Raw genomic sequence first — 57,671 nt, 5'->3', positions numbered from 1 at the left:
TGCCCGGTGGCGATGCCTCAGGTGGGATCAGCGTTTTCCAACTCCTGCCGGATCGACTCCGTCAGCATGTCGATCAGCAAACGAACCCGCTTGGGTACAAAACGCGCAGACGGCGTGACGAGATTGATCGGCTCACCGCTGGTAGCGTAGTCGGGCAACACGCGCACGAGGCGCGGCAGTGGCGCGTTCGCACGAGCAATGCCGCTTGCATACAAGGGCAGCGGACCGATGCCGGTGCCGGAGGCGATGAGCGTTTCCAGGTAGATCAGGCTGTCGGCATTCAGGCGCGCGCGCACGGCCACGGTCTTCAGGCCGTCGGGGCCGACCAGGCGCCATTGCGTCTCGCCACGACCGGTGCCGCGGAAGTCGAGACAGCAGTGGTCGGCCAGTTCCTGCACCGTCTGGGGCACACCACGCCGCTGCAAGTATTCCGGCGAGGCGAACAGCCCGATGCGCAATACACCCAGCGGCCGGGCCACGAGCGAACTGTCGGCCAGCCGGCCAACACGCACAGCAAGATCGAAGCCCTCCTGCACCAGATCGACATTGCGCGGTGAGAGCACGACATCCAGGTCAATGTCCTGGTACTGCTGCATGAAACGCGCGGCCACCGGCGCGACCAGCAGGCGCCCCACGTCTTCGGAAGAGGTGAGTCGCACTTTGCCGCGCGGAGTATCCTGCAGTTCACCCGCGCAGGTTGTCGCGCGCTCAATATCTTCCAGTGCATGTGAAGCCACTTGGTACAAGCTCTGGCCTGCATCCGTCAGATGCAGCGTGCGCGTGGTGCGCTGTAACAGGCGTACGTTCAAATCCTGCTCCAGCGCGGCAATGCCCCGGCTGACGGACGATTTGGGCAAATCCAGGCGCGCGGCAGCCGCGGTAAAGCTGCCCGCCTCGACAACGCGCACGAACAGCGACAATTGGTTCAAATCCACGTGGTTTCCTCCTCTTGTGGTTGTGCTCGCCGGTCTATGGTTGTAATTGTCCCGCCGGGAGCAACATTTTTTCCCACGATAACCGACTAGTGCCGAAGGGGCAACCACACTACATTGTGGGTATGACAAATCCCCAATTTCAGGAGAAGCACATGGAAACCCTCGTGCAACCTCGTGTGCAACACGCTCGCCGCGTGGAACGCATCGTCACCGGCCGGCCCACTTCGGACGGGGCGGGCGTGAAGCTCACGCGCGTGCTGACGAACAACCTGCAACGCCGGCTCGATCCGTTCCTGATGCTCGACGCGTTCCGCAGTGATGATCCGAACGACTATCTGGCGGGCTTTCCCGATCACCCGCACCGCGGCTTTGAAACGGTGACGTACATGATTGCGGGCCGCATGCGCCACCGAGACAGCGCCGGCCACGAAGGCCTGCTGCAACACGGCGGCGTGCAGTGGATGACGGCCGGCAGCGGCGTTGTGCACTCCGAGATGCCAGAACAGGAAGACGGCGTGATGGAAGGCTTCCAGCTCTGGCTGAACCTGCCCGCCAGCGACAAGATGACGACGCCGTGGTATCGCGATATTCCGTCGAACGAGATTCCCGAGTTCACGACGGAAGATGGTGTGGCCGTGCGCGTGATCGCCGGTGAGTCGCAAGGCGTACAAGGCGCGATGACACGCGCGACGACGCAACCGCTGTATCTGGATATCACGCTGCCGGCGGGCTCGTCGTTTGCACAGCCGCTGCCGGAAAAGCACAACGCGTTCGTCTACGTGTTCCGTGGCAGCGCGCTGGTGGGTGATGCCGAGGCTCCGGGCAATGCCGGCCTGCAGCGCGTGGAGGATAAGCAGATGGCCATCCTCGCCAACACGGAAGGCAGCGACGGCGTGGTCATCCGCGCGGGGGATGCAGAGACCCGCGTGCTGCTGATCGCGGGCAAGCCGCTGAACGAGTCGATCGCGCAGTACGGCCCGTTTGTGATGAACACGCAGGAAGAGATCTTCCAGGCCGTGCGTGATTTCCAGGCTGGCAAGTTCGCCTAAGCCTTAACGCAGCATCCAAAGAAAAACCGCCGCTCGGTTTCACCAGAGCGGCGGTTCGTCCAACAGCGCGATCTGCTCGCGCAATTCCAGTACCCGGTCCTGCCAGTAGCGTTGCGTGTTGAACCACGGAAACGCGGCAGGGAACGCCGGATCGTTCCAGCGTCGCGCCAACCATGCGCTGTAGTGCAGCAGGCGCAGCGTGCGCAACGCTTCCACCAGATACAACTCACGCGTATCGAATTCGCAAAAATCTTCGTAGCCGGCCAGCACGCTGGCGAGCTGTGATTGCATCGATGCGCGATCGCCCGAGAGCAGCATCCACAGATCCTGAACGGCGGGGCCGGTCCGGCTGTCGTCAAAGTCGACGAAGTGCGGGCCAGCGCTGCGAAGCGGGTCGCCTTGCTTGGCGTCGGCCTCTTCGATCCAGAGGACGTTGGAGGCGTGGCAATCGCCGTGCAGGCGCAGTAGCGCGACGTCACCTGCGCGGTCGTAGCAGCGGCGTACGCCGTCGAGCGCAGCGTCGGCCACGCTGCGCCAGGCGGGCAGCAAGTCGGGCGGGATGAAATCGTGTTCGAGCAGCCAGTCGCGCGATTGCACACCGAAGGTGTCGATGTCGAGCGCGGGCCGCGCCATGAATGGGCGTTGCGCGCCCACGGCGTGGATGCGGCCGAGGAACCGGCCCATCCATTCGAGCGTGTCATCACGATCAATCGCGGGCACGCGACCGGCACAACGTGGGAAGACCGCAAAGTGCCAGCGCTCGAACGCATGCAGCGTGCGGCCGTCGATTTCCAGCGGCGCGATCACCGGAATTTCCGCAGCGGCGAGTTCTGCCGTGAAGGCATGTTCTTCGACGATCTGCGCGTCGTTCCAGCGGCCGGGGCGGTAGAACTTGACCACCACCGGCGCGCTGTCTTCCACACCGGCCTGGTAGACGCGGTTCTCGTAGCTGTTGAGCGCGAACATGCGGCCGTCCGGCATCAGCCCGACCTGCGCCAGCGCATCGAGGATGCTGTCGGGCGTCAGGCCATCGTATGGGGCGTCGGCGGATGCGGGCTGGCCGCTGTCGTCGCTAACGTGCATGAACGTCAGCCTTTGCGGCCGCCCAGCAATGCAGCAGCCTTGGCGAACAGGCCGTTGAACGGCTGCTTGGCAGGCTGCGCAGCCTTCTGAGCCGGTTGTGCGTTTTGCGTGCTCGAGGCACGACGCTGACCGCCCTGCCCGTTGCCTTGCGCTTGACCCTGGCGCTGACCACGTCCCTGCGATTGACCGTTGCCCGCGCCATTGCGATGGCCGCCCTGCGGCTTCGGTACAGCCTGGCCGTCACGCTGGCCTTGGGCTTGTCGTTGGCGGCCGCCGCCGTTGCGACCCTGACCTTGGCTTTGGCCCTGACCTTGGCCCTGACCATTGCCGCTCGATTCACGACGCGGTTCGCGGGGCTCACGCGGGGCACGTGGCTCGCGCGGTGCAGCGTTGCCACCGGCGGCAGCTTGGCGCGGTTGCTGGCTGCGACCACCGCCCGGACGACCACCACGCGCATTGCCGCCACGGCCCGCCGAGTTGCGCCCATTCGGAATCGGCTCCGGCGCGATGCTCGGGTCCGGCTCGAAACCTTCCAGCACGGTGCGCGGCAGTTCGCGCTTGATCAGGCGTTCGATGTCGCGCAGCAGGCCGTGCTCATCCACGCAAACCAGCGAAATCGCCTCGCCCTGCGCACCCGCGCGGCCCGTACGGCCGATACGGTGCACATAGTCTTCCGGCACGTTCGGCAGGTCGAAGTTGACCACGTGCGGCAGTTGGTCGATGTCGATGCCGCGTGCGGCGATGTCGGTGGCGACCAGCACGCGCAGCGTGTTGGCTTTGAACTCCGAAAGCGCGCGCGTGCGGGCGGATTGGCTCTTGTTGCCGTGAATCGCCAGCGACGAGATGCCGTCGCGCGTGAGCTGCTCGGCCAGGCGGTTGGCACCGTGCTTGGTGCGCGTGAAGACCAGCACCTGGTGCCAGTCGTTGTCGCGCACAAGCTTGGCGAGCAGTTCGCGCTTGCGCTCGCGGTCCACCGGATAGATGCGTTGCTCGACCGTCTCAGCCGTGGTGTTGCGGCGTGCGACTTCGATCAGCGCCGGCTTGTCGAGCAGACGGTCAGCCAGCTCGCGGATGTCGTCCGAGAACGTTGCGGAGAACAACAAGTTCTGGCGCTTCGGCGGCAGGATGTTGAGGATCTTGCGGATGTCGTGGATGAAGCCCATGTCGAGCATGCGATCGGCTTCGTCCAGCACCAGCAGTTCGATGTGCGACAGATCGATGGTGCGCTGGCCCACGTGGTCCAGCAGGCGGCCCGGCGTGGCCACGACGATATCGACACCGCGCTTGAGCGCGTCGATCTGCGGGTTGATGCCAACGCCGCCGAACATCACCATCGACTTCAGCGGCAGGTATTTGCCGTAGGCGCGCACACTCTCTTCCACCTGCGCGGCGAGTTCACGCGTGGGGGTCAGCACCAGCGCGCGCACGGGGAAGCGCATGCCGTTGGGCGTCTGCACCTTGTTCGGCTGCGTGGCAGAGAGGCGATGCAGCAGCGGCAGCGTGAAACCGGCGGTCTTGCCGGTGCCGGTCTGTGCACCGGCGAGCAGGTCACCACCCTTGAGAACAGCGGGGATGGCCTGGCGTTGAATCGGGGTAGGTTCGGTGTAGCCGAGTTCGGCCACGGCGCGTACCAGCTTGTCTGACAAGCCGAGTTCGGAAAACGACATGGAAACGGTGAGACTTGAACCGGCGTGTCCCGCGCATTCGTTCGTGCGCCAATCGTGGACAGAGCCTGGGTAGATGACGGGGCGACTGGACCCCGGGGACTGCATGAACTGCAAGAAGGGCCGTAGTTTAACAGGATGTGATGCGGAACTTGGGTTTACCCGCTACCCTGCCGGCGCCCGCAACGCCGCCAACGGCGCATTCACCACATCCCCCAGCCGCTCGGCCAGCGAATACCGCGCCATATACCGCCTGAAATGTGCCAAGAACGCCTCTTCGGCGGGTGCCAGGCGCCGCTCCTTGTGCCACATCAGGTACAGATCAATATCGGCGACGCCCTCCTCCGGCGGCAAACGCCACAGCCGCTGCTGCGCCAGGTCATCCGCCACGATGTGCTCCGGCAGACACCCCACGCCATATCCCGCAAACACCAAGCGCTTGATCTCATCCAGGCTCGGCGACGTAGCGACGATGCGCCCGGTGAATCCCTGCTGATCCCGAAACACCGCCAGCGGCGACAGCGCATCGCCCAACTGGTCGCTCATGAACGAGACAAAGTTCTCGCCGAGCAGATCGTTGATCGACAAGCCCGTGCGCCCAAACAACCGATGGTGCCGTCCGCAAAACACCGCGTAGCGCTGGCGCAAAAACAACTGCCGCTCCAGCTTGTCGATCGGCGTGCGACACAGGCTCAAGCCAATGCCCGCGCGCTTCTGCGCCAGCGCATCGAGAATGTCCGCGCTACGCATCACCTCCACCTGCAGATCCACCCGCGGGTGATGCCGATGAAACGCCGCCAGGCATTCGTCATACACACCCGACTGGATGCGGCTGACCGTCAGCAAGTGCAGCACGCCGCTCACGTCGTCCTGCGGTTCGCCCAGTTCTGAGCCGAGCCGCGCGACGTTGCCGTAGACATCGGTGGCGATCCGCAGCACGTCCTCTCCCACGCGCGTGAGGCGAAAGTGCGAGCCGCGCCGCTCGATGAGCGTGTGGCCGAGCTGATCTTCCAGCCGCCGCAGCGCCAGGCTCACCGCCGGCTGCGTGATGTGCAGCCGCACCGCCGCGCGGCTGATGCTGCGCTCGTGGACGATGGTGAGGAAGGTGCGCAGCAGGTTCCAGTCGAGCCGGTCGCTGACCAAGGCGGGATCGAGAGCAGACGGGTCCATGGCGTCGAATATGAGTTCAATTTATACAAACAATAAGTATTCAGAATTTGACTAATACCCGTCAACCGGCAATAAACACGCATCGTCGCCTTGATGCGGCGGGCTAAAAAAATCTTGTGAGGAGCTACACCCATGCAACCGTCTCATTCGGGCGGGCGTCAGCCTGTGCGCGCGGCCACCGCCGCCTTTGTCGGCACCATGATCGAGTGGTACGACTTCTACATCTACGCTACCGCCGCCGCGCTCGTCTTCGGGCCGTTGTTCTTTCCGGGCGGTGACCCCTTCCTCAGCACACTCGCATCGTTCGGTACGTTTGCCGTGGGCTTCTTTGCGCGGCCGCTGGGTGGCATCGTGTTCGGCCACTGGGGTGATCGCATCGGCCGCAAGAAGGCGCTGATGATCACGCTCACGATGATGGGCCTGGCGACCATCGGCATCGGCCTGCTGCCGACGTACGCCACCGCCGGTGCGCTCGCGCCCGTGCTGCTGGTGCTGCTGCGCGTGGTGCAGGGCATCGCGGTCGGCGGCGAATGGGGCGGCGCGGTGCTGATGGCGGGTGAACATGCCCCCAAGGGCCGCCGCACGTTCTTCGCATCGTTTGCGCAGCTCGGTAGCCCGGCGGGGTTGATCCTCTCGCTGCTGGCCTTCCGCCTGGTCACGTCGATGGAGAAAGACGTGTTCATGGACTGGGGCTGGCGTCTGCCCTTCCTCGCCAGCGCGGTGTTGCTGGTCGTAGGCGCGGCGATTCGCTCGGGCGTCAATGAATCGCCGGAGTTTGCGCAGGTGCAGGCCCAGCGCAGGACGGCCAAGCTGCCGATCGCCGAGGTCTGGCGCACGGCGCGCGTACCGGTACTGCTATGCATCGGCGCCAATACGATTGGCATTGCGGGCGTGTACTTCACCAACACGTTCATGATCGCGTACACGACGCAGTACCTGTCGCTGTCGAAGACGTTGATTCTCGATTGCCTGTTTGCGGTGGCGTTCATCCAGTTTCTTGCGCAGCCACTGGCGGCATGGCTGGCGGAAAAGCTTGGCGGCGCGCGCTTCCTCAAACTGATGGCGCTGCTGGCGATGGCCTCGCCGTATCCGATGTTCCTGCTGGTGCAGACGCGCCAGGCACCGCTGATGATTCTCGGGATCGCCATCGCCGTGGTGTGCATGGCGAGCTTCTACTCGGTTATCGCAGGCTTCGTGTCGGGCGTGTTCGAGACGCGCGTGCGGTATTCGGCGATCTCGCTGTCGTACCAGGTGTGCGGTGCTGTGGCGGGCGGGCTCACACCGCTGGTCGGCACCATCCTCGCGCAGCGCTTCCATGGCGAATGGTGGCCGCTGGCGGTGTTCTACACGCTGCTCGCCGGTGTCTCGCTGCTGTGCATCGCCGCCATTGATGCGCGCCAGCGCGGCCGCGCGCCCGCCGGCGATGCCGTGAACGCATAACGATCTCCCCCCAACCCGCTTCACCATGCTGACGTTCTTCCATCCCGAACAGCTGCTGCACCATCCGCAGAGCTACTACTCGCGCGGCAAGATGCGCACGCCGCAAGAGGTGCCCGAGCGCGCGCGCAACCTGTTGCAGGCCGCGCGCGATCTGGGCTTCACCATCGCGCAGCCCGAAGACCATGGTCTGACCCCGCTCACTGCTGTGCACGGCGAACCCTATCTGCGCTTCCTGCAAGACGCGCACACCGACTGGCGCCGACTGCCCGAAGACTGGGGCGACGAGGTCATGTCCAATATCTTCGTGCGCGAGCCCAATGCGCTGCGCGGCGTGCTGGCCCAGGCCGCGCGCTACCTGGCCGATGGCAGTTGCCCCGTCGGCGCAAACACATGGCGATCGGCGTACTGGTCGGCTCAGAGCGCTGCGGCCGGCGCGCAAGCCATCCTCAACGGCGAGCGCCTGGCCTACGCGCTGTGCCGCCCGCCCGGCCATCACGCGCGCCGAGAGGCGGCCGGCGGTTTCTGCTACCTCAACAACGCTGCCGTGGCCGCACAGGCACTGCGCGCAAACTACAAGCGCGTTGCCATCCTCGACACCGACATGCACCACGGCCAGGGCATTCAGGAGATCTTCTACGACCGCGCCGACGTGCTGTACGTCTCCATCCACGGGGACCCGACCAACTTCTACCCGGTCGTCGCCGGCTTTGACGACGAGCGCGGCACAGGCGACGGCGTGGGCCTGAACGTGAACCTGCCGATGCCGCATCGCTCGCCGGAATCGGTGTTCTTCGACAAGCTGGGCGAAGCGCTTGCGGCGCTCGAACGCTTCCAGCCCGATGCGCTGGTGCTGTCACTCGGCTTCGACATCTATCGCGAAGATCCGCAATCGCAGGTGGATGTGTCGACGGAAGGCTTTGGCCGCCTCGGCACGGCTGTCGGTGCGCTCGGCTTACCGACGCTGGTCGTCCAGGAGGGCGGCTACCACCTCGCCACCCTTGCACAAAACGCTGCCGCATTCTTCGGCGGCCTTCATCCCGCCAGCTGACCCCCTCCCCCGGGCGCAGACATCCCTTTAGCAATTTGGATGTTTGCGCCTACTCACTTTTTAGCCCAAGCGTTTCATACGTTCTCTGGGTCTCCCCTCCTCGTCTAGAGTGCCCGCTCGAATTGGGAACTTGGCGTTTTCAAACGTCTGTTCCTAACATGCCCGGGCAACCCCATACACATGTTTGAATCGTGCGTTAGATCGCTGCAGTGCAGCAATCGGGCCGATATCAGACCTAAAAAAACGAGGTAGGAGACATGGGACGTCCTGGAGCAGGAGACACCAAGGGCCGCATTCTGGAAGCCACCGAACTGCTGTTCATCGAGTTCGGCTACGAGGCGATGTCGTTGCGGCAGATCACGGCACGCGCCAAGGTCAACCTGGCTGCGGTCAACTATCACTTCGGCAGCAAGGAAGCGCTGATGCAGTCAGTGCTTGGCCGCCGGCTCGATCCACTCAACACACGTCGTCTGGCGCTGCTCACAGCCTGCGAAGAACGCTGGACCAAGGAGCAGCTCACGTGCGACCACGTGCTCGGCGCGCTGTTCGTACCGGCGCTGCAGATGGCGCGCAACCCCGACACCGGCGGTCCCGCCTTCCTGCGTCTGATGGGCCGCGTGTATTCCGACACGTCGCCGTTCGTGCAGAACTATCTGCTCGGGCATTACGCGCCGGTGTTCGGTCGCTTCTTCGAAGCGTTCTCGTGCGCACTGCCGCATGTGCCGCGCGCTGAACTCGGCTGGCGCCTGCACTTCTCGCTCAAGGCACTCGCCGGCGTGCTGGCCGGCGATGACCTCAACAACCTGCTGCCGATGTTCACGCAGGGCAAGCCGATGAACGATGCCTCGCTGCTGGCGCGCCTGACTGCGCTGGTGGTGGCCACGCTCAACGCTCCGCTGCCCGGCGAGGCCGGCGCACTCGACCAGGTGGTCGAACTGGCCGAAGCCCAGGTCCCCACACCCGTGGTTCAGGCCGACGACGCACCCAACGGCAGCGACAGCGGCAATGGTCATGGCGGCTCAAGCCGCCATGGCAACGGGAGCGGCAACAGCAATGGCCGCGCCCCCGAACGCACCACGACACCTGCCACCGCATCGCCCTTTGCCGGTGACCTGTTCGGCCGCACACCCGGCGCACGCGCCAGTGCTGCCGACGAACACGAGGACGAGCACGACAGCGCCCTCGACGACGGTGACGAGCACGAGGACGGTGGTTCCCCGCCCACGGCGCGCACCCGTGCGCTGGCCATCCGCCGCAGCAACGCCGCGCGCGCGATCTTCCCGGCCAACCCGATGCGCCCCTGGCGCAGCCCCGGCGCCTGACGGAAAAGCCAAGCGCGGCGCGGCTTCAGCCCCCGTAGGCACGGGAGTCGCTGGGCATTCGGCAACCACCGAATGCCCAGCGCATGAACGCATCGAATGGAGACCCTCATGACGACGATCTGGATCGTCCTGCTTTGCATTGGCGCGCTCGGGCTCGCCACCATGGAAGCGTCGGCGCTGACGTGGTTGGCCGGCACCGGCGTGTGGCTTGCGGCAGGTGCATGGCTCGGTCTCATCGGCCCGGTGATGACCACCATGCTCGCCATCGTCTTCGTGCTGCCTGCGCTGGTGCTCACGCTCAAGCCGCTGCGCCGTGCGCTGATCACACGCCGCGTACTGTCGATGTTCCGCAAGATCATGCCGGAGATGTCGCCAACGGAGCGCGACGCCATCGAAGCCGGCACCGTCTGGTGGGATGCCGAACTCTTCTCCGGCCGCCCCGACTGGAAGCGCCTGCTCTCTTCACCACAGCCGCGTCTGTCGCCGGAAGAACAAGCCTTCCTCGACGTGGAAACCGAGAAGCTCTGCGACCTCGCCAACGACTGGGAGACCACGCAGATCTGGCAGGACATGTCGCCCGAGGCGTGGGCCTATGCCAAGCGGGCGGGCTTCCTGGGCATGATCATCCCGAAGGAATACGGCGGCAAAGGTTTCTCGGCCTATGCGCACTCGCAGGTCATCATGAAGCTGTCGACGCGTTGCTCCGCGGCGGCCGTGTCGGTCATGGTGCCCAACTCGCTGGGCCCGGCAGAGCTGCTGCTGCACTACGGCACCGAAGCGCAGAAGAACCACTACCTGCCGCGCCTCGCCCGTGGCGAAGAAATCCCCTGCTTTGCGCTGACCAACGCGTATGCGGGCTCCGACGCCGCTGCCATTCCCGATGTGGGGGTGGTCTGCCGTGGCATGCACGAGGGCCGCGAAACGCTGGGCTTCCGTGTGACCTGGAGCAAGCGCTACATCACGCTCGGGCCGATTGCGACGGTGCTGGGCTTGGCCTTCCGCGCGGTCGATCCGGATGGCCTGCTCGGTAGCGATAAAGAACCCGGTATCACCTGCGCACTCATCCCGACCAAGCATCCGGGCGTGAACATCGGGCGCCGTCACTGGCCGCTGAACGCGGTGTTCCAGAACGGCCCGAACTCCGGCAAAGATGTGTTCATCCCGATCGACTGGGTGATCGGCGGGCAGGCGCAGGTCGGCCGTGGCTGGCGCATGCTGATGGAGTGCCTGGCGGCAGGCCGTGCGATTTCGCTGCCGTCGTCCAACGTGGGGCTGGCCAAGATCGCCGTGCGCAGTACCGGCGCCTATGCCGCCGTGCGCCGCCAGTTCCGCACGCCCATCGGCAAGTTCGAGGGCATTCAGGAAGCGCTCGGCCGCATGGGCGGCAACCTGTACATGATGGATGCGGCGCGGCGTTTGTCCGCGCTGGCCGTGGACCTGGGCGAGAAGCCCTCGGTCATCTCCGCAATTGCCAAGTACCACGTCACCGAACGTGCGCGCGATGTGGTCAACGATGCGATGGATATCGTGGGCGGCAAGGGCATCTGCATGGGGCCGAACAATTTCCTGGCGCGTGCGTATCAGCAGGTGCCGATCGCCATCACAGTGGAAGGCGCGAACATCATGACGCGCTGCCTGATCATCTTCGGGCAGGGCGTGATCCGGTGCCATCCGTATGTGCTGCGCGAGATGACGGCAGCGCAGGGAGCAGATTCACCCGAAACGCTGCGCGCATTCGATGCGGCGCTGTTCGGCCACGGTGCGTTCATTGCAGGCAACTTCGTGCGTGCGTTCCTGCATGCGCTCTCGGGCGGCCGCGTGGCACCGGCACCGAGCCATGCCGCGCCCGAGATGCAGCGTTACTACCAGGCCGTCAACCGCTTCTCGACTGCGCTGGCGCTGCTGGCTGATGTGTCAATGTTCACGCTGGGCGGCACCCTCAAGCGCCGCGAGAGCATCACCGGCCGGCTGGGCGACATCCTTTCGCAGATGTACCTAATCTCGTCTGCGCTCAAGCGCTTTGAGGACGAAGGCCGCCCCGCGGAAGACGCGCCGCTGGTGCACTGGTCCGTGCAGGACGCGTTGGTGCGTGCGCAAGACGCGCTCGACGGCGTGCTGGCGAACTTCCCGAACCGGGGCATCGCTGGGTTGCTGCGCGCGCTGATCTTCCCGTTCGGCTCGCCTTATCGAAAACCGTCTGACGCACTGGCCGCACAGGTGGCCGAACTGATGCAGACGCCCGGCACCGCGCGTGACCGCTTGCTGGCCGATTCGTACTGCCCCACGCCCGACATCGACCCGATCGCCTACGGTGAATGGGCCTTCCGCCTGCAACCGGCGGTGGACGCCATCGAGCAGCGCTTGAAACCCGTCATCCGGGAAGGCAAGCTGCCGCCCGTGCCGCAAAGCCTGCCGGATTTCGAAACATGGACCGCGCAGGCGGTGGCACAGGGCCTCATCGACGAGGCCGAACGCAAGCAACTGTGCGACTACGCGCGCTACGGCGAACACGCCGTCGCCGTGGACGACTTCGCGCCCGATTTCAACCTGTTGGCCGATCTACAGCGCCGCAAGGATGCGCTCGACGCCTTGCAAACTGCCGAACGCCGCGCAGCCTGACGGCGTGACATAGAACTAGACAACAACAACGATGCAAGACAAGTACCTCGATTTCGTCGGTTCCGGATTCGGCAAATGGCTGTCGGCCAACCTTGGCCTGCCGCAGCCAGTACCGCTGCGCCGGTATCAGGAAGGGAAGCCGGAGTTCATCGGTCCTTTCCTCGTAGGTGCGGCACCGGGCGGCGCGATGCGCGAAACACTGGCCGCACTGTTTGCTGAAATCGGCGTGCCCACGCGCTTTCATGAAAGCGACCCCGAATGGCTCGGCGCAGCCAACCGGCACGGGCAGATCACCGGGCGCTTTGTTGCACCCACCGGCAAGGAAGGCGATGCGTTTGACCGCGTCGGCGGCATCGTCTTCGATGCGACCGGCATCCAAACAACCGAAGACCTCGACGCGCTGTACCACGTGTTCCACGACGGTGTGCGTGCTGTTGGCCGCTGCGGGCGCGTGGTGGTCACTGGCCGCCCGCCTGAAGATTGCAAGACACCGCAGGCTGCTATCGCCCAGCGCGCGCTGGAGGGGATGACGCGCTCGCTTGGCAAGGAGATCCGGCGTGGTTGCACGGCACAGCTTGTCTACGTGGCCGAGGGCGCCGAGAACGTAGCGGCGTCTACGCTGCGGTTCTTGCTGTCGGCGCGCTCGGCATATGTATCGGGGCAGGTGGTGCGCGTGCGAGCCGCAAAGCCGGTCTCCGTGGATTGGCAGAAGCCGCTGGCCGGGCGTACCGCACTGGTGACGGGGGCCTCGCGTGGCATCGGCGCGGCGATTGCGCATGTGCTGGCGCGAGACGGCGCGCGCGTGCTGTGCCTCGACGTGCCCGCCGCACAGGAAGGGTTGAACGCCGTCGCACAAGACATTGGCGGGGAAGCGCTGGCCTACGACATCGCCGCGCCGGAAACACCCGCCGTGCTCGCACAGCAGTTGGCGGCGCTGGGCGGCATCGACATCCTCGTGCACAACGCCGGCATCACGCGCGACAAGACCATCGCCCGCATGACTGAACCGGCGTGGCGCAGCGTGCTCGACATCAACCTCACCGCGCAGTTGCGCATCAACGATGCGCTGCTTGCTGCCAACGCGCTGCATGCGGGCGGGGCCATCGTCTGCGTGTCGTCCATCAGCGGCATTGCGGGCAACCTGGGGCAGACCAACTATGCGACGTCCAAAGCGGGCGTGATCGGCCTCGTGCGGGCCAGCGCGCCGTTGCTGGCCGAACGCGGCATCACCATCAACGCCGTCGCACCGGGCTTTATCGAAACACAAATGACGGCGGCCGTGCCATTCGCCATTCGCGAGGCGGGCCGCCGCATGAATGCGATGAGCCAGGGCGGCCAACCCGTCGACGTGGCCGAGGCGATCGCGTGGTTTGCCTGCCCGGCATCCAACGGTGTGACGGGCAACGTCGTGCGCGTGTGCGGCCAGAGCCTGCTCGGAGCGTAGAACGATCATGCCGCCCACCGTTGCCGCACGCGCACGCGCGACCGTCACGCCATTCGCTGCCACGCAGACGCTGGTGACCACACCGCCATCGGCCAGGGCGCTGGCGTGGCGGGCGCTGCTGTCGCAACGCAAGGGCAAGCGCGGCGGGCCGCTGCCGCGCCACACACTGGTGCGGCAGGAGGTGCCGCTGGATGCGGAGCACATCGCGCACTACGCAGCAGTCTGTGGCTTCTCGCCCGCACACGGCGTGCCGATAACGTACCCGCACCTGCTGGGCTTTCCGCTGCAACTCATGCTGATGACGGAATCGACGTTCCCGTATCCGGTGATCGGGCTGGTGCATCTGTGCAACACGATCCGTCAGCATCAACCACTCACCGCCGGTGAACGCGTGCGTGTGGAAGTCCGCCCGCGCCGACTGTTCCAGCATGCGCGCGGACAGGCGTTTGCCATCGAGACAGCCATCATTCGGGCCGGTGCAGTGGTGTGGGAATCGCTCTCGACCTACCTGCGCGTGGGCGTGCCGTCTCCGCAGGGCGCACCGCTGATCGCCTTGCCGGCTACGCAGGACCTGTCGCCTGATGGCCACTGGGATGCGCCCGCCGACACCGGTCTCTGCTACGCCCGTGTCTCAGGCGACTGGAATCCGATCCACGTATCGAACCTTGGCGCGAAATTGTTTGGCTTCGCCCACCCCATCGCCCATGGCATGTGGACCAAGGCACGCGCACTGGCTGCGTTGCTGCCGGCTACGCCGCTTGCCCAGGGGGAGGTGGTGGCCGAGTTCAAAACGCCGTTGTCGCTGCCGGGTGCAGCCACGCTCTGGCAAGCCGAGGATGCCGCGCCGGGCTGCCCGTTCGAGGTGCGCAACACCGCCGGCGACAAACCCTATCTGCGCGGCGTGCTGACGCTGCCGCAAGCACAACAAGACAACCCCGGAGATTGAGTCCATGCTAGTCAACGCGCAGGTACGCCGCGTCGCCATCCTCGGGGGCAACCGCATTCCGTTTGCCCGCTCGAACACCGCCTACGCCACCGCATCGAACCAGCAGATGCTGACCGCCGCGCTGCAGGGCCTGGTCGACCGTTTCAACCTGCACGGCCAGCGCCTGGACGAAGTGGTGGCCGGCGCCGTCATCAAGCTATCGCGGGATTTCAACCTGACGCGCGAATCGGTGCTCTCCACCACGCTCGCCAAGCAAACGCCCGCGTACGACGTGCAGCAGGCATGCGGCACGGGGCTGGAAGCCGCCATCCTGGTCGCCAACAAGATCGCGCTGGGGCAGATCGACGTGGGCATCGCGGGCGGCACGGATACCACGTCCGACGCGCCCGTTGGCCTGAACGAGAAGATGCGCAAGATCCTGCTGGAGGCCAACCGCGCCAAGTCCACCGGCGCGCGCCTCAAGGCACTGGCCGGCCTGCGGCCGTCAATGTTCGTGCGCCCACTCCTGCCGCGCAACAGTGAGCCGCGTACCGGCCTGTCGATGGGCGAACACTGCGAACTGATGGCCAAGCGCTGGGGCATCCGCCGCGAAGACCAGGATGCGCTGGCCCTGCGCAGCCACCACAACCTGACCGCCGCCTACGAGCGCGGCTTCTTCACCGACCTGATGACCGCCCACCTCGGGCTGGACCGCGACAACAACCTGCGCAGCAACCTCACTGCAGAACAGCTCGCCAAGCTGCAGCCGGTATTCGATCGCAGCGCCAGCGGCACCATGACCGCCGGCAACTCCACGCCGCTCACCGATGGCGCCTCGTGCGTGCTGCTCGCCAGCGAGGACTGGGCGCGCGCGCACAACCTGCCCGTGCTCGCCTACATGACGTGCGCGGACACCGCTGCCGTCGATTTCTTCAGTGGTACGCCCGCGCAGAACGAAGGGCTGCTGATGGCGCCGGCCTATGCCGTCTCACGCATGCTGCAGCGCGCAGGCCTCACGCTGCAGGACTTTGACTACTACGAGATCCACGAAGCTTTTGCCGCCCAGGTGCTCTGCACGCTGGCCGCATGGGAGTCGCCCGAGTACTGCCGCGAAAAGCTCGGCCGCAGCGCGCCACTCGGCAGCATCGACCGCAGCAAGCTCAACGTGAACGGCAGCTCGCTGGGCACGGGCCACCCGTTTGCCGCCACCGGCGGGCGCATTGTCGCCACGCTCGCCAAGATGCTGGCGCAGCGCGGCAGCGGGCGCGGGCTGGTGTCGATCTGCGCGGCGGGTGGACAAGGCGTAGTCGCCATTCTGGAGCGCCCCGAAAACATGTCGCATTGAACCGACGGGCCAACGGGAATGGCCCGCCTGCAAACCCGCGCGGCACACAATAAAACCACGCCGCGTTTTTCATGGACGGAGACACCATGAACACCGTTGCCGACCGCAGCAATCTGACCGACCGCATCTGGCTGAAGTCGTATCCCGAAGGCGTGCCCGCCGAGATCGACCCCGACCGCTATCACTCGCTGGCCGAGGTGTTTCGCGAATCGGTGGAGAAGTACCGCACGCGTGTCGCTTACGTGAGCGTCGGCACGGAGATGACGTACGACGAATGCGAGCACCAGGCCCAGCACTTTGCGGCATGGCTGCAATCGCGTGGCGTGAAGAAGGGCGACCGTGTGGCGATCATGCTGCCCAACAGCCTGCAGTATCCGGTGTGCCTGTTCGGCACGCTGCTGGCCGGTGCCATCGTCGTCAACGTGAATCCGCTGTACACGGTGCCGGAGCTGGCCCACCAGCTGCGCGATTCCGGCGCGCAGACCATCGTCGTGCTGGAGAACTTCGCGCGCACGCTGGAACAGGCGCTGCCCGGCACCCAGGTGCGAAACATCGTCCTCACCGGCATTGGGGACCTGATGGGCGGCGCGCTCAACCTCAAAGGCCGGGCGTTGAACTTCGTGATGCGGCATGTGCAGAAGCAAGTGCCGCAGTACAAGCTGCCTTCGCCCATCTGGCTGCGCGATGCGCTGGCCGCGGGGCGCTCGCGTGCGCTGCAGCCGGTGCAACTGGCATCGGAAGACATTGCCTTCCTGCAATACACCGGCGGCACCACCGGCGTGGCCAAAGGCGCGATGCTCACCCACCGCAACATCATCGCCAACCTGCTGCAGGCCGAGGAGTGGTCCAAGAGCATGCTCACCGGCGGCGCGGAGACCAACGTCACGCTGCTGCCGCTGTATCACATCTTCTCGCTCACGGTGAACCTGCTGATGTTCATGACCATGGGCGGGCGCAACATCCTCATCGCCAATCCGCGCGATACCAAACGGGTGCTCTTCATTTTGCGCAAAGAGCGCTTCTCGGGCATTGCGGGTGTCAACACGCTGTTCAACCTGCTGCTGGAAGACCCCGAGTTTGCCAAGCGCGATTTCTCTGCGATGAAGATCACCATCGGCGGCGGCATGGCAGTACAGCGCGCCATCGCGCAGCGCTGGAAGCAGGTGACAGGCCACACCATCGTTGAGGGCTACGGGCTGACGGAGTGCTCGCCCGTGGTGTCGATGAACCCGCCGCAGGTGACCGAGTTCAGCGGCACCATCGGCCTGCCGGCGCCGTCCACCGAGGTGCGCTTCAAGGCCGACGACGGCAGCATCGTGCCGCTGGGCGAACCCGGCGAGCTGCAGGTGCGCGGCCCGCAGGTGATGCGCGGCTACTGGCAACGCCCCGATGAAACCGCCAAAGCCATCGACGCCGACGGCTGGTTCTCCACCGGCGACATCGGCGTGATGGACGCCAACGGCTACATCCGCCTGATCGACCGCAAGAAGGACATGATCCTGGTCTCGGGCTTCAACGTGTACCCGAACGAGATCGAAGACGCCGTCGCGCTGCACCCAGAGGTACTGGAGGTCGCAGCTATCGGCGTGCCCGACCCGGTGGCGGGCGAGCGCGTGAAGGTCATCGTGGTGCGGCGCACCGGCGCGCTGACGGAGCCTGCGCTGCTCGAACACTGCCGCGCCCACCTGACCGGCTACAAGATGCCGCGCATTGTCGAGTTCCGCGATGAAGAGCTGCCCAAGTCGACCGTGGGCAAGATCCTGCGCCGCGAACTGCGCGATGCCGACCCCGACATCAAGCGCGCCCGCGCCGAGGCTCAGCAATGACCGCCATGACGATCGCAACGATGCAGAAGACCCGCATGCAACTGCGCACGCTTGCGCTGGCGACGGCACTGGCCTGCACGAGCGCCGCGTGGGCGCAGACGCCTGAGGCTTCCGCGCCCGCCGCACCTGCCGCCACGGCAGCAGCGGCATCCCAATCTGCCGCCGTCAGCAGCTTTGGCGCAATGGACGTCGCTCGGCAGACGACCTGGCTTGGCGGCCAGGTCCAGACCAACGCCTTTGCCGACTGGTCCGACGACGACATTCTCGCCATGGCACAGGCGATGAAGCCCGAGACGCTGGTGCGCTGGCTGCGTGGCGAGGTCGCCAAGCTGCCCGAGTACGAATACCGCATGCGCCGGCAGGAGCGCGTGAAAGACCAGTGGCAAAGCCAGCCGTCCCTCATGCTGATCCGCTACCGCCATGCGCCGCGCCAGGTGTACGCCCGCTGGCTCAAGGGCGGCTCGCACGCCGGCCAGGAAATCATCTACGACGAGACCGTGCGCCGCGACGAGATGTACGGCCACCTGGGCGGCCTCTTCGGCTTTGCCTCCATCTGGAGCGCGCTGGACGGGGCGCTGGCCAAATCGCAGTCGAACCACACCGCGCGTGAACTGGGGCTGCAGTTCATCGTCGACACAGTGGAACGCGATGGGCGCGCCCACGTGGCTGCCGGCGGCACCGGCAAGTTCAACGAGGCCAAGATGGTGACCGAAAGCGGCGAGCGCATGCTGCGCCTGACCTGGGATGCCCCTAGTGGCCCACCCACGTTCTACGCCAAGCGCGTACGACTGTTTTTCGACCTCAAGAACCCCTGGGTTCGCGTCGAAGAATCCTGGGATGAGTCCGGCAACGAGCTCGAAAAGATCGTCATCGAGAACGTGACGCGCAAGACCTGGAACGACCAGACCTTCAACCCCAAGAACCCGGAGTACAAGTTTTGAAACCCCACCAGCAGACCGTTGTGCACCAAGGCTCCGCCGCTTGGGCGATCGGTATCAAACACGCCTAGGGGAAACCCCTGTGGCGTGCGTACCAGCTAGAGGAAAGCTTCAACGAACGCAGAGAAATCGCTGCGTTATGCTGCGGAAACACAAATCGCCACACTTAGGCGAAATAACAATCCCATCCAGAGAGACAACCACATGAACCGCACCGCCCGCCGCTTTGCCGCAGCCCTTGCCTGCGCTGCCGTCAGCACCCTCGCAGCCTCCGCTGCGCACGCGCAATCCACCGCAGAAGCCAACGTCGCTGCAAGTGCCAGCACCGGCTCGGGCAGCTCCAGTGGCGGCGGATTCGGACAATTCATGGACGACTACGTCTGGGGCCGCAACGTCATGGCGCTGGGCTGGTTCTATATCCGCCCGATGGATTCGGCCACGCCGCTGACCACCACCACCAGCGCGCTAGGGCTGGGCACGTACCAGTCGCCCGGAACTGACGTGCGAGTCAGTAACGCCAACACGCTGTCGCTCACGTTCACGCACTTCTTTAATGACAACATCGCCGGTACGTTCGTGGGCGGCGTGCCACCCAAGTTCGACCTGTACGGCAGTGGCAACGTGATCGCACCGGTGCCGGTCATCGGGCCGCTGACGCTCATCAACCTGGGGCTGCCGCAGAACAACCCGGTCGCCACCGTGCGCGAGTGGAGCCCGGCCATCGTCGCCCAGTACTACTTCGGTACGAAGGAAAGCAAGTTCCGTCCGTTCGTCGGCGGCGGCGTCAGCTACAACTTCTTCACCAACCTGAAGCTGAACCCGAACTTCGTGAACGCGCTGCAAAACCTCGGCCAGGTGCTGCAGCTGGGCATGGGCCAGGTGCCGAGCGGCACGGCCAAGGTGACGGCAGAAACGTCGAGCTCTTGGACGCCGGTGGCCAACGTGGGTGTGTCGTATGAGTTCGCCAAGAACTGGACCGCCATCGGCACGGTGTCGTACCTACCGCTGAAGACCACATCCACCATCACAATCCGCAGCGCGCAGGGCCAGGTGCTGGCGGTCAACAAGACCGACATCAAGGTCGACCCGCTCGTGTTTGGGCTGGCGATTGGCTACAAGTTCTAAGCTGCCGAGTTGCTCCAATCGGTTGAGCTGCGGCAAACGCCACCTTCGGGTGGCGTTTTTCATTGCCGTTTTTCACAACGACATGACCCGATATGATGGCGGGGTTTCAAAACCGATCTCCTGTTCCACCCAGCCCGCCACGCCATCCATGACCCAGCCTTCCATCGCCATCGTCGGAGCCGGCATTGCCGGTGTTGCCTGTGCCAACGCGCTTGCCGCAGAAGGCATTGCCGCCACCGTCTATGAGCGCGCGGGCGGCGTGGGCGGCCGGCTGGCCACCACAGTGCTGCCCGAGGGCGCCCCAGCCTACGCCTTTGACCACGGTGCGCAGTCATTCAATGTGCGCAGCGAAGCCTTCCGCCGTGCGGTGGACGCTGCCCGCCGGCAGGGCTCGGTGATGCCGTGGCCGGCGCGCTGGGGTCACCGCACGGCAGACGCCCTGCAGGCAGATTCACGCGACGAGGCCCGCTACGTCGGCCTGCCCGGCATGGGCGCGCTGGTGCGCAGTCTGGCGACGCCACTGGATGTGCGCTTCGGCCACGCCGTCACACGCGTGGCGCACGAGGGACGCCGCTGGACCATTGAGCGCGACGGCGCCGACACTACCCACGCCGACATCATCGCCCTGGCCCTGCCAGCGCCCGAGCTGCCGGCGCTGTTCGGCAACGCGGCACCCGCCTCGCTACAGGAATCCATTGCGCCGGTACGCTACGCACCCTGCTGGGCGTTGATGATGGGCTTTACGCAATCGCTGGACCTGCCATATGACGGCATCCGCATTGACGACGACATGCTCGCCTGGGCCGCACGCGACAACACCAAGCCGGGCCGGGTGATGGTCGACGAATCCTGGGTGGTGCATGCGTCGCCGGGCTGGTCGGCCGCACACGCCACAGACACCCCCGAGCAGGCGCTGCACGCCCTGCATGCCCGCTTTGCCGAAGCCTTTCCCGGCACGCCCGAGCCCGACGTCATGGCGGCCCATCTGTGGCCGCATGCGCTGGTCGAACAGTCGGCGGAAATGCCCTGCCATTGGGACGCCGCCACCCGCCTGGGCGCCTGCGGCGACTGGTGCGAGGGCCCGCGTGTGGAAGCCGCGTTCCTGAGCGGTGTTGCACTGGCCGCAAAGATTGCCGAAGCGCTATAGGAACCCACCCGCCAGCGTTACAATGTCGGGTTGTCTCGTGTTTCGTGTGCCGGGTCGCTCACCCGGCGGTGGCTTTCCCCTGACGACGCCATGCGCACCCGACGCCAAGTCCTCGCCCTAGCCTTTGCCGCAGTTGCAGCATCAGCGCCGCTGCTGTCCGCCCATGCGCAAGTCCTGCGCAACATTCCGGCGGTGGCTCCGGCTGCCCAATTGACCGTCAATTCGGTCAATACCGGCACGCTGACCACTGGCAGCACGGGCTTGGTGAACATCCTGCTGCTCGGTTTCGGCACCACCAAGGCCGATATCCGCTTCGCCCCGGGCGTGCGGATCCTGTCGCTGGATGGGCGCCTGCTGCCAACCGCCTCGGTGGTCGGCCAGACGTTCAAGGTGCGCTATCAGCTCGACCTGTATCAGCAGTTGCTGACAGCCTGGGTTGTCAGCGATGACGACTACAAGGCCGCGGTCGCCGCCCAGGCGCAGGCGCAGGCGCAATCGCAGTCTCAGTAGCGCCGGACGTCAGAACGCCCCACGAAGCACGTGCCCCCAGGTCAACCACTGTGAACGGCACATGAAAAAAGTCTTCATCAAAACCTACGGCTGCCAGATGAACGAGTACGACTCGGACAAGATGTCCGACGTGCTCAATGCGGCTGAAGGTCTCGTCCCCACCGACACGCCCGAAGATGCGGACGTGATCCTCTTCAACACATGCTCCGTGCGCGAGAAGGCGCAGGAGAAGGTGTTCTCCGAGCTCGGCCGCGTGAAGGCGCTCAAGGCCCTCAAGCCGGACCTCGTCGTTGGCGTGGGCGGTTGCGTGGCCAGCCAGGAGGGCGCTTCCATCGTGGCCCGCGCGCCTTACGTGGATGTCGTCTTCGGCCCGCAGACGCTGCACCGCCTGCCGGAGCTGATCGCTGCGCGCCGCCGCACGGGCCGCTCGCAGGTCGACGTGTCCTTCCCCGAGATCGAGAAGTTCGACCACCTGCCGCCCGCGCGCGTGGAAGGCTCGACCGCCTTCGTGTCGATCATGGAAGGCTGCTCGAAGTACTGCAGCTACTGCGTGGTGCCGTACACGCGCGGTGAAGAAGTCTCGCGCCCGTTCGACGACGTGCTGGCCGAAGTGGCCGGCTTGGCTGAGCAGGGCGTGCGCGAAGTTACGCTGCTGGGCCAGAACGTCAACGCCTATATCGGCAAGATGGGCGACACCGCTGAGCGTGCGGACTTCGCCCTGCTGCTCGAATACGTGGCCGAAATTCCGGGCATCGAGCGCATCCGCTACACGACCAGCCACCCGAAGGAATTCTCCTCGCGCCTAATCGAGGCCTACGCCACCAACCCGAAGCTGGTCGACCACCTGCACCTGCCGGTGCAGCACGGCTCCGACCGCATCCTGATGGCGATGAAGCGCGGCTACACGGTGCTCGAATACAAGAGCAGCATCCGCAAGCTGCGCGCGATCCGGCCGAACATCTCCATCGCCACCGACTTCATCGTCGGCTTCCCGGGCGAGACCGATGCGGACTTCGCCAAGACGATGGACCTGATTCACGAGATCGGCTACGACACCTCGTTCAGCTTCATCTACAGCCCGCGCCCCGGCACGCCGGCGGCCAACCTGCCCGACGATACGCCGCAGGCCGTCAAGCTCGAACGCCTGAAACATTTGCAGGCGACCATCGAAGAGAACGTCGCGCGCATCAGCCAAAGCATGGTCGGCAGCACGCAGCGCATCCTGGTGGAAGGCCCGTCGCGCAAGGACCCGACCGAACTGCACGGCCGCACCGAGAACAACCGCGTGGTCAACTTCGCCCTGCCCGATCTGCCGCAGGCGCGCCGCGACCAGCTGATCGGCCAGATGCTCGACGTGCGCATCGTGCACGCCTTCCCGCACTCGCTGCGCGGTGAGGTTGTCGCCGATGACGACCGCGTGACCCACTGATCATCAACACAGACGGATTGGATGAAACCGACCACCGCTGAATTCACAGCGCCCAAGAACGACAACGCCCGCCTGCAGAACCTGTGCGGTCCGCTGGATGAAAACCTGCGCCAGATCGAACAGGCACTGGACGTGACCATCAGCCGGCGCGGCGCCAAGTTCACCGTGCGCGGTGCCAACGCACAAGGCGCGGCCAATGCGCTGGAGACGTTCTACAACGCCGCACGCGATCCGCTGTCGGTGGACGACATCCAGCTCGGCCTTGTCGAGACCCGCCAGGTGGCCGCGCATGGCGCCTACGTGCCGGAATCGAGCACCGATGTGCCCGATGGCAAAGACCTGTCGCCGGTGCTCCACACGCGCCGTACCGATCTGCACGGCCGCACGCCGATGCAGCGCGAGTACCTGCGCAGCATCCTCTCGCATGACCTGTCGTTCGGCATCGGGCCGGCGGGTACGGGCAAGACGTATCTGGCGGTCGCCTGCGCGGTGGATGCGCTCGAGCGCGACGCCGTCAAGCGCATCGTGCTCACACGCCCTGCGGTGGAAGCTGGCGAACGCCTGGGCTTCCTGCCCGGCGACCTCGCGCAGAAGGTGGACCCGTACCTGCGCCCGCTATACGACGCGCTGTACGATCTGCTCGGCTTCGACAAGACGCAGAAGATGTTCGAGCGCCAGATGATCGAGATTGCGCCGCTCGCGTACATGCGCGGGCGCACGCTCAACCACGCCTTCATCATCCTGGACGAAGCCCAGAACACCACACCGGAACAGATGAAGATGTTCCTCACGCGGATCGGTTTCGGCTCCAAGGCCGTGATTACCGGCGACACAACGCAGATCGACCTGCCGCGCGGCCAGAAGAGCGGCCTGATCGAAGCGCAGCACGTGCTGCGCGACGTGCGCGGTGTGTCGATGACGCGCTTTTCCAGCGTCGACGTGGTGCGGCACCCACTGGTGGCCCGCATCGTCGAGGCTTATGACGAATTCCATGCCCAGCATAAGGACGCCTGAACGTGGCTAAAGCAAAGACCGATACCAAGACCAAAACCAAGAAGACCCAACCCGCGGCCGCCGAGTCGTTCGGCCCGCGCGTCGATGTATTCGACGCCAAGGGCAAGCCGAAGACGGTGGACGCCAGCGCCCTGCGCATCGCCTTTGCGGATGGCCGCAGCCTGATCATCAGCGTGCCCGATACGGCCGATGGCGCCATCACCCTGGTCGCCGAGCATTCGGACACCAACACGAACGCCATGCTGTCGCTGCGCCCCGAGCACCACGACAGCGTTACGCTGCGCATCGAGGCCGAGCCGGTACAAACCGAGCGCACTGAAGACCTCGACGACACGTTCTGGAACCACGGCGGCGAAGCCTTCGACGACGCAGAAATGCTCACGCTCGACCTCACCGTACAGCACGGCGATGAGCTGAAGGCCGCAGCCCGCAAGGCGCTGCCGAAAGAGAAGGACATCGAAGCGTGGATCGCCCCGGCACTGTTTGCCGATGCGCAGCTCAACGTGCGCTTTGTCGGCGAAGAAGAAGGCCGCACGCTCAACCGCACGTACCGCGACAAGGACTACGCCACCAACGTGCTGACGTTCTCGTACGCAGAAAGCGACGAAGACCCCGTTGCCGCCGACATCGTGCTGTGCTGCCCGGTGGTCGAGAAGGAAGCCAAGGAACAAGGCAAGCCGCTGGTCGCGCACTACGCGCACCTGATCGTGCACGGCGCGCTGCATGCGCAGGGCTACGACCACGAAGACCCGGCCGACGCCGAAGAGATGGAAGGCATCGAAACCGAGATCCTCGGCGATCTGGGTTTTGCAGATCCGTACGCAAGCCGCTGACGCGCATCCTCCATCGCCCTCAGACGCCGGCCACGTGCCGGCGTTTTTGTTTCCTGCTACAGAAACGCAACATCGCGTTTCAAAGCTGAATCAAGTCCATTTTCCGCAGATCCAGTCCTGACAAGGATTTGCGGCATCGCCTCCGCCATTCGATGCAGGCGCGCGCCCGTCGAATCGCTGATACGCCCCCCATCGACCTTCGTCCATCCGGTACCGGCGCTGCTCTCCGTACGGTGCATGGGCTTTGCCATGGCAATCCCTATCCTCGACACATAAGCCGCCACCCGAGCGCGCTCGATACACGGCGCCACGCAAGGCGTCATAGGCCAACCCGCGCACAGACGGGCTCGGCTCCGCGGGGAGGTCATCATGCGTCAACGTTTCATGGACAGCATTCCATGGGCCACGTTGCTGGTCAGCGTGGGTGTCGGTACTGCGCTCGCGGTCACACCGCGCATCGCACACGCAGACCACAAGCAATCCTGCTACGCAGGCATCGTCATCGTGTTCGACGGTGCATGGCATCCGGGTGCGCAGATTGGTTGCCGCACCGTCAATGTCTCGGGCAGCAACAACGTCGTCGGCGCGGAAGTGAACTTCATGATCGCGCAGGGCACCATCCGGCCGCGTGTGCAGGCGGTGGTCGGCAGCACCAGCGTGCAGGCGCTCATCGGCGGCGGCTACGACTTTGCGAGCAGCAAGGCCCTGGTGGGCGTTGGCGCAACCGGCGACCACTGGCTGGCCGGCGCCGATATGGAAATCGCCGGACGCTGGACGGCCTACGCCGGTGCCACCACGCTCGGCCGGTATCACGGCAACTCGCCGGACCCTGTCACGACACCCGCCCCCGCGCCAGTGTCCAGCAACGTGACAGCGCCCCCGTCCACGAACAACAACGCGCCAGCCCCGGCTCCGGCACCAGGCAAGTCGCCTAGCCCTAGCCCTAGCCCTAGCCCGAGCCCGAGCCCGAGCCCGAGCCCGAGCCCGAGTCCGACGCCGACGCCGACACCGACTCCGACACCGACACCGACTCCGACACCGACTCCGACTCCGACTCCGACACCGACACCGACTCCGACACCGACACCGACTCCGACACCGACACCGACACCGACACCGACTCCGACTCCGACTCCGACTCCGACACCGACACCGACACCGACTCCGACGCCGACTCCGACCCCAAGCCCCGCCCCGGTCCCATCCCCCTGCGGAAGCTGCCATGGCGGTGACCATGGTGGGCATCATCACGACCACGATCATGATCACGGCCATGACGGCCACCACGGTGGCAACCATGGCGGCGATCACGACCGCGGCGGCGATGGCGACCACGACCATGGCGGAGGCGATGACCATGGCAATCACCACGGCCCGCACGGCGGCGACCATGACCACGGTGGCGATGGTCACCACGGCGACGACCACGGCGATCACGACCACGATGGCAACCACGGGCACCATGGCGACGACCATGGCCACCATGATCGCGGCGGCGACGGCCACCATGACAACGACCATGGCCATCACGACCAGGGCGGCAACACCGACCACGACAAAGACCACGGCCACGGCGACCGGGGCGGCGGCGATGACCCCGGCGCTCATCACCATGGTGGCAATGATGGCAACGACCACCACGGTGACGAGGGCGGCGCAAACCCCGGCAGCGATGGTCACCATCACCCAGGCGGCAGAGACGGTAGCGACTGACCGTTGCCCCCTTCGGCAGCGCGCCCCAGCCACGCCGGCAGAGCCGGCCACCTGAAGTGCAGCGTCATCCACTTAAGGTGGCCCGTGGCTCGCCTGGCGTCATCTGGACCGCCAATCTTTTGGTGTATGCTGGCCCGATGTTTAACGACGCGCGACCGCGCCATGAATGATCCGTATCCCAGTCCGAAGCCAGCCGACAAACCCCGATCGCTGCTGGAACGCCTGACCGACCTCATCTCGCCCGAGCCCGAATCGCGGGCCGAGCTTCTAGAAATCCTCCAAGACGCGCATGCGCGCAACCTGATCGACGCCGACTCTCTGTCGATGATCGAAGGCGTCTTCCAGGTCTCAGACCTGTGTGCGCGCGACATCATGATCCCGCGCGCGCAGATGGATGCGCTGAACATCGCCGACGCGCCGTCCGAATTCATCCCCTTCGTGCAGGAAGCGGCGCATTCGCGCTTCCCCGTCTACGAAGGCAGCCGTGACAACATCATCGGCATCCTGCTGGCCAAGGATTTGCTGCGCTTCTATACCGATGAAGACTTCGACGTGCGCGACATGCTGCGCCCGGCCGTGTTCATCCCAGAATCGAAGCGCCTGAACGTGCTGTTGCGCGACTTCCGCGTCAACCGCAACCACATCGCCATCGTCGTCGACGAGTACGGCGGCGTGGCCGGCCTCATCACCATTGAAGATGTGCTGGAGCAGATCGTCGGCGACATCGAAGACGAATACGACATCGAAGAGGAAGAGGACAATATCCTCGCCACCGCCGATGGCCACATGCGCGTGCGCGGCCTGACCGAAATCGAGCAGTTCAACGAAGCCTTCGGCACGCACTTCTCGGATGAGGACGTCGACACCATCGGCGGGCTGCTGTCCAACCACCTCGGCCGCGTGCCGCACCGGGGCGAGAAGATCGTCCTGGGCACGCTGCAGTTCGACGTACTGCGCGCCGATGCGCGACAGGTGCAAGTGCTGCTGGTACGCCGTCTCACCACCCCGACCGGCGGCGATGCCTCGGTCAACGCAACTGGTTCCAACCCCGTCTGACCCCCGTGCCCGCTCAGTTCTCCTCCCCTGCCGGGGCGTCCCCCCGTCGGCAGGACGCCCCGCTTGTGCCACCTGCCGGGCCGCTCGCGCGGCTGCCGATCTCACAACGTAAGGCGGCCATGCCGCTGGCGGTGCTGCTGGGCGTCATGCATACGCTGTCGTTCGCGCCCAATCACTGGTGGTGGCTGCAGATCCTGTCGCTGACGGGGCTTGCGGCCCTGGTGCAACGCGCACCGCGCTTGGCGTGCGTCGCCTGGGTCGGCTATGCCTTCGGGCTTGGCTGGTTCCTCTCTGGCGTCTGGTGGCTCTACATCAGCATGCATGTGTACGGCGACATGCCTGCGTGGATGGCCGGGCTCGCGGTGCTGCTGTTCGCCGGCTACCTGGCGCTGCATCCGGCGCTGGCGGTATGGGGGTGGCAGTGGTTCACGCGACGCGGGCGCTGGTCAGGCACGGCATCGGCGCTGGTGTTCGGCGCGGCGTGGGCTGTCGTGGAATGGCTGCGCGGCACGGTGTGGACGGGCTTCCCCTGGATCAACGGCGGCTATGCGCACACCGATGGCCCGCTGGCCGGCTACGCGCCGCTGGTGGGGGTGTACGGCATCGTGCTGATCGCTGCCGTGCTGGCCGGCCTGCTGTGCGTGGCGGCGGAGCGTCGCCTGCATTGGCTGGCGGGCATCGTCGGCGCGATCGTCTTGGTGGCTGGCTGGCCGCTGCACGGCATTGCGTGGACGCAGCCGGTAGGCAAGCCGATCTCCGTGCGCCTGCTGCAGGGGAATGTGCCGCAAGACGTGAAGTTCCAGCAGACCGGCATTGAGCGCTCGCTGGAGCTGTACACCAAGATGGTCACCGAGCAGCCCGCGCAACTGGTGATCACGCCTGAAACGGCCTTCCCGATCATGATCCAGGACATGCCGCAGGAAATCGCGCTGGCCATCCGCACGTACGTGGATACCACCGGCTCGAGCGTGCTGTTTGGCGCGGCCAGCCAGGATTCGGCGGTGGATTACACCAACAGCGTGTTCGGCGTGGGCCCGCAATTCCAGGGCGTGTACCGTTACAACAAGCACCACCTCGTGCCTTTCGGCGAGTTCATCCCCTTCGGCTTCCACTGGTTCGTCAACATGATGAACATGCCGCTGGGCGATTTCCGGCGCGGCCAGCTCGTGCAGCCGCCCATGACGGTGGCCGACCAGCGCGTTGCGCCCAACATCTGCTACGAAGATTTGTTTGGCGAGGAGATCGCCGCCTCGCTACGCCATGCCGATCAGCCGGCCACGATGCTGGCCAATACGACGAACCTGGCATGGTTTGGCGACACGATCGCGCTGGACCAGCACCTGCAGATCTCACGCATGCGCGCACTGGAGACGGGCCGCCCGATGCTACGCGCCACCAATACCGGCGCCACCGCCGTGGTGCGTCCGGACGGCAGCGTACAGGCGCGCCTGCCCGTTTTCACGCTCGGCACGTTGCAAGCCGAGGTGCAGGGCACACAAGGCCTGACACCGTTTGTGCGGGCCGGCAACGCACCTGCGCTGGGCGTGGGCGTACTGGTGCTGCTGGTCGCATTCGTGCGTCGCCGCAGGGCAATGGCGGGTTGATCGTTCGCTGCCCGGAGGGCTTTCGGGCCACTTTCCGGGGCGGCTGACAAAAAACGCTAAAATTCAACATTTTACGGCGGGCACGGGGCGATGCGCTTCTCGTGCCCGCCGCTGCATTCCACCGTCGCGCTGCACCCTGAACGTTCCGGGCCGCAGCAGACCACCAGGTACCACCATGCTTACCTTCCAGCAACTCATCCTGAAGCTGCAGTCGTACTGGGACGCCCAGGGCTGCGCCCTGCTGCAACCGATCGACCTCGAAGTCGGCGCCGGCACCTCGCACGTACACACCTTCCTGCGCGCGATCGGCCCCGAGCCGTGGCGGGCAGCCTATGTGCAGCCGTCGCGCCGCCCCAAGGATGGCCGCTACGGCGAGAACCCGAACCGCCTGCAGCACTACTACCAGTATCAAGTGGTGCTCAAGCCGGCGCCGGAGAACATCCTCGACCTGTACCTCGGTTCGCTGGAAGCGCTGGGCCTGGACCTGAAGCAGAACGACGTCCGCTTCGTCGAAGATGACTGGGAAAACCCCACGCTCGGCGCCTGGGGCCTCGGCTGGGAGGTGTGGCTGAACGGCATGGAGGTCACGCAATTCACGTACTTCCAGCAGGTCGGCGGCCTGGACTGCAAGCCGGTGACCGGTGAGATCACCTACGGTATCGAACGCCTGGCGATGTACATCCAGAAGGTCGAGAACATCTACGACCTGGTCTGGACCGAATGGGAAGAACCGGGCCCGAACGGCCCTGTCAAGCGCCGCCTGACCTACGGCGACGTCTACCACCAGAACGAAGTCGAGCAATCGACCTACAACTTCGAGCAGGCCGACACCACCGTGCTGTTCCGCCGCTTTGCCGAGCACGAAGCCGAGGCCAAGCGCCTGATGGGCGTGCCCGCAGACGGTAAGGATGGCGCAGCAGACGATGGCGCCCCGGTCGTGCAGCTCGCCCTGCCCGCTTACGAGCAAGTGCTCAAGGCCGGCCACACCTTCAACCTGCTCGATGCACGCGGCGCCATTTCGGTGACGGAGCGTGCAGCCTACATCGGCCGCATCCGCAACCTGTCGCGCCTGGTCGCGCAGGCCTACTACGACTCGCGCGAGCGCCTGGGCTTCCCGATGTGCGGCACCGCTGCTGCGGCCACGGAGGCTGCATGACGGCCACGCGGGTCCAAACCGCGCGACGTGGGCTGGCCTTGCTGACGGCGGCGTCGATTGCCGCGCTGGCGCTGCCGGCAAGCGTTGCGCAAGCGGCGCGGCATCGCACGTCCAAGCCGGCATCGACGGAAAAGACCTTCGTCGTGCCGAGCAACCTGACGCAACTCTGCGTGGCCGATTCCAAGCCGCTGCAACAAGCGCTGGGCGCCGCGTGGACGCCCGCTCCGCCCGCGCTCGACCAATGGACGAGCCTGGTACGCACGATGGCCTGTGACCTGTCCGGCGCGCGTGACCTCGGCTGGCACCGCGTGCCGCTGCGCACGTACGCCACCGCCCTGCGCTTTCCGCTCACCTGGGTCGAGTGGCAAGGCTCCGGCACCAAAGCGCAGCGCCGTGCGCGCGTGTTCCGCTCGTCGGCGCAACTGCCGAGCCGACTGGAATTCAACGTATCCGGCACGCTGCAAGAGGTGCGCTATGACGAGCGCCGCGGCACGCTGTCCGCACGCTTCCTGCGCCGCGATGCAGCCGCGCCCGGCACCAACCCCGCGCCGATCGCACCGCCGCCGCCTCCGGGCCAATGCGCTGGCACGCAACTGCAGTTCCAGCAGCAGAACGGCGTGTGGCTACTCTCGGGTGTGGAGCCCGTGCCCGGCTCGCCTTGCTAACACCGAACACATTGCCGTGCTGAACGCGCGGCGCCAGAACAACGACGTTACCGATTCAACGCTATGTCCACCCTCCTGATCGAACTGCTGACCGAAGAACTGCCACCCAAGGCGCTGGCCCGCCTGGGCGAGGCGTTTGCGCGCGGCCTGTTTGACGGTCTGTCGGCGCAAGGCCTGCTCGAAGAAGGCGCTACCGTGGAAGGCTTTGCCACGCCGCGCCGCCTGGCTGCATCGATCACCGGCGTGCGCCGTGCCGCGCCCGATCGTGAGCTGCGCGAGAAGGTGCTGCCCGTGACCATCGCCTTTGACGCTGAAGGCAAACCGGCCGCACCTCTGGTCAAGAAGCTGGCTGCACTGGCCAAGACGGTGGGCGTGGAAGCCATCGCGCCCGAATCGCTGGAGCGCGCACCGGACGGCAAGGCCGAGTCGCTCTTCTATCGCTACACCGCGCGCGGCGCCGTACTGGCCGACGGGCTGCAAACGGCACTCACGCAAACCATCGGCAACCTGCCGATCCCGAAGGTGATGACGTACCAGCGCCCGAACGGTGACAACGTGCAGTTCGTGCGCCCTGCGCACAAGCTGATCGCGCTGCTCGGCAACGAGGTGATCCCCGTCAGCGCGCTGGGCCTGCAATCGGGCAACGTGACGCTGGGCCACCGCTTCCTGTCGGCGGGCGAAATCGTCATCACCGATGCCACGTCGTACGCCAGCACGCTGGAAGCCCAAGGCAAGGTCATCGCCAACTACGGCAAGCGCAAGGAAGCCATCCGCGCTGAACTGCTCAAGACCGCCGGCGCCGATACCGTGGTGATGCCCGAAGCGCTGCTGGACGAAGTCAACGCGCTGGTCGAATGGCCCGTGGTCTACCCCTGCCACTTCGAGGAAGCGTTCCTCGCCGTGCCGCAGGAGTGCCTGATCCTGACCATGCAGACGAACCAGAAGTACTTTGCGCTGACGGATGCCCAAGGCCATCTGCGTAACCGCTTTCTGATCGTCTCGAACATCGCCACTGGCACGCCGGTGGCCATCGTCCAGGGCAACGAGCGCGTGGTGCGCCCGCGCCTGGCCGATGCCCGCTTCTTCTTCGAACAAGACAAGAAGAAGCCGCTGGCCGACCGCGTGCCGCTGCTCTCGCGTGTGGTCTATCACAACAAGATCGGCACGCAGCTTGAGCGCGTGTCGCGCCTGCAAGCCATCGCTGGCCAACTGGCGGAAAAGCTCGGCGCGGATGTCGCACACGCTTCGCGCGGTGCGCTGCTCGCCAAGGCCGATTTGCTGACCGACATGGTGGGCGAGTTCCCCGAGCTGCAAGGCACGATGGGCACGTACTACGCCCGCCACGATGGTGAACCCGACGATGTGGCGCTGGCCTGCTCCGAGCACTACCAGCCGCGCTTTGCAGGCGATGCTCTGCCCTCGACTGCTACCGGCACCGTGGTGGCACTGGCGGACAAGCTGGAAACGCTGGTCGGCATCTGGGGCATTGGCCTGCAACCCACGGGCGAGAAAGACCCGTTCGCGCTGCGCCGCCACGCGCTGGGCATCCTGCGCATGCTGATCGAGAAGCCGCTCACGCTCACCATCGACGACGCGCTGCAGATTGCCGCCGCCAGCTTCGACGGCATCGCCGCGGTCAAACCGGACCTGGCCGCCATCACCGACTTCCTGTACGACCGCCTGCGCGGCTACCTGAAGGACAAGGGCTACAGCACCAACGAGGTGGAAGCCGTGGTCAGCCAGCGCCCGCAGCGTCTGGACGACATCGTCGCGCGCCTCGAAGCCGTGCGTGCGTTTGCCGCCCTGCCGCAAGCAGAAGCCCTGGCCGCCGCCAACAAGCGCATCACCAACATCCTGAAGAAGACGGATGTGGCCATTGGCGCGGTACAGACGCAACTGCTCAAGGAAGACGCCGAGCGCGCGCTGCATCAGGCCGTCGCTTCGTCCGAACCGCACGTGCACGATGCGTTTGCGCGCGGCGATTTCACCACGGCACTGAAGACGCTGGCCGGCCTGCGCGAAGCGGTCGACACGTTCTTCGATGGCGTGATGGTGATGGCCGACGACACTGCACTGCGCGACAACCGCTTGGCGCTCTTGGGCGAGCTGCATGGCCTGATGAACCGCGTGGCGGACATCTCCAAGCTGGCCGCTTGAGCATTGTTCGGAGCCTGACATGCCCCACGTCCCCAAGCTGGTCATCCTCGACCGCGATGGCGTCATCAACCTCGACAGCGACCAGTTCATCAAATCGCCTGAGGAGTGGATCGCCATCGACGGCAGCCTGGAGGCGATCGCCGAGCTGAACCAGGCCGGCTTCCAGGTGGTGGTGGCGACCAACCAGTCGGGCATCGGCCGCGGGCTGTTCGAAGCGGCTGCGCTCAATGCCATGCACGAGAAGATGTACAAGGCGCTGGCCGCATTCGGTGGCCGTGTCGATGCCGTCTTCTTCTGCCCGCACACCGCCGCAGAGGCCTGCGAATGCCGCAAGCCTAAAGCCGGCATGTTCCACGAGATCGCACGCCGCTTTGACGTGGACCTGACCGGCGTGCCGGTGGTTGGCGATTCGCTGCGCGACCTGCAGGCTGGCGTGGAAGTCGGCGCTCTGCCTCACCTCGTGCTGACCGGCAAGGGCATCAAAACGCGGGACGCCGGCAACCTGCCGCCTGGCACCCAAATCCACACAGACCTGCGCGCGTTTGCGCGTGCATTGCTGTCGCCTGCACCCCAGGGTATGCCTTCGCGTGCCCCTTGAATTGCCATCCATGACCTTCATCCGTTCGCTGCTGCTCCTGATTTTCCTGGTCGTCTGGACGCCCATCTACGCGGTGGCCTGCTTCATCGTGTTTCCGATCCTGAACCCGCATCGCCGCTTCTGGATGGTGACGGGCTGGACCAAGTCCGTGATCTGGACGGCGCGCTTTCTGGTGGGCATCCGCTGGAAATACGAGGGCTGGGAACATATTGAAGAGGCCGTCGCCACCAACAAGCAGGTGGTGCTGCTCTCCAAGCATCAATCGGCCTGGGAGACCATGGCGTATGTTGCGACCATGCCGCGCCCGCTGTGCTTCGTGTTCAAGCGCGAGCTGTTGTTCGTGCCGTTCTTCGGCTGGACGCTGGGCTTGCTGAAAATGGTGCACATCAACCGCAAGGACGGTGCCAACGCGTTCGCCTCGGTGGCGCGCCAGGGCAAGGAGCGCCTGGCCGACGGCGCTTGGGTCATCATGTTTCCGGAAGGCACGCGCACGCGCTCGGGCGACCCGAAGCCGCGTTACAAGAGCGGCGGTGCGCGCTTTGCCGTCGATACCGGCGCATGGGTCATCCCCATCGCCCACAACTCCGGGCGCGTGTGGCCGCGCAATTCATTCCTGAAGCATCCGGGTCTGATCACGCTGTCGGTCGGCCCTGCCATCCCAACCGCCGGCAAGACCAGCGACCAGCTCAACCGCGAAGTCGAAGCGTGGATCGAAACAGAAATGCGTAGAATCGACGCCGATAGCTACCGCGAGCGTGCATGAAACTGCTGCGACCACCGACTTCGCCCACCACCGCCGACAGCGTTCAACTCGAACTGCCGCTGCTCGCGCCTGAAGCCCCGTCGCTCCCGCACTCGCAGTCGGACGCTCCCCTCCTCGCCCCACCCGCAGTCGATCCCACCACCGTACCGCTTGGCCCCAACCAACGTCGCCTGACGCTGGGCGAGCGTGCGCTGGTGTACAACCTCAAGCGCTCGTCGCGGCGCACCATCGGCTTTGTCATCGATGACCGGGGGTTGTCGATCACCGCGCCGCGTTGGGTCACGCTGGGTGAGATCGAGCACGCCATCTCCGAAAAGCAGAAGTGGATCTTCGCCAAGCTGGCGGAATGGCGCACCAGCGCCGCACGCCGCGTGCTGCCGCCGATGGAGTGGCAGGATGGCGCGTCGCTGCCCTTCTTGGGCAAGTCGATCACGCTCAAGCTGGAGTCGCCCATCGGCGCGCTGATGTTCGATGCCGATGCGTGCATGCTGCATCTTGGCTTGCCGCCCTCGGCCACCGAGCAGCAGATCAAGGATCGCGTGCAAGGCTGGCTGCAAACGCAGGCGCGCCGGCTGTTCGGCGAGCGGCTCGACGTGTATGCCGAGCGCCTGGGTGTGCGGCATAGCGCGTATGCGCTGTCCTCCGCCGCCACGCGCTGGGGCAGCTGCACGGCCGACGGCAAGATCCGCCTGAGCTGGCGCCTCGTGCATTTCCCGATGAGCCTGATCGACTACGTGGTCGCGCACGAGTTGGCGCACCTCAAGGAAATGAACCACAGCCCGCGCTTCTGGGACACCGTGGAATCGATCTTCCCCGAATTCCGCGAAGCACGCGAACAACTGCGTTCGCATCCGCCGGAGTATTTGCCGGCGTTCTAGCCGATCAAGCGCCTTGCCGTCATCCGTGTCTGTACGGAGTCTGCATTGAGCCTAGTCTGATTCTTTCGGCGACGCCGTGTTTGTAAGGTCTCTCATCCAACCACTTGGATGAACGACATGAAACAAACACCCACGCACATCCGCTCCATCGCGCTGGCCGCATTGATGCTGGCAAGCGCCCAGGCCGCGCATGCCGTCGGCAACGGCACCATTGTCGATGGCTCCGGCAACATCAGCCGCAACGGTAATACCACCACGGTCACCCAGACGAGCAACAAGATGATCGTCAACTGGGACCAGATGAACGTCGGTGCCAACGACACGCTGAACTTCAACCAGAAGAGCGCCACCTCGGCCGTTCTGAACCGCATCAACTCCGTCGACCCCACCACCATCCTCGGCTCACTCAATGCCAACGGGCGCGTGTTTATCGTGAACCCGAACGGCGTGCTGATCGGCAGGGGCGCGAACGTGAGCGTCGGGAGCTTGGTGGCCTCGTCGCTGAACATCAGCGACGCAGATTTCAAGGCTGACCACCTGCGTTTTACCGGCGGCGGGCAAGGCGATGTGACCAACGACGGCTTCGTCGTGGCCAACGAGTCAATCGCTCTGATCGGCGCGAAGAACGTCACCAACGGGGGCACGCTCTACTCCCTGAACGGCGATGTGACGCTTGCCAGCGGGGGCGACATCTCCCTGACGTTCGCAGACTCCGGTCTGCAGGTCGGCGTGGACAAAGCCAGCCTGGAAGCCCTGGTTTCCAACCGCGGCCTCATCAGAACCCGTGACGGCGACATCATGCTCACTGCCTGGGCGCGCGACTCTCTGACCCGCTCCGTGATCAACAATGCGGGCACGATCGAGGCCAAGAAGCTGGCGCGCTTCGAGCAAGCGTGCGTTACGTGCGCCCCCACCCGCGGCAACGTCACGTTGGCAAGTTTCGGTGACGGCGATATCACCAGCATCTCCTACGGCTCCATGTCTGCCGACGGAAACATGACTGCGGTCGCCCAAGGCGACGTGAAGCTCTCCAACCTGTGGGTGTCTGGCGATCTGACTACGATCGGCAACACGGTCAACCTCATGCAGAACGGGTGGAACTACTCGAACCGCGTCATGGGCACGGTCTACCTCACCGCCCGCAACGGCGGCTCCATTGCAAGCACGCACACCTCTAACATCCTCGCCATGTCTGAGAAGGGCGAGATCCAGCTCGGCAATATCTTCGCCGCCGGCAACGTGTCTGTAGCCGGTGACTCGGTGGTCTTTACCAATCCGGTCATGACCTTGGGTAACGTGAACGTCGTTGGCACGAACGTCTCGATGGCCGGTGGGTGGAACAACAACCCGCTGCTGGACGCCCAGGGCAACATCACGATCGATGCCGCCGAGAACGTGACCCTGACCGGCCAGATCTACGGCAACGCTGTCCATCTCAATGCGATGGATGGCCACCTGACGGTGGGTCGCCTGTGGACCTACGGGGACACCTACCTGCAAGGCGCCAAGGGCATCACCCTGCAAGGGCGTGCACAGACCGGCAACCTGACGCTGGCAACGAAGGGCAACGTCGACAAACAGGCTGGCGTGCGGGTCTACGGCAACCTGACCTACAAGCTCGCCTCGGCCAGCCAGGTGTTCGACGGCGTGTTGCCTGACATCGTGTACGGCCGGACGATCGGCCTGCCCCGTCGATAAAACCGACTGTCACAGAACGCACCCGCCGAAAGCCTGACAGGCTCGCGTCGGCTGGTGCGGAAGGCCCGGCATTGCCCGGGCTTTCGCACATCTTGTTTGCCATGGATACCCGATCTTCCCTTCTCTCCCTGGGGCTCTTCGCCTCGGGTGCGTTGTCGTACGTGCCCGCCAGTGCGCAAAGCCTGCCGGGCGGCAATCCGGGCACGCCTTCCAGCGGCTCGCTTTTGCAGAGCAACCCCACCCTGAATGCGCCCATCGATCGGCATGTCGGTGATGCGCCCGCCATTGAGGGCACTCGCCCTCAGGCGGCCACATCGGCCGCCGCCGATGAGGAGCACGTGCGCATTGCACGCATCGAAGTCGACAACGTGCCCGAACGCCTGAAGCCGCTCGTCGATGCCGTCGTCGCACCCTACCGCGACCGCGACATGACGCTCACCGACGTGCGCAACGTGGCCGTGCAGGTGACAGGCGTGCTGCTGGACAACGGCGAGAGCATCTCGTATGCCTACGTGCCAGAACAGGACATGGTCGATGGTATTTTGCATTTGCGCGTGCTGCGCGGCCATGTCGAGGCGATACACCTCAAGGGCAACCGCTCACTGGTGCGGGACCGTGTCTTGCAAGGCTATCTGGCCAGCGGCATCACCCTGACCGGCGACGTGCAAGCTGCACAGGACCAATTGACCCGTCTGTCCGAGCTGCCCGGCGTCGGCACGTTGACGCCGGTGCTGTCTCCCGGGCAAACCCCGGGGGGCACCGTGCTGTCCGTCAGCACCGAAGCGGGCCCGCGCGTGGAAGGCGCCTTCGTGCTCGACAATGCGGGGTCGCGCACCAGTGGGCGCAATCGCGTCGGCACACAAATCAACGTCAACAGCCCGCTTGGGCTCGGTGATCGCCTCCAGGCCGTGCTGTACGGCGCGCCGGATTTCCTCCAGTTCAATCACGACAGCGACGGTGGGCGCACGCTCATCGGGCGCGTGTCCTATGACGCGCCAGTGGGCGCACGGGGCGCGCGCGCCGGTGTCGCCGTCTCACGTGTCGACTACACGCTGGGCGGCTTGTACCGGGATCTCGGCGAAGGCTATGCGACTGTGTTCAGCCTGTACGGCAGCTACCCGCTCTTGCGCCGCCCGACGGGCAATCTGGATATCAGCGCGAATCTGGATGCCAAGCGCATGTCGGATTCACTCTTCGATCTGCCCAACCCGCGCACGGCCCACGTGCTCAACCTGCAACTCTCCGGAGACCGGCAAAGCCAGTTGGCCGGACGACCCAACGTTCTGCAATACCAGATCGGCACGAGCGCCGGACGCTTGCGCAATACCGATGATTGGAATGGCGCACAAACGCGTGGCGCCTATTACAAGATGACGACGTCCGCAAAGTTCAGTCAGGGGCTGGCGCGCGGCACATTGCTCGATCTGTCTATCAATACGCAGCATGCCTCGCGCAACCTCGACGGCTCGGAAAAGATGGTGCTCGGCGGCCCCGGTGCCGTGCGCGCCTACAGCAACGACACGGTGAGTGCGGACAGCGGCTATGTGGCTTCGGCCACGCTCAATGTGGCCGTGCCCGTCGTCAAAGGATTGAGCGTGCAGGCGTTCTACGACCGTGCGCAGGCCACCGCGCAGAAGTTTGTGCGCAGCGGCGCGAACCGGGTCACGATGGACGGCTACGGCGCCGGCGTGAGCTACACGATCAGCCAGCGCGCCACACTGAGCCTCAGCCATGCCATCCGGGGCAAGAGCGATCGGCTGCTCGGCGATCAACCTCGCGCAATGACCTGGGCCAGCGCTGTCATCCGCTTCTGATTCGCGCCCTGCACGTTCGGGCATCCGCTCCTACAATATCGCCTTCCCCGCAGTCCCCAGGAAGGAACCCCCATGCGAATGCTCCACACCATGCTGCGCGTCGGCGATATGCAGCGCTCGATCGACTTCTACACCAAGGTGCTCGGCATGCAACTGCTGCGCACCAGCGACAACCCAGAATACAAGTACTCGCTGGCCTTCGTGGGCTACGGCCCGGAAACCGGCAACACCGTCATTGAGCTGACCTACAACTACGGCGTGAGCGAATACGACCTCGGCTCCGCATTCGGCCACCTCGCCATCGAAGTTGAGAACGCTGCACAGGCCTGCGACCAGATCCGCAATGCGGGCGGCAAGGTCACCCGTGAGGCCGGCCCGGTCAAGGGCGGCACCACCGTCATCGCGTTTGTGGAAGATCCGGACGGCTACAAGATCGAGCTGATCCAGGCACGCTCGATGCCCGATGGCAACCGCCACTGACGCGGTCCGACGCCCGCTGGACGGCACCGCCATCGGCCTGATGGTGGTGCTGTGCATGTGCTGGGGCTTTCAACAGGTCGCCATCAAGGTCGCCGCGCACGACGTCGGCCCGGTCATGCAGGCCGGCGTACGTTCGACGATTGCCTCGGTGCTGGTGCTGGCGTTTGCGCTGTGGCGCGGCACGTGCCTGTCGGTGCGCGATGGCACGCTGCCCGGCGGCCTGATGGCGGGCATCCTGTTCGGCGTCGAGTTCCTGTGCATCTTCATCGGCCTGGGCTACACCACGGCCTCGCGCATGGCGGTGTTTCTGTACACCGCGCCCATCTTCACCGCACTCGGGCTGCACGTCTTCGTGGCGGGCGAGCACCTGCGGCCGCGTCAGTGGATCGGCATCGGCATTGCATTTGCGGGGATCGTGCTGGCGTTCGCCGACGGCATGCTGCACCCGGCGGCCGGGCCGTCGACGTCGTTGGGCGATGCGCTGGGCGTGGTGGCGGGTGCGCTGTGGGGCGCGACGACCATCGTCGTGCGGGCGAGCAAGCTGTCGAATGCGCCGGCGGCGAAGACGCTGCTCTATCAGCTGGCCGTCTCGGCCGTGCTATTGATGGTGATGGCTGCGGGCACCGGCCAGGCCTTCACGGCCAACCTGACACCAACCGCGCTCGCCAGCCTCGCCTATCAGTCCGTGCTGATTGCGTTTGCTAGCTACCTGACGTGGTTCTGGCTGCTGCGCCGCTACCTGGCGTCGCGGCTGTCGGTGTTCTCGTTCCTGACGCCACTGTTTGGCGTGGCCTTTGGCGTACTGCTGCTACACGAGCCGGTCGGCCTGCGCTTTGCACTGGCCGCCGCACTGGTGCTCTCGGGCATCCTGCTCGTCAATCTTCGCTAAGGTCTGACATGCTGCCGGCAATGCGGTTTGCCGGCAGCGCGTTCGCCACCGCCACGAAGTCCGCCACTGGCACTTCCTCGGCGCGTCGGCCCAGATCGAAGCCCAGCGCGTCGAAATCGATCACATCGCGCAACGCCCCCAGCGTGTTGCGCAACACCTTGCGCCGCTGCGAAAACGCCATCGTCACCACCGTGCCCAGCGCGCGCACGTCCACCGGCGCGTAGGGCGACTTGTCCGCCGGCCACGGAATCATCCGCACCACAGCCGAATCCACCTTGGGCGGCGGATTGAACGAGCCCGGCGGCACCTCCAGCACCTGTTCCATGTAGTACCGCACCTGCAGCATCACCGACAGTCGGCTGAACGCCTTGCTGCCGGGCGCGGCCACCATCCGGTCGACCACCTCTTTCTGCAGCATGAAGTGCTGATCGCGCACACGGTCGGCAAACGCCGCCAGGTGAAACAGCAGCGGGCTCGAGATGTTGTACGGCAGGTTGCCGACGATGCGGAGCGGCCGGTCCGCCTGATGCAGCGAGCCAAAGTCGAACGCCAGTGCGTCGCCCGCATGTACGATCAGCCGATCGCCAAAACGTCGCTGCAGGCGCGCCACAAGGTCTCGGTCCAATTCGACCACCTGCAGTGTGCGCACACGCTCCATGAGCGGCACCGTGAGCGCGCCCAGGCCGGGGCCGATTTCGACGAGCACGTCGTCGGGCTGCGGATCAATTGCGGCAACGATGGCGTGGATCACGCCGTCATCGACCAGGAAGTTCTGGCCGAAGCGCTTGCGGGCCTGATGCCCCTGGTGAACGCCGGTCGTGGATCGTGCCATTGCAGAACTCGAAATCGAAAAGGTGAAAGCGGAAATCAGGAACGTGCTGCCCGAGAGGCATGCCGGGCCATGGCGATGGCGGTGTCGATCGCCTCAAGCAGGCTGCCGAACTCGGCACGGCCCGTGCCGGCCAGTGTCAACGCGGTGCCGTGGTCAACCGACGTGCGCACGAACGGCAAGCCCAGCGTGATGTTCACACCGTGGCCGAAGGTGCCGTACTTGAGCGGCGCCAACCCCTGATCGTGATACATCGCGAGCACGCAATCGGCATCGGCCAGCAGGCGCGGCTGAAACAACGTGTCGGCCGGATACGGGCCGCGGGCGTTGATGCCGCGGTCCAGCGCGCGGGCAATGGCGGGCTCGATCACCTCGATTTCCTCGCGGCCGAGGTGGCCGGACTCACCGGCATGCGGGTTCAGCCCCGTCACGAGAATGCGCGGCGCACTCAGTCCGAAGCGGGCGCGCAGGTCACGCTGCACGATGTCCAGTGTCTCGTCGAGCACGGCAGGCGTGATGGCATCCGGCACCTCGCGCAACGGCAGATGCGTGGTCGCCAGGGCCACGCGCAGCATGGCGTTGTTGTGCGCGGGCTGCGGGCCGGCCAGCATCATCACCACGCGCGGCGTGTGGCTGCGTTCGGCCAGGTATTCGGTATGGCCAGTGAAGGGCACCCCGGCATCGTTGATGGTGCTCTTCTGCACCGGCGCCGTGACCATCGCGTCGTAGCGTGCACCGTCTGCCGCATCGCGCAGGCAACCGTCGATGGCAACATCAAGCAGGTCGAGCACGTAGCGCCCATTGGCCGCGTCGAGCACGCCCGCACGCACCGGTGCGCCGAGCGGGCGCTCCACGATGGTCAGCGCCGTGGACGCCACGCGCCAGAAATCCCCCTGGCCAATGGCATCGGCACGCGCTTGCAGCAGGGCGGCATCCCCGATCACATGCCACTGCACATCGGCATAGCGCGACGATGTCTGCCGTGCCAGATGCAGCAGCGCTGCCACGGTAATGTCGGGACCGATGCCGGCGGGCTCGCCAGTCGTGATTGCAATGTTCAGCATGCGGCGCTTGTCAGAAGCAGTGTCGAAGTCAGTCTAGAAATGCCACGGCCGCCCACAGGCGGCCGTGTGCGATGCGGATACCCGCAGCGTAGCAGGCTTATTGCTGTTGGCGATTCACGCGGTATTCCACGTGCGCGCCGTCGCGCAACTCACGCAGCCAATCCTCATAGGCCGCCTGGACCTTCTGCTCGCGGATCACCGAACGCGCATAGTCGCGCTGGCGGTCCACCGGCACCTCGGCTTCGCGGCGGCCTTCCACCTGGATCAGGTGCACGCCAAACTGGCTCTGCACCGGCTGCGAGACCTCACCCGGCTTGAGCAGGTTCATCGCCTGTTCGAATTCCGGCACAAGCTGACCCGGCGACACCCAGCCCAGCTCACCGCCGGCGCTGGCCGAGCCGTCCTGCGAGAACCGGCGCGCGGCGTCGGCAAAATCATAGCCGTGGACGATACGGTCGCGCAGGCCAACCAGTTGGCGACGTGCGTCGTCAGCCGACATGGTCGCACCGGTCTTGATCAGGATGTGGCGCACCTGCGTCTGCTGCACCTTGGTGGCAATGGCGGTCGTCGGCGCGCGCTTCTCCAGCAGCTTGACCACGTGGTAACCCGCCGGGCTTTCGATCACCTGGCTCGCCACCTGACCGGCCTTCATGTCGACTACCGCGTTGGCGAACACCGCCGGCAGGCGACCGATTGGGCGCAGGCCCAGTTCACCGCCCTGGGCAGCATCCTGCCCGCCGGAATTTTCACGCGCCAGCTTGGCGAAATCAGCGCCGCCCTGCGCTTGCTTGAGCAGGTTTTCCGCCTTGCTGCGGGCAGCGGCCTTCTGGTCAGCCGTGGCGTCTTCTGCCACCGGCACGAGGATCTGCGCGACGTTGTATTCCTGCTCGCCAGCCGCGGTGGCACCGCCACCTTGCTGCGCCAGATAGTTGTCGATCTCGCCGTCGTAGACCTGCACCTTGGAATCCACCTCGCGCTCGCGCAGGCGGGCCAGCAGAATCTCCTGACGGAGGTCTTCGCGGTATTTGCCGTAGGCCATGCCCGATTCCGTCAGCTTGCTCTTGAGCTGCGGCACCGACAGGCTGTTGCGCTGGGCCACGCTTTCCACGGCGCGATCCACGTCGGCATCGGACACGCGGATACCGCTTTCCTTGGCGGTCTGTGCCTGCACGCGTTCCAGAATCAGCTGTTCGAGCACCTCGCCGAGCAGATCAGCACGCGGAGGCAGTGGACGATTCTGCGCGCGGAACGTGCGCTCAACCAGGTCAGCACGATTGAGCAGTTCGCGGCGGGTGATGACATCGGTGTTGACCACAGCCACCACCTCGTCAACGAGCTGGCTGCGCGGCGTGCCGGCAGCCGTCGGCCCGGGCAGCGTGCCCTGCAGCAGCGGTTGGCTGGGCGACGAATCAGGCTTGGAGAAGATGCCCTTCAGCGGTGCGCCTTTTTTCTGCGGCTGCTGCGCGTGGACAGCAGGCACCAGCACAGCCCCCAAGGCCAGCGCAACCAGCGCCTTCGTCATTGCGCCCAGGCGGCGGGCAGGTGCCACGCGCGTGGCAAGGTGGTCAGCGTTCGATTGGAAAGCCATCATGTCGTTATTCATATTGATCCAGCACGGACGGCGTAATCGGCTGCGCGGTCACCGGCTGGTAGCCGGGCACGTTCAGGCGAATCACGTCGATCGGATTGTTCCCCACCTTCGACAGGCCCTTGAACTCGATCTGGGCAAAGATGTGTGTCGTATAGCCCGAGACCGCATTGCTATAACGCTGCACGGCCAGGCGGCCAACCCAGCAATCGGCCACGTATTCGAGACCGAGCAGCATATCCGATGGCTTGCGTGCGTCGAGGTCGTAACCGATGCGGCCCAGGCCATACAGGCGGCGCGTGATCGGCCACTGCGCCGAGATGTCCGCCTGCTCCAACGGCAACTGACCCGTATTGGTATCGGCGCGGTAGTAGCGGTAGCCGAGGTTGATCACCTTGTTGGCTTCCGGCTTCCAGCTGAATGCCACGGTCGAGCGCATGACGCGATCGATGTCCTGATTGTACTGAAGGTTCGTATCGAAAAAGATGCCACGGAACATCTGGATCGTGGTCGCGCCCAGCAGGTCCGAATAACGGCGCACCGCCGTCGGCGCGGCGCCAGCCAGCGTCACTCGTTGGCCATCGAGATCGATCCGTTGCGCGATCGTGGCGCGCAAACGCTCGATGCCCGATTCTGCCTCGATAAAGCGCGTGGTCACGCCCGCGGTCACCTTGTTGTTATCGGCGATGCGGTCGTAGCCGGTGTACGGGTTCTCGGTAAAGATCTGGCCGAGGTTGTAATCCGACTGCCCCGTGTCGAACAACGGGATCTGCGACTGATCACGATATGGCGTGTAGACGTAGAACAGGCGCGGTTCCAGCGTCTGGATATAGCTCACGCCGAACAGCCTGGAGACCAGTGGCGCGTCGCGCTCGAAGGTCATGCCGGAATCGAGCGAGAAAGTCGGCAGCGTGCGGTTGATCTGCGACTGCTGCGTATCGCCTGCGGGACGGTCCAGGCGGTATGACGTGGCGTTCAGAATGAACTTGGGCGTGACGTACCAACCTGGACGAACGATCGGATAGCTGATCGTCGGCTGCATGAACAGGCGCTCGCCCTGCACGGTGTCAGGTGTTGGGATCGAGAACCGTGTGTAGTCGGTCTGGAAATTGATGTCGAACCCGCCGAGGTCGTACCGCGTATACGACAGGTTCAACTGCGGCACACGCTCGTACGGCGGCGAAAGCGGTGTGGTCGCAGTCGACAGTGTCTGGAACTTCTGTACGCGCGCCAACGCGACCCAGTCGCCGATCGCATACGTAACGCCGCCTTCTTGGACATACTGCCGCTGCGTTGCGGTGACGATACTGCGGCCAAGGTCATCCGGATAGGTGTTGTCGGAGACCTTGTTGTAGTTGACGTAAGCGTTCAACCCAGGAGCGAGGCGCTGGGTGTGTTGCAGGGCGATCGACCACCGGTTGCGACCCGCTTCGCGATCGTCGGGCAGGAATTCCCCACGCAACGCACCGCTGTACGACGTATCGAGATACCGGTACTCGGCGCCCAGCTGCAGGCCACGCTGCGTCAGCAAGCGCGGATACAGCGTCAGATCTCGGTTGGGTGCGATGTTGAAATAGTACGGCGTCGTGATATCGGCGCCGCTACGGCTGTTGTAGCCGAACACCGGCGCAAGGAACCCGCTGCGCCGGTCGTCATTGAGCGGGAAATCCATCACGGGCGCCGCAAACACGGGCACACCGAAGAAGTGCAGCACGCCATTGCGGCCGGTGCCGACCTGGCGATCGCTGTCGATGTCGATACGGCTTGCGCTGAAGTACCAGTCGACGTTGTCCGGCGAGCACGTGGTGTACGTGCCGTGCGTGATGCGGGTGTTGTCCTTGTCGATGAAATCGATGCGATCTGCCGTACCGCGGCCGCCAGTCGAATGGAACTCATACGACGGTGTGCTCATGGTGCCTTCGTTGGCCGTGACCTTGAGCTTGGCATCCGGGCCGGTGACCAGCGTGCCGCCCTTGAACAGCCGCACATTGCCGGTGGCGGTGGCAACGTCGGTGTCCTGGTTGTAGTCGAGCGTGTCGCCCTTCACCACCGTGCCGTTGCGACGTAATTCGCCGTGGCCGCGCAGATGCACGTCTTCATTGGTGCGGCCATCCATCTTGTCGGCCGCGGTAAACGTGGGGACGGTGTTGTCCTGACGCTGGGCCGGCTCGGCCATCTTGGGCACGAGCGGGCTGCCGCCAGGTGTGGCGGGGCCGGAGGTGGCCAGCGCCGTCACGGAAGACTCGGACGATGTTGCCGCAGGCGCCGATTGCGCGGCGCCCTGGCTCTGCGCTGCGGACGTCGCCGCCCAGACCCCGGCCACGGCGAACACCAGCGGCCGCAATGCCAGCGCACTGCGCCGGTTGACGGCCAAATTGGTGCCGCGCTCGTCGGGCTTGGCAACAGCAGTGCGCTGCCGGGTCTTCCTGGCTCGGTTCGGTTCGGTCATGCAAGTCGGAAACTGGGCTCGCGCCGGGCAAATGGGCACCGGGCACGCAGGCACATCATCGGTCGGTGTTTTGCCGCGCCAGGCCGGCCAGATGGGGCGGGCGCTCGCTCGCGGCGAAACTCGGTCGGGTATTATACGGGGCTTCTTTCCTGCCTCATTCCAGCGTTCCCTCAGCATGGCTTCGACCCCTGGCGCCGCCACCGGCGCAACCGACGCGCGTCTCGATCAACTGCGCGACTGGCTCAGCACTTTGCCCGCCGCCCACGGGCTGCACATCGATACGCTGCGCCCCGCCTCGGCCGATGCCAGCTTCCGTCGTTACTTCCGCGTAGACGGCGCCGCTGGCGACCAATCCGGTGGCCAGCCCAGCACCCTCATCCTGATGGATGCCCCGCCGCCGCAGGAGGACTGCCGCCCCTTCGTCCATGTGGCCGGCCTGCTGAACGGCGCCGGCGTGCGCGCGCCGCAGGTGCTGGAACAGGACCTCGCGCAGGGCTTCCTGCTGCTGACCGATCTGGGCCCGCAAACCTACCTGCAGTCGCTGCGCGAGCGCGATTTCGACCTCGCCTACGCCAACACGCTGTTCCGTCCGGCCATCCACACGCTGGTGCGCTGGCAACTGGCCTCGCGCGAAGGCGAGCTGCCGCCGTACGACGAAGCGCTGCTGCGCCGCGAGCTGTCGCTGTTCCCCGACTGGTACATCGATCGCCACCTGCAGCGCCCGCTCGACGCCACCCAGCGCGAATCGCTCGACAAGGTCTTCAAGCTGCTGGTCGACAGCGCCCTGGCTCAGCCGAAGGTGTACGTGCATCGTGATTACATGCCGCGCAACCTGATGATCAACGCGGCCGACCCATCGCAGCCGGGTGTGCTGGACTTCCAGGACGCAGTCTACGGTCCGATCACGTACGACGCCGCCTCGCTGCTGCGCGACGCCTTCCTGTCGTGGGAAGAAGAAGAGGAGCTCGACTGGGCCGTGCGCTACTGGGAAGCCGCCCGCAAAGCCGGCCTACCGGTGGATGAAGACTTCGGCGAGTTCTACCGCGCGCTCGAATGGATGGGCGCGCAGCGTCACCTGAAGGTGGCCGGCATCTTCGCGCGCCTGCGCTACCGCGACGGCAAGACCGGCTACGTGGAAGACACGCCGCGCTTTATCGCCTATCTGCGCCGCGTCTGCAGCCGCTACAACGCGCTGGCGCCGCTCGCCCGCCTGCTCGATCAGCTTGAAGATCGCGCCCAGCAGATCGGTTACACGTTCTGATATCCAATCCAATGGCCTCCCCACGCGCTGCTGAATTCCGCGCCGGCGTTCTCGCACTCGCCCCGATGCTGCTGGGCGTGGTGCCGTTCGGCCTGATCTACGGCGTGCTGGCCACGTCGGCCGGCATGCCCGCGTGGCTGGCCGTGGCGATGAGCGCCATCGTGTTCGGTGGCGCATCGCAGATGATCCTGGTGCAGCTGTGGGCCGGCGGCGCGCCCGCGCTGGTCATTGCGGCGACGGTGTCGATGGTGAACCTGCGCCACGCACTGTATTCGGCCAGCATTGCCCCGGCGCTGGCGCACCTGCCGCGCCGCTGGAAATGGCTGATCGCCTATCTGCTGACGGACGAGGCGTTCGCCGCCATGAACCGCCGTGTCGTCAACGCACGTTCCAACGCAAACTCGGGGGCGGAAGAGACGGCCTACCGCCACTGGTACTTCCTCGGCGCCGGTGTGGCGCTGTGGACGAGTTGGCAAACGTCGACCATCGTTGGTGTGCTGCTCGGCGCGCAGGTGCCGACCACCTGGCCGCTCGATTTCTTCCTGCCGCTCACGTTCATCGCCATCGTGGTGCCGTCGCTGCGCACGCGTGCGCAACTGGCCGCAGCGCTCACTGGCGCGGCACTGGCCGTCGCTTGGACGGGCTGGCCGCATAAGCTGGGGTTGATGAGTGCGGCGTGCGTGGGTATCGCCATCGGTGCGATTGTGGAGCGGTTGCTGAACCGGCCGAAGACAGAGGCAGCGGTATGAAAGCGCTCATCCTCTTCGGCGTGCTGCTGATTTCTGGCGCGGCCACCTACCTGATCCGCCTGTCGTTCATCGCGCTGGAAGGGCGCATGAACCTGCCGACGTGGTTCCGCAGCGCCCTGCCCTACGTGCCGGCGGCCATGCTGACCGCGTTGATCGCGCCCGATCTGCTGATGCGCGACGGCGCGCTGGCCGTATCAGCCGACAACCCGCGCCTGATCGCCGGCATCGTCGCCATTGTCATTGCGCGTGTCACCAAGAGCGCGATGTGGACCATCGTTGGCGGCATGGCTGTGCTGCTGATTCTCATGAAGGTGATGGCTTGAGCTCCACGCTGCACTCCACAATGCGGGCCATGATTTTTGCGGCAGGCCGCGGTGACCGCATGCGGCCGCTGACCGACCACACGCCCAAACCCCTGCTCAGCGTGGGCGGCAAACCGCTCATCGTCTGGCAGATCGAACGCTTGGCCGCGGCCGGTGTGCGCGACATCGTCATCAACCACGCCTGGCTGGGCGCGCAGATTGAAGCCGCGCTCGGCAACGGCAGCACCTGGGGCGTGCGCCTTGCCTACTCGCCGGAGGGCGTTGCGCTGGAGACAGCCGGCGGGGTCGCCCAGGCCATGCCGCTGCTGCATGCCGGTGATGGCCACAGCGTATTCATCGCCATCAGCGGCGATGTGTTTTGCGATTACGACTACACCGCACTGCGCGAGCGCGCGCCCGCCATGGCTGTGCAGCCCGTGCCGGGCATGCACCTCGTGATGGTGCCCAACCCGCCCTACCATCTGCGGGGCGACTTTGCCCTGACTGATGACGGCGCACTCCGCGCCGATGGCGGGCAACGGCTCACGTTCGGCAACATCGGCCTGTACGACACCCGCCTGTTTGCCGGCATCGCGCCGGGCACGCGCCTGGCGATGACGCCGCTGTACCACCAGGCCATCGCAGAAGGCCGCGCCACCGGCGAGCGCTTCGATGGCCGCTGGGAAAACGTCGGCACCCCCGCCCAACTGGCCGCGCTGGACGCCGAACTGGGGTCGCAGCCGGCCTGATTAAGGCGACGGCAACGTCGTGGCGCTCAGCGATTCTGCCGCCATCGGGCGGCCCAGCAGATAGCCCTGCAAAGAATCGCACCCGAGCCGCGTGAGGAACGCCTGCTGCTCAGCCGTCTCCACACCCTCGGCAACGATGCGCAGGTTCAGCGTCTGGCCCAGCGCCACGATCGCCGACACGATGGCCGCGTCCTCGGTGTCGTGCGCCAGGTCGCGCACAAAGCCGCGGTCGATCTTCAGCTCGCTGGCCGGCAAGCGCTTGAGGTACAGCAAGCTCGAATACCCAGTACCGAAATCGTCGATGGAGATGCGCACGCCCATGGCATCGAGCTGCTGCAGGATCTGCAGGCTGGCATCGGCATCGCGCATGGCGGTCGACTCGGTAATCTCCAGCATCAGGCAATGCGGGTCGAGCGCGTGGCGCGCCAGCACGTCACGTACCGTATCGATGAGCGCCGCGTGGGCAAACTGCAGCGCGGAGAGATTCACGGCGACGCTCCACGTGGTGTGCCCTTCGCTGTGCCACTGCGCCATCTGGCGGCAGGCTTCGTTCAGCACCCAGGCACCGAGCGGCACGATCAGGCCGGTCTTCTCAGCCAGCGGGATGAATTCATCCGCCGAGACCAGCCCGCGCACCGGATGCTGCCAGCGCACCAGCGCCTCGACGCCCAGGATCGGCCCATTGGGCGCATGGAATTTTGGCTGGTAGTGCAGCACGAGTTCATTCCGCTCGATCGCCAGGCGCAGGTCCTGCACAAGCTGCAGTTGCTTGTGCACGTTGGCATTCATCGACGGCTCGAAGAAGCAGTACGCGTTCCGGCCCAGACCCTTGGCGTGGTACATGGCCGCGTCGGCATTGGTAAGCAGATCGTGCTGGTTGCCGCCATCGCCGGGGTACATGGAGATGCCGATGCTGGTCGACACGCGCAACTCGTGCCCGCCCGCGATGAACGGCTCGCGCACCACCTCTAGCAGCGCATCGGCCAGCGTACCGGCGTCTTGCGGATCATCCACGTAAGCGAGCACGACGAATTCGTCGCCACCGACACGTGCCACGGTGTCCTGCTGGCGCACACGCGCGACGATGCGCTGGGCCACGTCAATCAGCAGCAGGTCGCCCACATGGTGGCCGTAGACGTCATTGATGGCCTTGAAGCCGTCCAGGTCCATGAACATCAGCGCGAAGTGGCGCTTCTCGCGGTCTGCTGTGCGAATCGCCTGGTTCAGGCGATCTTCCAGCAGCAGGCGATTGGACAGCTTGGTCAGGTTGTCGTGCAGCGCCAGGTAGGCCAGCTCCTGATTGGCTTCGGCAAGGGAATGCGCCAGCACGGCGGTGCGCGCCTCCATGCGCAAGTCGAGTACGGAGATGATCAGCGCAATCGCCAGCACCGCCAGCGTGACGATGATGATGACCAGCGCCAGCCATTCCGCGCTCGCGCCGGTATACGCCGCGCCGCACACGCTGCCGAACGGAAACGCGGCCGCCGCCATGCCCGTGTAGTGCATGCCGACAATCGCCACGCCCATCACCACGGCCGATCCGGCGCGCAGCGCACGCACACGCTGCGACTGACGCCGCAGGCGGAAGGCAATCCACAGTGCCACGCCCGAAGCCAGCACCGCCACCCCCACCGACAGCGCGAAGATGGCGGGGTCGTACTGGATGCCCGGTGTCATGCGCAGCGCAGCCATGCCCGCGTAGTGCATCCCGGCCACGCCCGATCCCATCAACAACGCGCCACCCACCAGCCGCGGCCACGGCAGTTCGCGCCGGCTCACCAGCCACAGCGCAAATGCCGACGAAGCAATGGCAATGGCGAGCGAGCCGAGAGTGATTGATACGTCATAGCCGAGTGGAATCGGCAGGCTGAAGGCCAACATGCCGACAAAGTGCATCGACCAGATGCCCAGCCCCATGGCCGATGCACCACCGACCAGCCACCAGAACGCGGCACGGCCCTGCGCGGTAACAACCCGACCGGCCATGTCCAGCGCGGTATACGACGCCAGGATGGCCACGAAAAGGGAAAGAAGGACAAGAAGGGGGTTATAGCTACTGGCAAGCATCGGTTCTCCTGGGCAGACCGGTGCAATGCGGCCAGACCCCACCGCGGTTCATCGACCGCATTCGCCCCAGACTTTAGAGGAGGTCCTCGCACGTCACAATTTTCTTTGCAATTGATCCGCCACGGATGCTCGCGAAGGGGGCGGCGTTACAATTCATCGATCCTTGTTTGCCGCTGGAAATCACGCCATGTCTGCCACCGAACTCGCTTTCCTCCAGACCTATCGCCAGCGCCGCGAGCGCGTCGCGCAGTGGCTGCGCGCGGCGGGTGGCGGTGTGGCCATCGTGCCGACCGCGCCGGAAGCCATGCGCAACCGCGACAGCGATTACCCCTACCGGCACGACAGCTATTTCTACTACCTGACCGGCTTTACCGAGCCCGAAGCGGTGCTCGCCATCGTCGTGCCGGCCGGCGGCGAACCCGCGCGCAGCGTGCTGTTCTGCCGCCCGAAGCATGAAGAACGCGAGATCTGGGACGGCTTCCGCTTCGGCCCCGAAGCCGCCCGCGAAGCCTTCGGCCTGGAGGAAGCGCACTCTGTCGAAGACATCGACGCGACCTTGCCTGGGCTGCTCGCCAACGCGGCGGCCGTGGCCTACCCGCTGGCCGAGAGCGGCACGTTCGACCGCCGTATGCGCCGCTGGCTCGACGCGGTGCGCATGCAAGGCCGCGCGGGCGTGTCGTCGCCGCATCAGGCACTCGACGTGCGCGCCATCCTCGATGAACTGCGCCTGTTCAAGGATGCGGGCGAACTCGACATCATGCGTCGCGCTGGGCGCATCTCGGCCGGCGCACACGTGCGCGCCATGCAGGCCTCCCGCGCCGGGCTGCGCGAGTACCACCTCGAAGCCGAACTGCTATACGAATTCCGCCGCCATGGCGCGCAGAGCGTCGCCTACAACTCCATCGTCGCCACCGGCCCGAACGCGTGCGTGCTGCACTACCGCGCCGGCAACGCCGAACTGCGCGACGGCGATCTCTGCCTGATCGACGCCGGCTGCGAGCTGGACGGTTACGCGTCGGACATCACCCGCACCTTCCCCGTCAACGGCCGCTTTACCGGCCCGCAGCGCGAACTGTATGAACTCGTGGTGGCCGCGCAGGAAGCTGCCATTGCCGAGACACGCCCAGGCGTGCCGTACAACGTGCCGCATGACGCCGCCACGCGCGTGCTGGCGCAGGGCATGCTCGATACGGGCCTGCTCGACGCCAACCAGGTCGGCACGCTCGACGATGTACTCGCCGGCGGCCAGTACCGCCAGTTCTACATGCACCGCACCGGCCACTGGCTCGGCATGGATGTGCACGACGTGGGCGAATACCGCACACCGGGCGCCGCCGCGCCGGCCGGTGGAGAGCGCCCGTGGCGCCCGCTGGAAGCCGGCATGGTGCTGACCGTCGAGCCCGGCATCTACGTGCGTCCCGCAGCAGGCGTGCCCGAGCAGTACTGGCACATCGGCATCCGCATCGAAGACGATGCCATCGTCACACCCAACGGTTGCGAAATCATCACGCGCGATGTGCCGGTGGCCGTTGCCGACATCGAAGCGGTCATGCGAGGCCAGCAATGACCGACACAACGGGTACAGCGCCGGACTTTGACGTCGCCATCGTCGGCGCCGGGCCGGTGGGACTGGCGCTGGCCAACTGGCTGCTGCGCGATACCGACTGGCGCATCGCCCTGTTCGACGCGCGCGATGCTGAAGCCGCCGCACGCGACCCGCGCGCGTTGGCGCTGTCGCACGGCTCACGCGTGCTGCTGCAGGAGATTGGCGGCTGGCCCGCGCGCGCCACGCCCATCACGCATATTCATGTCTCGCAGCGCGGCCACTTTGGGCAGGCGCATATCCGCCGCGAAGACTACGACGTCCCCGCGCTCGGCCACGTCGTGCAATACGGCGACCTGAGCGCCGCGCTCAACGCCGCACTGGCCACGCAGATGCAGCGCTACCCGAACCGCCTCACGCGCTACGACCACACGCCGGTCGAGCGCGTCGAGCAACTGCCGCGCGCCGATGGCACCGTCGCGCCGGCACGGGTGCGGGCATTGCAGGGGGGGCCACATGAGGGACGCCATCCACTCGCCATCGAAACCGAAGTCGTCGTGCAAGCCGAAGGCGGCCTGTTCGACGATGCGCGCAGGCAGGCGGGCGGGCTCTCGCATGCACGCCGCCGCGACTACGGCCAGACCGCCATCGTCGCGCATGTCCGCTGCTCGGCGCCGCTGGAAGGCTGGGCGTGGGAGCGCTTCACCAACGAAGGCCCGCTCGCGCTGCTACCGCAGGACGACACGCAAGGGCCTGGCTACGCGCTGGTCTGGTGCTGCTCGCCTGACGAGGCACGCCGCCGCGCCGGTTTGCCGGAAGACGCCTTCCTCACGGAATTGAGCACCGCCTTTGGCGACCGCATGGGCCACTTCACACAGGTCGGCCCGCGCCATACCTTCGCGCTCGGGCTGCATGCACAGCGCATCCCCGTCGACCGCCGTGTCGCTGCCATCGGCAACGCCGCGCAGACCATTCACCCCGTCGCCGGCCAAGGCTTCAACCTGGGCCTGCGCGATGCGTTCGAAATGGCACGCACGCTGCGCGACGGTGCGACACCTGCCGCCCTCGCCCGCTTTGCCCGTGAACGCTCCTTCGACCGCGCCATCACCATCGGCCTGACCGACCTGCTGCCGCGCGCGTTCGCGGTGCCAGGCCGGCCGTTTGGCCACCTGCGCGGCGCGGCACTCACGCTGCTGGAATGCCTGCCGCCGCTCAAGCACGGGCTAGCGCGGCAGATGATGTTTGGGCAGCGAGGCTAACGCGTGATCCAAACCGGTGCCGGCGATCACCCACACATCACCGTGGTGGGCGCCGGCATTGTCGGCACCGCATGCGCATTGCAACTACAGCGTGACGGCTATCAGGTCACTCTGCTGGATCAGGCCGGTGTTGGCGAAGGCTGCTCGTTTGGCAACGCGGGTTGCCTGAGCGTGGCCTCGGTCGTGCCGATGGCGCTGCCGGGCATGCTGAAGCAGGTACCGAAATGGCTGGCCGATCCGATGGGGCCACTGACCGTACGCTGGCCCTACCTGCCACGCGCACTGCCCTGGCTATTGCAATGGGTACGCGCAGGCAACGAGGTGCAGGCCCGCGCGACAGCGCCGTCGCTGGCGAACCTCTTTGGCGCGACCTTTCCTGGCTATCGCAGCCTGCTCGACGCCACGCAATACGACGGGCTGATTCGCCAGTCCGGCCATCTGTATGTGTGGCGCACACTGGCGCGCTCGTCGGGCGACCGGCTGGCGCAGTCGATTCGCGACACGACCGGCGTGCGCTCGCAAGCGCTGAGCGCGGGCGAGACGCGCGAACTGGAACCCACGCTCGCGCCCGACATTCAATCGGGCCTGCTGCTGCCCGACAACGGCTTCACGTGCAATCCGGAACGGCTGGTCAAAACACTGGCGGCCAACTTTGTGGTGGCGGGCGGCACAGTCCTGCGGCGCAAGGTGCTGGATTTCGAGTTTGGCGAGCATGGCCCCACGCGGCTGTACACGGATTGCGGCACGCTGCCCGTCTCCACCCTCATCCTCTGCGCGGGGGCCTGGTCGATGCGGCTGGGCGCCAGGCTCACGGGCATCCGCGTCCCGCTGGATACCGAGCGCGGCTATCACGCTACGCTGTCTGCACCCACCGTACAACCCTCGCGACCGGTCATGGATTGCGAACGCAAATTCATCGCCACGCCCATGGAAGGCGGCCTGCGGATTGCGGGCACGGTGGAAATCGGCGGGCTGGATGCCCCGCCCGACTACCGGCGCGCCGGCGTCCTGCAACGGCAGGGCCAGCAGCTCTTCCCCGGCCTCACGTTTGCCGAGGACAGCGCCTGGATGGGCCATCGGCCATCCCTGCCGGACAGCCTGCCCGTGATTGATCGCTCGGAGCGTTACCGCAACGTGTTCTTCGCCTTTGGCCATGGCCACCTGGGCATGACCGGCGCGCCCGGCACGGCCCGGCTGATCGCTGATCTGGTGGCCGGACGCCCGCCGTTCATCGACGCCAGCCCCTACAGCCTGCAGCGCTTCCGGTAACGATTGCCACGACAGCGACGGCCGCGCCGAACGCACCGCCGCATAGTTTGTGCACAACATTTAGGCAATTCGGCCGTTTGGCGGTAAAATCCCGTCCTCGCATTTTCACCCCCGTCGCTCCGCCCAATGTGTCCATCGACCCGGGCGGAAGGGGCTGTTTTTTCGTTTCTCCATCGCTAGCCACGCATCGCGCACCGTGCAGATCGGACCGCATACCCTCCGCAACAACCTGTTCGTCGCCCCCATGGCGGGTGTGACGGATCGCCCGTTCCGCCAGCTCTGCAAGCGGCTGGGCGCGGGCTATGCGGTGTCCGAGATGGTCGCGTCCAACGCGCAGCTCTGGAAAAGCGAAAAGACCATGCGGCGCGCCAATCACGAAGGCGAAGTGGAGCCGATCTCCGTGCAGATTGCTGGCGCCGAGCCGATGATGATGGCCGAGGCCGCCCGCTACAACGTTGACCGCGGCGCGCAGATCATCGACATCAACATGGGCTGCCCGGCCAAGAAGGTGTGCAACGTGGCCGCCGGTTCCGCCCTGCTGCAGAACGAGCCGCTGGTCCAGCGCATCGTCGAGGCGGTTGTGGGTGCAGTGGGTGACCGCGTGCCAGTCACGCTCAAGATCCGCACCGGGTGGGACCGCGAACATCGCAACGCGCTCACCGTGGCACGCATCGCGCAGGACGCGGGCATCAGCATGCTGACCGTACACGGCCGCACGCGTGCCGACCTGTACCACGGCGATGCGGAGTACGACACCATCGCCGCGGTCAAGGCGTCGGTGCGCATTCCGGTGGTCGCCAACGGCGATATCGCCACGCCAGCCAAGGCCAAGCATGTACTGGCGGTGACCGGCGCCGATGCCATCATGATCGGCCGCGCGGCGCAGGGGCGCCCGTGGCTGTTCCGCGAGATCGAACACTTTCTGAACACCGGCACGCTGCTGCCGGCGCCGGAGGTGGAAGAGATTCGCGGGATCATGAATGCGCACCTGGAAGAGCACTACGCGTTCTACGGCGAATTCACGGGCGTACGCACCGCACGCAAGCACATCGCTTGGTACACGCGCGGGTTGGCGGGGGCCAACCTGTTCCGCCACCGCATGAATACGATCGAAGACACCGCGGCGCAGCTTGCTGCCGTCAACGCGTTCTTCGACGAACAGCGCGCGCTGTCTGACCGCTTGGTCTACGAAGACCAGCACACCACTGACAGCGAGCGCCCCACGACGGGCAACAACAACGACAACAACAAGGAACTGCTTGCCGCATGAGCCGCAACCCGATCGAACGCTGCATCCGCGACAGCCTGGATACGTATTACCGCGACCTGGATGGCGAAAACCCGTCCAATGTCTATGACATGGTGCTGCAGGCCGTCGAACGGCCGCTGCTGGAAACCGTGATGGCATGGGCGTCCAATAACCAGTCGCAGGCGGCTGACTATCTCGGCATCAACCGCAACACGCTGCGCAAAAAGTTGCAACAGCACGGGTTGCTGTGACCTGGCTGAGATAGCGTTCAGGCTTCGAACCGATTTTCTTTCTGACGGCATCGCAAGGTGCCACTTTCGCCCTCCGGCGTTCCCACCATGATCCAGCAAGCCCTGCTTTCCGTTTCCGACAAGACCGGCATCGTCGACTTTGCCCGTGCCCTGCACGAGCGTGGCGTCAAGCTCCTCTCCACCGGCGGCACCGCCAAGCTGCTCGCCGAATCGGGCCTGCCCGTGACGGAAGTGGCCGACTACACGGGCTTTCCGGAAATGCTCGACGGCCGCGTCAAGACGCTGCACCCGAAGGTGCACGGCGGCATCCTGGCCCGCCGTGATCTGCCCGAGCACATGGCTGCGCTGTCCGAGCACAGCATCCCGACCATCGACCTGCTGGTGGTGAACCTGTACCCGTTCCAGCAGACGGTGGCCAAGGACGAATGCTCGCTGGCCGACGCCATCGAGAACATCGACATCGGCGGCCCGACCATGCTGCGCTCGGCGGCCAAGAACCACCGCGACGTGACGGTCATCGTCGACCCGGCCGACTACGCCACCGTGCTGGCCGAGATGCAGGCCAACAACAACACCGTCGGCTACGAGACCAACTTCATGCTGGCCAAGAAGGTGTTCGCGCACACTGCGCAGTACGACGGCGCCATCACCAACTACCTGACGAGCCTGGGCGCCGACAAGTCGCACAGCACGCGCAGCGCGTAT

Annotated in this window: 50 protein-coding genes (1 of these 50 cut by a window edge); 39 read left to right on the top strand and 11 right to left on the bottom strand. The window is 65.6% G+C overall.

All coding sequences use genetic code 11. The annotated features are described in order from the left end of the window. Positions 1–17 precede the first annotated feature (17 nt). Positions 18–935, bottom strand: coding sequence for a LysR family transcriptional regulator (locus V6657_RS02480; protein WP_048934065.1), 918 nt, complete (start codon positions 933–935; stop codon positions 18–20). 152 nt (positions 936–1,087) lie between these two features. Between V6657_RS02480 and V6657_RS02475 the strand changes: the two genes are divergently transcribed. Further along, positions 1,088–1,984, top strand: coding sequence for a pirin family protein (locus tag V6657_RS02475; protein ID WP_048934064.1), 897 nt, complete (start codon positions 1,088–1,090; stop codon positions 1,982–1,984). Between the two features lie 39 nt (positions 1,985–2,023). On the opposite strand, the gene V6657_RS02470 is transcribed toward V6657_RS02475, so the two are convergent. The 3 genes from V6657_RS02470 to V6657_RS02460 form a co-directional block, all read right to left on the bottom strand. Then, complete coding sequence (locus V6657_RS02470) at positions 2,024–3,067, bottom strand: serine/threonine protein kinase (protein WP_048934063.1); 1,044 nt, start codon at positions 3,065–3,067, stop codon at positions 2,024–2,026. Positions 3,068–3,072: 5 nt separating this feature from the next. Further along, on the bottom strand, positions 3,073–4,734 hold the full coding sequence (locus V6657_RS02465) for a DEAD/DEAH box helicase (RefSeq protein ID WP_048934062.1): 1,662 nt from the start codon (positions 4,732–4,734) through the stop codon (positions 3,073–3,075). Positions 4,735–4,896: 162 nt separating this feature from the next. Further along, a complete protein-coding gene (locus V6657_RS02460; RefSeq protein WP_048934061.1) occupies positions 4,897–5,901 on the bottom strand; it encodes a LysR family transcriptional regulator in 1,005 nt (334 codons plus the stop codon). A 132-nt stretch (positions 5,902–6,033) separates the two neighbouring features. Between V6657_RS02460 and V6657_RS02455 the strand changes: the two genes are divergently transcribed. From V6657_RS02455 to ybeY, 15 genes are all read left to right on the top strand, one after another. Next, complete coding sequence (locus tag V6657_RS02455; RefSeq protein WP_048934060.1) at positions 6,034–7,341, top strand: MFS transporter; 1,308 nt, start codon at positions 6,034–6,036, stop codon at positions 7,339–7,341. Positions 7,342–7,366: 25 nt separating this feature from the next. Further along, entirely contained in the window at positions 7,367–8,389 is a 1,023-nt protein-coding gene (locus V6657_RS02450; RefSeq protein WP_048934059.1) for a histone deacetylase family protein, read from the top strand. A gap of 257 nt (positions 8,390–8,646) precedes the next feature. After that, positions 8,647–9,711 (top strand): TetR/AcrR family transcriptional regulator, encoded by a 1,065-nt coding sequence (locus tag V6657_RS02445; protein WP_048934058.1) that lies wholly within the window; start codon positions 8,647–8,649, stop codon positions 9,709–9,711. A 108-nt stretch (positions 9,712–9,819) separates the two neighbouring features. Continuing rightward, positions 9,820–12,330, top strand: a complete 2,511-nt coding sequence (locus V6657_RS02440) for an acyl-CoA dehydrogenase (RefSeq protein ID WP_048934057.1) — start codon at positions 9,820–9,822, stop codon at positions 12,328–12,330. Positions 12,331–12,361: 31 nt separating this feature from the next. Further along, on the top strand, positions 12,362–13,774 hold the full coding sequence (locus V6657_RS02435) for a 3-oxoacyl-ACP reductase (RefSeq protein WP_048934056.1): 1,413 nt from the start codon (positions 12,362–12,364) through the stop codon (positions 13,772–13,774). Positions 13,775–13,781: 7 nt separating this feature from the next. After that, a complete protein-coding gene (locus V6657_RS02430; protein ID WP_048934055.1) occupies positions 13,782–14,720 on the top strand; it encodes a MaoC/PaaZ C-terminal domain-containing protein in 939 nt (312 codons plus the stop codon). A 4-nt stretch (positions 14,721–14,724) separates the two neighbouring features. Next, the gene (locus tag V6657_RS02425; RefSeq protein ID WP_048934054.1) at positions 14,725–16,044 is read left to right on the top strand and encodes an acetyl-CoA C-acetyltransferase; all 1,320 of its coding nucleotides are present in this window, start codon (positions 14,725–14,727) and stop codon (positions 16,042–16,044) included. Between the two features lie 86 nt (positions 16,045–16,130). Continuing rightward, complete coding sequence (locus V6657_RS02420; protein WP_048934053.1) at positions 16,131–17,870, top strand: AMP-binding protein; 1,740 nt, start codon at positions 16,131–16,133, stop codon at positions 17,868–17,870. Positions 17,871–17,905: 35 nt separating this feature from the next. Beyond that, entirely contained in the window at positions 17,906–18,811 is a 906-nt protein-coding gene (locus V6657_RS02415) for a DUF1571 domain-containing protein (RefSeq protein ID WP_048934178.1), read from the top strand. Positions 18,812–19,012: 201 nt separating this feature from the next. Continuing rightward, positions 19,013–19,933: an OmpW family outer membrane protein gene (locus V6657_RS02410; RefSeq protein WP_048934052.1), complete on the top strand. Its 921-nt coding sequence runs from the start codon at positions 19,013–19,015 to the stop codon at positions 19,931–19,933. A 148-nt stretch (positions 19,934–20,081) separates the two neighbouring features. Further along, on the top strand, positions 20,082–21,080 hold the full coding sequence (locus tag V6657_RS02405) for an NAD(P)/FAD-dependent oxidoreductase (protein ID WP_048934051.1): 999 nt from the start codon (positions 20,082–20,084) through the stop codon (positions 21,078–21,080). 90 nt (positions 21,081–21,170) lie between these two features. Next, positions 21,171–21,590: a hypothetical protein gene (locus V6657_RS02400; RefSeq protein WP_048934050.1), complete on the top strand. Its 420-nt coding sequence runs from the start codon at positions 21,171–21,173 to the stop codon at positions 21,588–21,590. Positions 21,591–21,651: 61 nt separating this feature from the next. Continuing rightward, on the top strand, positions 21,652–23,019 hold the full coding sequence (miaB, locus tag V6657_RS02395) for a tRNA (N6-isopentenyl adenosine(37)-C2)-methylthiotransferase MiaB (protein ID WP_048934049.1): 1,368 nt from the start codon (positions 21,652–21,654) through the stop codon (positions 23,017–23,019). A 21-nt stretch (positions 23,020–23,040) separates the two neighbouring features. Next, entirely contained in the window at positions 23,041–24,033 is a 993-nt protein-coding gene (locus V6657_RS02390) for a PhoH family protein (protein ID WP_048934048.1), read from the top strand. 2 nt (positions 24,034–24,035) lie between these two features. After that, a complete protein-coding gene (ybeY, locus tag V6657_RS02385) occupies positions 24,036–24,866 on the top strand; it encodes an rRNA maturation RNase YbeY (RefSeq protein WP_048934047.1) in 831 nt (276 codons plus the stop codon). Between the two features lie 485 nt (positions 24,867–25,351). Here the strand turns inward: ybeY and V6657_RS02380 are convergent, their stop codons facing one another. Beyond that, positions 25,352–25,537, bottom strand: coding sequence for a hypothetical protein (locus V6657_RS02380; RefSeq protein ID WP_137884662.1), 186 nt, complete (start codon positions 25,535–25,537; stop codon positions 25,352–25,354). Between the two features lie 278 nt (positions 25,538–25,815). Then, on the bottom strand, positions 25,816–26,052 hold the full coding sequence (locus V6657_RS02375; protein WP_188079724.1) for a hypothetical protein: 237 nt from the start codon (positions 26,050–26,052) through the stop codon (positions 25,816–25,818). Between the two features lie 36 nt (positions 26,053–26,088). Between V6657_RS02375 and V6657_RS02370 the strand changes: the two genes are divergently transcribed. From V6657_RS02370 to V6657_RS02310, 13 genes are all read left to right on the top strand, one after another. After that, on the top strand, positions 26,089–26,634 hold the full coding sequence (locus V6657_RS02370) for a hypothetical protein (protein ID WP_182585144.1): 546 nt from the start codon (positions 26,089–26,091) through the stop codon (positions 26,632–26,634). A 107-nt stretch (positions 26,635–26,741) separates the two neighbouring features. Further along, positions 26,742–27,635, top strand: a complete 894-nt coding sequence (locus V6657_RS02365) for an HlyC/CorC family transporter (RefSeq protein ID WP_048934046.1) — start codon at positions 26,742–26,744, stop codon at positions 27,633–27,635. A 92-nt stretch (positions 27,636–27,727) separates the two neighbouring features. Beyond that, the gene (lnt, locus tag V6657_RS02360) at positions 27,728–29,239 is read left to right on the top strand and encodes an apolipoprotein N-acyltransferase (RefSeq protein WP_048934177.1); all 1,512 of its coding nucleotides are present in this window, start codon (positions 27,728–27,730) and stop codon (positions 29,237–29,239) included. Between the two features lie 175 nt (positions 29,240–29,414). After that, positions 29,415–30,395 carry a glycine--tRNA ligase subunit alpha gene (glyQ, locus tag V6657_RS02355; protein WP_048934045.1) on the top strand — a complete coding sequence of 327 codons (981 nt, stop codon included), beginning with the start codon at positions 29,415–29,417 and terminating at the stop codon, positions 30,393–30,395. Continuing rightward, on the top strand, positions 30,392–31,060 hold the full coding sequence (locus V6657_RS02350; protein ID WP_048934044.1) for a hypothetical protein: 669 nt from the start codon (positions 30,392–30,394) through the stop codon (positions 31,058–31,060). The genes glyQ and V6657_RS02350 overlap by 4 nt, the downstream gene beginning before the upstream one ends. A gap of 63 nt (positions 31,061–31,123) precedes the next feature. Next, positions 31,124–33,217 (top strand): glycine--tRNA ligase subunit beta, encoded by a 2,094-nt coding sequence (glyS, locus tag V6657_RS02345; RefSeq protein ID WP_048934043.1) that lies wholly within the window; start codon positions 31,124–31,126, stop codon positions 33,215–33,217. A gap of 19 nt (positions 33,218–33,236) precedes the next feature. After that, positions 33,237–33,815 carry a D-glycero-beta-D-manno-heptose 1,7-bisphosphate 7-phosphatase gene (gene gmhB / locus V6657_RS02340; RefSeq protein ID WP_048934042.1) on the top strand — a complete coding sequence of 193 codons (579 nt, stop codon included), beginning with the start codon at positions 33,237–33,239 and terminating at the stop codon, positions 33,813–33,815. 10 nt (positions 33,816–33,825) lie between these two features. Continuing rightward, entirely contained in the window at positions 33,826–34,578 is a 753-nt protein-coding gene (locus V6657_RS02335; protein WP_048934041.1) for a lysophospholipid acyltransferase family protein, read from the top strand. Next, positions 34,575–35,456: a SprT family zinc-dependent metalloprotease gene (locus tag V6657_RS02330; RefSeq protein WP_048934040.1), complete on the top strand. Its 882-nt coding sequence runs from the start codon at positions 34,575–34,577 to the stop codon at positions 35,454–35,456. The genes V6657_RS02335 and V6657_RS02330 overlap by 4 nt, the downstream gene beginning before the upstream one ends. 117 nt (positions 35,457–35,573) lie before the next feature. Further along, on the top strand, positions 35,574–37,154 hold the full coding sequence (locus tag V6657_RS02325) for a filamentous hemagglutinin N-terminal domain-containing protein (protein ID WP_160315296.1): 1,581 nt from the start codon (positions 35,574–35,576) through the stop codon (positions 37,152–37,154). Positions 37,155–37,255: 101 nt separating this feature from the next. Continuing rightward, positions 37,256–38,968, top strand: coding sequence for a ShlB/FhaC/HecB family hemolysin secretion/activation protein (locus V6657_RS02320; RefSeq protein WP_137884647.1), 1,713 nt, complete (start codon positions 37,256–37,258; stop codon positions 38,966–38,968). Positions 38,969–39,040: 72 nt separating this feature from the next. Continuing rightward, positions 39,041–39,448: a lactoylglutathione lyase gene (gloA, locus tag V6657_RS02315; RefSeq protein ID WP_048934037.1), complete on the top strand. Its 408-nt coding sequence runs from the start codon at positions 39,041–39,043 to the stop codon at positions 39,446–39,448. Then, the gene (locus V6657_RS02310) at positions 39,432–40,337 is read left to right on the top strand and encodes a DMT family transporter (RefSeq protein WP_048934036.1); all 906 of its coding nucleotides are present in this window, start codon (positions 39,432–39,434) and stop codon (positions 40,335–40,337) included. The genes gloA and V6657_RS02310 overlap by 17 nt, the downstream gene beginning before the upstream one ends. Here V6657_RS02310 and rsmA read toward each other — a convergent pair. From rsmA to V6657_RS02290, 4 genes are all read right to left on the bottom strand, one after another. Next, positions 40,324–41,169 carry a 16S rRNA (adenine(1518)-N(6)/adenine(1519)-N(6))-dimethyltransferase RsmA gene (gene rsmA, locus V6657_RS02305; protein ID WP_048934035.1) on the bottom strand — a complete coding sequence of 282 codons (846 nt, stop codon included), beginning with the start codon at positions 41,167–41,169 and terminating at the stop codon, positions 40,324–40,326. The genes V6657_RS02310 and rsmA overlap by 14 nt on opposite strands. Positions 41,170–41,204: 35 nt before the next feature. After that, on the bottom strand, positions 41,205–42,230 hold the full coding sequence (pdxA, locus tag V6657_RS02300) for a 4-hydroxythreonine-4-phosphate dehydrogenase PdxA (protein WP_048934034.1): 1,026 nt from the start codon (positions 42,228–42,230) through the stop codon (positions 41,205–41,207). Between the two features lie 97 nt (positions 42,231–42,327). Then, complete coding sequence (locus V6657_RS02295; protein ID WP_171017958.1) at positions 42,328–43,818, bottom strand: peptidylprolyl isomerase; 1,491 nt, start codon at positions 43,816–43,818, stop codon at positions 42,328–42,330. A 7-nt stretch (positions 43,819–43,825) separates the two neighbouring features. Further along, on the bottom strand, positions 43,826–46,267 hold the full coding sequence (locus tag V6657_RS02290; protein ID WP_048934032.1) for an LPS-assembly protein LptD: 2,442 nt from the start codon (positions 46,265–46,267) through the stop codon (positions 43,826–43,828). 175 nt (positions 46,268–46,442) lie between these two features. Between V6657_RS02290 and V6657_RS02285 the strand changes: the two genes are divergently transcribed. The 4 genes from V6657_RS02285 to murU are packed head-to-tail and all read left to right on the top strand — an operon-like array spanning position 46,443 to position 49,328. Next, entirely contained in the window at positions 46,443–47,528 is a 1,086-nt protein-coding gene (locus V6657_RS02285) for an aminoglycoside phosphotransferase family protein (RefSeq protein WP_048934031.1), read from the top strand. 11 nt (positions 47,529–47,539) lie between these two features. Continuing rightward, positions 47,540–48,277 (top strand): AzlC family ABC transporter permease, encoded by a 738-nt coding sequence (locus V6657_RS02280; RefSeq protein ID WP_048934030.1) that lies wholly within the window; start codon positions 47,540–47,542, stop codon positions 48,275–48,277. Beyond that, entirely contained in the window at positions 48,274–48,600 is a 327-nt protein-coding gene (locus V6657_RS02275; RefSeq protein ID WP_048934029.1) for an AzlD domain-containing protein, read from the top strand. The genes V6657_RS02280 and V6657_RS02275 overlap by 4 nt, the downstream gene beginning before the upstream one ends. Positions 48,601–48,620: 20 nt before the next feature. Next, a complete protein-coding gene (gene murU, locus V6657_RS02270; protein WP_048934028.1) occupies positions 48,621–49,328 on the top strand; it encodes an N-acetylmuramate alpha-1-phosphate uridylyltransferase MurU in 708 nt (235 codons plus the stop codon). On the opposite strand, the gene V6657_RS02265 is transcribed toward murU, so the two are convergent. Continuing rightward, positions 49,329–51,395 (bottom strand): EAL domain-containing protein, encoded by a 2,067-nt coding sequence (locus V6657_RS02265; protein ID WP_048934027.1) that lies wholly within the window; start codon positions 51,393–51,395, stop codon positions 49,329–49,331. It lies immediately after the preceding gene. Between the two features lie 187 nt (positions 51,396–51,582). On the opposite strand from V6657_RS02265, the gene V6657_RS02260 reads away from it, so the two are divergent. The 6 genes from V6657_RS02260 to purH form a co-directional block, all read left to right on the top strand. Beyond that, positions 51,583–52,962 carry an aminopeptidase P N-terminal domain-containing protein gene (locus V6657_RS02260; RefSeq protein ID WP_048934026.1) on the top strand — a complete coding sequence of 460 codons (1,380 nt, stop codon included), beginning with the start codon at positions 51,583–51,585 and terminating at the stop codon, positions 52,960–52,962. Beyond that, positions 52,959–54,197, top strand: a complete 1,239-nt coding sequence (locus tag V6657_RS02255) for a UbiH/UbiF/VisC/COQ6 family ubiquinone biosynthesis hydroxylase (RefSeq protein WP_048934025.1) — start codon at positions 52,959–52,961, stop codon at positions 54,195–54,197. Before V6657_RS02260 ends, V6657_RS02255 begins: the two co-directional genes overlap by 4 nt. A gap of 3 nt (positions 54,198–54,200) precedes the next feature. Next, positions 54,201–55,466, top strand: a complete 1,266-nt coding sequence (locus V6657_RS02250; protein ID WP_048934024.1) for an FAD-dependent oxidoreductase — start codon at positions 54,201–54,203, stop codon at positions 55,464–55,466. Positions 55,467–55,662: 196 nt separating this feature from the next. Beyond that, a complete protein-coding gene (gene dusB / locus V6657_RS02245) occupies positions 55,663–56,736 on the top strand; it encodes a tRNA dihydrouridine synthase DusB (protein WP_048934023.1) in 1,074 nt (357 codons plus the stop codon). Continuing rightward, positions 56,733–56,966: a Fis family transcriptional regulator gene (locus V6657_RS02240; protein WP_048934022.1), complete on the top strand. Its 234-nt coding sequence runs from the start codon at positions 56,733–56,735 to the stop codon at positions 56,964–56,966. The genes dusB and V6657_RS02240 overlap by 4 nt, the downstream gene beginning before the upstream one ends. A gap of 87 nt (positions 56,967–57,053) precedes the next feature. Continuing rightward, a protein-coding gene (purH, locus tag V6657_RS02235; RefSeq protein WP_048934021.1) for a bifunctional phosphoribosylaminoimidazolecarboxamide formyltransferase/IMP cyclohydrolase crosses the window boundary here: on the top strand, positions 57,054–57,671 show its 5' portion. Its footprint extends 957 nt past the window's final position; the window shows 618 of its 1,575 coding nt (coding positions 1–618); the start codon lies at positions 57,054–57,056; the stop codon falls past the right edge of the window.

The organism is Ralstonia sp. RRA (assembly GCF_037023145.1).
In the GTDB taxonomy this organism is placed as follows: Bacteria; Pseudomonadota; Gammaproteobacteria; order Burkholderiales; family Burkholderiaceae; genus Ralstonia.
This window is presented reverse-complemented; position numbering and strand designations above follow the sequence as displayed.

Coding starts and splice junctions, on each gene's coding strand:
- V6657_RS02475 (WP_048934064.1), top strand. CDS start 1,088: ATGGAAACCCTCGTGCAACCTCGTGTGCAACACGCTCGCCGCGTGGAA.
- V6657_RS02470 (WP_048934063.1), bottom strand. CDS start 3,067: ATGCACGTTAGCGACGACAGCGGCCAGCCCGCATCCGCCGACGCCCCA.
- V6657_RS02465 (WP_048934062.1), bottom strand. CDS start 4,734: ATGTCGTTTTCCGAACTCGGCTTGTCAGACAAGCTGGTACGCGCCGTG.
- V6657_RS02460 (WP_048934061.1), bottom strand. CDS start 5,901: ATGGACCCGTCTGCTCTCGATCCCGCCTTGGTCAGCGACCGGCTCGAC.
- V6657_RS02455 (WP_048934060.1), top strand. CDS start 6,034: ATGCAACCGTCTCATTCGGGCGGGCGTCAGCCTGTGCGCGCGGCCACC.
- V6657_RS02450 (WP_048934059.1), top strand. CDS start 7,367: ATGCTGACGTTCTTCCATCCCGAACAGCTGCTGCACCATCCGCAGAGC.
- V6657_RS02445 (WP_048934058.1), top strand. CDS start 8,647: ATGGGACGTCCTGGAGCAGGAGACACCAAGGGCCGCATTCTGGAAGCC.
- V6657_RS02440 (WP_048934057.1), top strand. CDS start 9,820: ATGACGACGATCTGGATCGTCCTGCTTTGCATTGGCGCGCTCGGGCTC.
- V6657_RS02435 (WP_048934056.1), top strand. CDS start 12,362: ATGCAAGACAAGTACCTCGATTTCGTCGGTTCCGGATTCGGCAAATGG.
- V6657_RS02430 (WP_048934055.1), top strand. CDS start 13,782: ATGCCGCCCACCGTTGCCGCACGCGCACGCGCGACCGTCACGCCATTC.
- V6657_RS02425 (WP_048934054.1), top strand. CDS start 14,725: ATGCTAGTCAACGCGCAGGTACGCCGCGTCGCCATCCTCGGGGGCAAC.
- V6657_RS02420 (WP_048934053.1), top strand. CDS start 16,131: ATGAACACCGTTGCCGACCGCAGCAATCTGACCGACCGCATCTGGCTG.
- V6657_RS02415 (WP_048934178.1), top strand. CDS start 17,906: ATGCAACTGCGCACGCTTGCGCTGGCGACGGCACTGGCCTGCACGAGC.
- V6657_RS02410 (WP_048934052.1), top strand. CDS start 19,013: ATGAACCGCACCGCCCGCCGCTTTGCCGCAGCCCTTGCCTGCGCTGCC.
- V6657_RS02405 (WP_048934051.1), top strand. CDS start 20,082: ATGACCCAGCCTTCCATCGCCATCGTCGGAGCCGGCATTGCCGGTGTT.
- V6657_RS02400 (WP_048934050.1), top strand. CDS start 21,171: ATGCGCACCCGACGCCAAGTCCTCGCCCTAGCCTTTGCCGCAGTTGCA.
- miaB (WP_048934049.1), top strand. CDS start 21,652: ATGAAAAAAGTCTTCATCAAAACCTACGGCTGCCAGATGAACGAGTAC.
- V6657_RS02390 (WP_048934048.1), top strand. CDS start 23,041: ATGAAACCGACCACCGCTGAATTCACAGCGCCCAAGAACGACAACGCC.
- V6657_RS02380 (WP_137884662.1), bottom strand. CDS start 25,537: ATGAGCGCCTGCACGCTGGTGCTGCCGACCACCGCCTGCACACGCGGC.
- V6657_RS02370 (WP_182585144.1), top strand. CDS start 26,089: ATGGCGGTGACCATGGTGGGCATCATCACGACCACGATCATGATCACG.
- V6657_RS02365 (WP_048934046.1), top strand. CDS start 26,742: ATGAATGATCCGTATCCCAGTCCGAAGCCAGCCGACAAACCCCGATCG.
- glyQ (WP_048934045.1), top strand. CDS start 29,415: ATGCTTACCTTCCAGCAACTCATCCTGAAGCTGCAGTCGTACTGGGAC.
- V6657_RS02350 (WP_048934044.1), top strand. CDS start 30,392: ATGACGGCCACGCGGGTCCAAACCGCGCGACGTGGGCTGGCCTTGCTG.
- glyS (WP_048934043.1), top strand. CDS start 31,124: ATGTCCACCCTCCTGATCGAACTGCTGACCGAAGAACTGCCACCCAAG.
- gmhB (WP_048934042.1), top strand. CDS start 33,237: ATGCCCCACGTCCCCAAGCTGGTCATCCTCGACCGCGATGGCGTCATC.
- V6657_RS02335 (WP_048934041.1), top strand. CDS start 33,826: ATGACCTTCATCCGTTCGCTGCTGCTCCTGATTTTCCTGGTCGTCTGG.
- V6657_RS02330 (WP_048934040.1), top strand. CDS start 34,575: ATGAAACTGCTGCGACCACCGACTTCGCCCACCACCGCCGACAGCGTT.
- V6657_RS02325 (WP_160315296.1), top strand. CDS start 35,574: ATGAAACAAACACCCACGCACATCCGCTCCATCGCGCTGGCCGCATTG.
- V6657_RS02320 (WP_137884647.1), top strand. CDS start 37,256: ATGGATACCCGATCTTCCCTTCTCTCCCTGGGGCTCTTCGCCTCGGGT.
- gloA (WP_048934037.1), top strand. CDS start 39,041: ATGCGAATGCTCCACACCATGCTGCGCGTCGGCGATATGCAGCGCTCG.
- V6657_RS02310 (WP_048934036.1), top strand. CDS start 39,432: ATGGCAACCGCCACTGACGCGGTCCGACGCCCGCTGGACGGCACCGCC.
- rsmA (WP_048934035.1), bottom strand. CDS start 41,169: ATGGCACGATCCACGACCGGCGTTCACCAGGGGCATCAGGCCCGCAAG.
- pdxA (WP_048934034.1), bottom strand. CDS start 42,230: ATGCTGAACATTGCAATCACGACTGGCGAGCCCGCCGGCATCGGTCCC.
- V6657_RS02295 (WP_171017958.1), bottom strand. CDS start 43,818: ATGGCTTTCCAATCGAACGCTGACCACCTTGCCACGCGCGTGGCACCT.
- V6657_RS02290 (WP_048934032.1), bottom strand. CDS start 46,267: ATGACCGAACCGAACCGAGCCAGGAAGACCCGGCAGCGCACTGCTGTT.
- V6657_RS02285 (WP_048934031.1), top strand. CDS start 46,443: ATGGCTTCGACCCCTGGCGCCGCCACCGGCGCAACCGACGCGCGTCTC.
- V6657_RS02280 (WP_048934030.1), top strand. CDS start 47,540: ATGGCCTCCCCACGCGCTGCTGAATTCCGCGCCGGCGTTCTCGCACTC.
- V6657_RS02275 (WP_048934029.1), top strand. CDS start 48,274: ATGAAAGCGCTCATCCTCTTCGGCGTGCTGCTGATTTCTGGCGCGGCC.
- murU (WP_048934028.1), top strand. CDS start 48,621: ATGCGGGCCATGATTTTTGCGGCAGGCCGCGGTGACCGCATGCGGCCG.
- V6657_RS02265 (WP_048934027.1), bottom strand. CDS start 51,395: ATGCTTGCCAGTAGCTATAACCCCCTTCTTGTCCTTCTTTCCCTTTTC.
- V6657_RS02260 (WP_048934026.1), top strand. CDS start 51,583: ATGTCTGCCACCGAACTCGCTTTCCTCCAGACCTATCGCCAGCGCCGC.
- V6657_RS02255 (WP_048934025.1), top strand. CDS start 52,959: ATGACCGACACAACGGGTACAGCGCCGGACTTTGACGTCGCCATCGTC.
- V6657_RS02240 (WP_048934022.1), top strand. CDS start 56,733: ATGAGCCGCAACCCGATCGAACGCTGCATCCGCGACAGCCTGGATACG.